General features: G+C 45.8%; 50 protein-coding genes, 1 other RNA gene and 2 pseudogenes (1 of these 53 cut by a window edge). 21 read left to right on the top strand and 32 right to left on the bottom strand.

The window, feature by feature from the left end; all coding sequences use genetic code 11:
• The first annotated feature begins 48 nt into the window (after positions 1-48).
• The 4 genes from F0P94_RS05620 (at position 49) to F0P94_RS19980 (ending at position 5330) form a co-directional block, all read left to right on the top strand.
• Positions 49-702, top strand: a complete 654-nt coding sequence (locus F0P94_RS05620) for a dienelactone hydrolase family protein (RefSeq protein WP_225307124.1) — start codon at positions 49-51, stop codon at positions 700-702.
• Positions 703-734: 32 nt separating this feature from the next.
• Positions 735-1376 carry a phosphoribosyltransferase gene (locus F0P94_RS05615; RefSeq protein ID WP_225307123.1) on the top strand — a complete coding sequence of 214 codons (642 nt, stop codon included), beginning with the start codon at positions 735-737 and terminating at the stop codon, positions 1374-1376.
• A gap of 561 nt (positions 1377-1937) precedes the next feature.
• Complete coding sequence (locus F0P94_RS05610) at positions 1938-4160, top strand: NADP-dependent isocitrate dehydrogenase (RefSeq protein WP_150902833.1); 2223 nt, start codon at positions 1938-1940, stop codon at positions 4158-4160.
• 435 nt (positions 4161-4595) lie between these two features.
• On the top strand, positions 4596-5330 hold the full coding sequence (locus F0P94_RS19980; protein ID WP_150902832.1) for a response regulator transcription factor: 735 nt from the start codon (positions 4596-4598) through the stop codon (positions 5328-5330).
• 494 nt (positions 5331-5824) lie between these two features.
• Here the strand turns inward: F0P94_RS19980 and F0P94_RS05600 are convergent, their stop codons facing one another.
• The 3 genes from F0P94_RS05600 to F0P94_RS05590 all read right to left on the bottom strand — a co-directional run bounded on the left by F0P94_RS05600 (position 5825) and on the right by F0P94_RS05590 (position 11217).
• Positions 5825-8782: a M16 family metallopeptidase gene (locus F0P94_RS05600; RefSeq protein ID WP_225307122.1), complete on the bottom strand. Its 2958-nt coding sequence runs from the start codon at positions 8780-8782 to the stop codon at positions 5825-5827.
• 603 nt (positions 8783-9385) lie between these two features.
• A complete protein-coding gene (locus F0P94_RS05595; RefSeq protein ID WP_150902831.1) occupies positions 9386-9769 on the bottom strand; it encodes a hypothetical protein in 384 nt (127 codons plus the stop codon).
• Between the two features lie 290 nt (positions 9770-10059).
• The gene (locus F0P94_RS05590; protein WP_150902830.1) at positions 10060-11217 is read right to left on the bottom strand and encodes a DNA polymerase III subunit gamma/tau; all 1158 of its coding nucleotides are present in this window, start codon (positions 11215-11217) and stop codon (positions 10060-10062) included.
• 214 nt (positions 11218-11431) lie between these two features.
• Here F0P94_RS05590 and F0P94_RS05585 point away from each other — a divergent pair, with 214 nt between their 5' ends.
• Both F0P94_RS05585 and F0P94_RS05580 read left to right on the top strand, forming a co-directional pair.
• Entirely contained in the window at positions 11432-11998 is a 567-nt protein-coding gene (locus F0P94_RS05585; protein WP_150902829.1) for a DUF2975 domain-containing protein, read from the top strand.
• Between the two features lie 3 nt (positions 11999-12001).
• Complete coding sequence (locus F0P94_RS05580) at positions 12002-12208, top strand: helix-turn-helix domain-containing protein (RefSeq protein WP_150902828.1); 207 nt, start codon at positions 12002-12004, stop codon at positions 12206-12208.
• A gap of 266 nt (positions 12209-12474) precedes the next feature.
• Here the strand turns inward: F0P94_RS05580 and F0P94_RS19605 are convergent, their stop codons facing one another.
• The gene (locus tag F0P94_RS19605; protein ID WP_191906931.1) at positions 12475-12639 is read right to left on the bottom strand and encodes a hypothetical protein; all 165 of its coding nucleotides are present in this window, start codon (positions 12637-12639) and stop codon (positions 12475-12477) included.
• 161 nt (positions 12640-12800) lie between these two features.
• Between F0P94_RS19605 and ssrA the strand changes: the two genes are divergently transcribed.
• From ssrA to F0P94_RS05565, 3 genes are all read left to right on the top strand, one after another.
• Positions 12801-13171, top strand: a transfer-messenger RNA (tmRNA) gene (gene ssrA, locus F0P94_RS05575).
• 148 nt (positions 13172-13319) lie between these two features.
• A complete protein-coding gene (locus F0P94_RS05570; RefSeq protein WP_150902827.1) occupies positions 13320-13796 on the top strand; it encodes a DUF4112 domain-containing protein in 477 nt (158 codons plus the stop codon).
• A 129-nt stretch (positions 13797-13925) separates the two neighbouring features.
• A complete protein-coding gene (locus tag F0P94_RS05565) occupies positions 13926-15377 on the top strand; it encodes a DNA integrity scanning protein DisA nucleotide-binding domain protein (protein ID WP_150902826.1) in 1452 nt (483 codons plus the stop codon).
• A gap of 155 nt (positions 15378-15532) precedes the next feature.
• Here F0P94_RS05565 and F0P94_RS05560 read toward each other — a convergent pair whose 3' ends face one another.
• The 6 genes from F0P94_RS05560 to F0P94_RS05535 all read right to left on the bottom strand — a co-directional run bounded on the left by F0P94_RS05560 (position 15533) and on the right by F0P94_RS05535 (position 20486).
• On the bottom strand, positions 15533-15709 hold the full coding sequence (locus F0P94_RS05560; protein WP_150902825.1) for a DUF3606 domain-containing protein: 177 nt from the start codon (positions 15707-15709) through the stop codon (positions 15533-15535).
• An 88-nt stretch (positions 15710-15797) separates the two neighbouring features.
• Positions 15798-16688 carry a UV DNA damage repair endonuclease UvsE gene (gene uvsE / locus F0P94_RS05555; protein WP_150902824.1) on the bottom strand — a complete coding sequence of 297 codons (891 nt, stop codon included), beginning with the start codon at positions 16686-16688 and terminating at the stop codon, positions 15798-15800.
• A gap of 599 nt (positions 16689-17287) precedes the next feature.
• Positions 17288-17923 (bottom strand): carboxypeptidase-like regulatory domain-containing protein, encoded by a 636-nt coding sequence (locus tag F0P94_RS05550; protein WP_150902823.1) that lies wholly within the window; start codon positions 17921-17923, stop codon positions 17288-17290.
• A 141-nt stretch (positions 17924-18064) separates the two neighbouring features.
• On the bottom strand, positions 18065-18706 hold the full coding sequence (locus tag F0P94_RS05545) for a hypothetical protein (protein ID WP_150902822.1): 642 nt from the start codon (positions 18704-18706) through the stop codon (positions 18065-18067).
• 160 nt (positions 18707-18866) lie between these two features.
• Positions 18867-19151 carry a hypothetical protein gene (locus F0P94_RS05540; RefSeq protein ID WP_150902821.1) on the bottom strand — a complete coding sequence of 95 codons (285 nt, stop codon included), beginning with the start codon at positions 19149-19151 and terminating at the stop codon, positions 18867-18869.
• A gap of 84 nt (positions 19152-19235) precedes the next feature.
• Positions 19236-20486 carry a metallophosphoesterase gene (locus tag F0P94_RS05535; RefSeq protein WP_150902820.1) on the bottom strand — a complete coding sequence of 417 codons (1251 nt, stop codon included), beginning with the start codon at positions 20484-20486 and terminating at the stop codon, positions 19236-19238.
• Between the two features lie 138 nt (positions 20487-20624).
• Between F0P94_RS05535 and radC the strand changes: the two genes are divergently transcribed.
• The 3 genes from radC to pheT all read left to right on the top strand — a co-directional run bounded on the left by radC (position 20625) and on the right by pheT (position 24731).
• Positions 20625-21344 carry a RadC family protein gene (radC, locus tag F0P94_RS05530; RefSeq protein ID WP_150902819.1) on the top strand — a complete coding sequence of 240 codons (720 nt, stop codon included), beginning with the start codon at positions 20625-20627 and terminating at the stop codon, positions 21342-21344.
• 204 nt (positions 21345-21548) lie between these two features.
• Positions 21549-22169 (top strand): DUF1684 domain-containing protein, encoded by a 621-nt coding sequence (locus F0P94_RS05525; protein WP_150902818.1) that lies wholly within the window; start codon positions 21549-21551, stop codon positions 22167-22169.
• A 147-nt stretch (positions 22170-22316) separates the two neighbouring features.
• Positions 22317-24731, top strand: a complete 2415-nt coding sequence (gene pheT / locus F0P94_RS05520; protein WP_150902817.1) for a phenylalanine--tRNA ligase subunit beta — start codon at positions 22317-22319, stop codon at positions 24729-24731.
• A gap of 119 nt (positions 24732-24850) precedes the next feature.
• Here pheT and F0P94_RS05515 read toward each other — a convergent pair whose 3' ends face one another.
• From F0P94_RS05515 to F0P94_RS05465, 11 genes and pseudogenes are all read right to left on the bottom strand, one after another.
• Entirely contained in the window at positions 24851-26635 is a 1785-nt protein-coding gene (locus F0P94_RS05515) for an ATP-dependent nuclease (RefSeq protein WP_150902816.1), read from the bottom strand.
• Positions 26636-26860: 225 nt separating this feature from the next.
• Positions 26861-27040: pseudogene (locus F0P94_RS05510) on the bottom strand (DUF4256 domain-containing protein); the annotation flags it as partial.
• A gap of 97 nt (positions 27041-27137) precedes the next feature.
• Positions 27138-28493 (bottom strand): DUF4932 domain-containing protein, encoded by a 1356-nt coding sequence (locus tag F0P94_RS05505; protein ID WP_191906930.1) that lies wholly within the window; start codon positions 28491-28493, stop codon positions 27138-27140.
• Between the two features lie 308 nt (positions 28494-28801).
• Positions 28802-29158 carry a DUF5615 family PIN-like protein gene (locus tag F0P94_RS05500; protein WP_150902813.1) on the bottom strand — a complete coding sequence of 119 codons (357 nt, stop codon included), beginning with the start codon at positions 29156-29158 and terminating at the stop codon, positions 28802-28804.
• Positions 29155-29385: a DUF433 domain-containing protein gene (locus F0P94_RS05495; protein WP_150902812.1), complete on the bottom strand. Its 231-nt coding sequence runs from the start codon at positions 29383-29385 to the stop codon at positions 29155-29157. Before F0P94_RS05495 ends, F0P94_RS05500 begins: the two co-directional genes overlap by 4 nt.
• 132 nt (positions 29386-29517) lie before the next feature.
• Complete coding sequence (locus F0P94_RS05490; RefSeq protein ID WP_150902811.1) at positions 29518-29628, bottom strand: DUF4256 domain-containing protein; 111 nt, start codon at positions 29626-29628, stop codon at positions 29518-29520.
• A 78-nt stretch (positions 29629-29706) separates the two neighbouring features.
• Positions 29707-30582, bottom strand: a complete 876-nt coding sequence (locus F0P94_RS05485) for an alpha/beta hydrolase (RefSeq protein ID WP_150902810.1) — start codon at positions 30580-30582, stop codon at positions 29707-29709.
• 204 nt (positions 30583-30786) lie between these two features.
• Entirely contained in the window at positions 30787-31353 is a 567-nt protein-coding gene (locus F0P94_RS05480) for a DUF4256 domain-containing protein (protein WP_150902809.1), read from the bottom strand.
• Between the two features lie 18 nt (positions 31354-31371).
• Positions 31372-31767, bottom strand: a complete 396-nt coding sequence (locus F0P94_RS05475) for a DoxX family protein (protein ID WP_150902808.1) — start codon at positions 31765-31767, stop codon at positions 31372-31374.
• 6 nt (positions 31768-31773) lie between these two features.
• Positions 31774-32238: an SRPBCC domain-containing protein gene (locus F0P94_RS05470; protein ID WP_150902807.1), complete on the bottom strand. Its 465-nt coding sequence runs from the start codon at positions 32236-32238 to the stop codon at positions 31774-31776.
• A 6-nt stretch (positions 32239-32244) separates the two neighbouring features.
• On the bottom strand, positions 32245-32580 hold the full coding sequence (locus tag F0P94_RS05465) for an ArsR/SmtB family transcription factor (protein ID WP_150902806.1): 336 nt from the start codon (positions 32578-32580) through the stop codon (positions 32245-32247).
• Between the two features lie 138 nt (positions 32581-32718).
• On the opposite strand from F0P94_RS05465, the gene F0P94_RS05460 reads away from it, so the two are divergent.
• Positions 32719-33711 (top strand): helix-turn-helix transcriptional regulator, encoded by a 993-nt coding sequence (locus F0P94_RS05460; protein ID WP_150902805.1) that lies wholly within the window; start codon positions 32719-32721, stop codon positions 33709-33711.
• A gap of 177 nt (positions 33712-33888) precedes the next feature.
• Here F0P94_RS05460 and F0P94_RS05455 read toward each other — a convergent pair whose 3' ends face one another.
• The 3 genes from F0P94_RS05455 to F0P94_RS05445 form a co-directional block, all read right to left on the bottom strand.
• Positions 33889-34110, bottom strand: coding sequence for a hypothetical protein (locus F0P94_RS05455; RefSeq protein WP_150902804.1), 222 nt, complete (start codon positions 34108-34110; stop codon positions 33889-33891).
• Positions 34111-34120: 10 nt separating this feature from the next.
• A complete protein-coding gene (locus tag F0P94_RS05450) occupies positions 34121-34618 on the bottom strand; it encodes a DinB family protein (protein WP_150902803.1) in 498 nt (165 codons plus the stop codon).
• A gap of 162 nt (positions 34619-34780) precedes the next feature.
• Entirely contained in the window at positions 34781-35770 is a 990-nt protein-coding gene (locus F0P94_RS05445) for a toll/interleukin-1 receptor domain-containing protein (protein ID WP_150902802.1), read from the bottom strand.
• Between the two features lie 185 nt (positions 35771-35955).
• Here F0P94_RS05445 and F0P94_RS05440 point away from each other — a divergent pair, with 185 nt between their 5' ends.
• The 4 genes from F0P94_RS05440 (at position 35956) to rny (ending at position 39235) form a co-directional block, all read left to right on the top strand.
• Entirely contained in the window at positions 35956-36729 is a 774-nt protein-coding gene (locus F0P94_RS05440) for a hypothetical protein (protein WP_191906929.1), read from the top strand.
• Between the two features lie 88 nt (positions 36730-36817).
• Positions 36818-37117, top strand: coding sequence for a hypothetical protein (locus F0P94_RS05435; protein WP_150902800.1), 300 nt, complete (start codon positions 36818-36820; stop codon positions 37115-37117).
• A 174-nt stretch (positions 37118-37291) separates the two neighbouring features.
• Positions 37292-37597 (top strand): cell division protein ZapA, encoded by a 306-nt coding sequence (locus F0P94_RS05430; RefSeq protein ID WP_150902799.1) that lies wholly within the window; start codon positions 37292-37294, stop codon positions 37595-37597.
• 75 nt (positions 37598-37672) lie between these two features.
• Complete coding sequence (gene rny / locus F0P94_RS05425) at positions 37673-39235, top strand: ribonuclease Y (protein WP_150902798.1); 1563 nt, start codon at positions 37673-37675, stop codon at positions 39233-39235.
• Positions 39236-39578: 343 nt separating this feature from the next.
• On the opposite strand, the gene F0P94_RS05420 is transcribed toward rny, so the two are convergent.
• Positions 39579-40031, bottom strand: coding sequence for a YbhB/YbcL family Raf kinase inhibitor-like protein (locus F0P94_RS05420; RefSeq protein WP_150902797.1), 453 nt, complete (start codon positions 40029-40031; stop codon positions 39579-39581).
• 352 nt (positions 40032-40383) lie between these two features.
• On the opposite strand from F0P94_RS05420, the gene F0P94_RS05415 reads away from it, so the two are divergent.
• Positions 40384-40860, top strand: a complete 477-nt coding sequence (locus F0P94_RS05415; RefSeq protein WP_150902796.1) for a hypothetical protein — start codon at positions 40384-40386, stop codon at positions 40858-40860.
• Positions 40861-41296: 436 nt separating this feature from the next.
• On the opposite strand, the gene sucD is transcribed toward F0P94_RS05415, so the two are convergent.
• The 5 genes from sucD to F0P94_RS05390 all read right to left on the bottom strand — a co-directional run bounded on the left by sucD (position 41297) and on the right by F0P94_RS05390 (position 51152).
• Positions 41297-42187 (bottom strand): succinate--CoA ligase subunit alpha, encoded by an 891-nt coding sequence (gene sucD / locus F0P94_RS05410; RefSeq protein ID WP_150902795.1) that lies wholly within the window; start codon positions 42185-42187, stop codon positions 41297-41299.
• 230 nt (positions 42188-42417) lie between these two features.
• Entirely contained in the window at positions 42418-45117 is a 2700-nt protein-coding gene (locus F0P94_RS05405; protein ID WP_150902794.1) for a DUF7619 domain-containing protein, read from the bottom strand.
• Positions 45118-45286: 169 nt separating this feature from the next.
• On the bottom strand, positions 45287-46933 hold the full coding sequence (locus F0P94_RS19600; protein WP_191906928.1) for a T9SS type A sorting domain-containing protein: 1647 nt from the start codon (positions 46931-46933) through the stop codon (positions 45287-45289).
• Positions 46934-48204: 1271 nt separating this feature from the next.
• Positions 48205-48339, bottom strand: a complete 135-nt coding sequence (locus F0P94_RS05395; protein WP_150902792.1) for a T9SS type A sorting domain-containing protein — start codon at positions 48337-48339, stop codon at positions 48205-48207.
• 173 nt (positions 48340-48512) lie between these two features.
• Positions 48513-51152 (bottom strand): DUF7619 domain-containing protein, encoded by a 2640-nt coding sequence (locus tag F0P94_RS05390; protein WP_191906927.1) that lies wholly within the window; start codon positions 51150-51152, stop codon positions 48513-48515.
• A gap of 277 nt (positions 51153-51429) precedes the next feature.
• On the opposite strand from F0P94_RS05390, the pseudogene F0P94_RS05385 reads away from it, so the two are divergent.
• The 3 genes and pseudogenes from F0P94_RS05385 to F0P94_RS05375 form a co-directional block, all read left to right on the top strand.
• A pseudogene (locus tag F0P94_RS05385) lies at positions 51430-52410 on the top strand (PLP-dependent cysteine synthase family protein); the annotation flags it as partial.
• A 278-nt stretch (positions 52411-52688) separates the two neighbouring features.
• On the top strand, positions 52689-53960 hold the full coding sequence (locus tag F0P94_RS05380) for a sensor histidine kinase (RefSeq protein ID WP_150902789.1): 1272 nt from the start codon (positions 52689-52691) through the stop codon (positions 53958-53960).
• Positions 53961-54011: 51 nt separating this feature from the next.
• Positions 54012-54458, top strand: a complete 447-nt coding sequence (locus F0P94_RS05375; protein ID WP_150902788.1) for a response regulator — start codon at positions 54012-54014, stop codon at positions 54456-54458.
• 461 nt (positions 54459-54919) lie between these two features.
• Here F0P94_RS05375 and F0P94_RS05370 read toward each other — a convergent pair whose 3' ends face one another.
• Both F0P94_RS05370 and ade read right to left on the bottom strand, forming a co-directional pair.
• Entirely contained in the window at positions 54920-55774 is an 855-nt protein-coding gene (locus F0P94_RS05370; protein WP_150902787.1) for a sulfite exporter TauE/SafE family protein, read from the bottom strand.
• A 276-nt stretch (positions 55775-56050) separates the two neighbouring features.
• Positions 56051-57671 carry the 3' portion of an adenine deaminase gene (ade, locus tag F0P94_RS05365; RefSeq protein WP_150902786.1) on the bottom strand. The gene runs 17 nt beyond the window's last position, so the window shows 1621 of its 1638 coding nt (coding positions 18-1638); its start codon lies beyond the right edge, outside the window; it ends in the stop codon at positions 56051-56053.

Here is a 57671-nt window from a genome sequence, read left to right as displayed (position 1 = left end):
AGCCAATCCGGTTCTGGGAGAACGGTTCGAAATAAAAAAAACGCTGCCATGGAAAAAATGCTGACTACCGAAATCCTACAAATAAAAGTAAGCGACGTAACCTTAACCGGCGACCTGACCATTCCGGAAAATGCCACCGGTATTGTCGTTTTCTCGCACGGAAGCGGCAGCAGTCGCCTGAGCACCCGCAACCGTTTTGTAGCCGAGTTTCTGCAGCAGCACGGCCACGCCACGCTGCTTTTCGATTTGCTTACCCCGGAAGAAGACCTGGATTACAGTATGCGTTTCGATATAAAACTACTGACCGAACGCCTCATCCTGACGACTGACTGGCTCCTGCAGCAAGCCCGCACCAAAAACCTGAAGATCGGCTACTTTGGCTCCAGCACCGGCGCGGCCTCGGCCTTAGGCGCTGCCGCTGCATTGGGTACGAAGATCCGGGCCGTAGTAAGCAGGGGAGGGCGACCAGACCTGGCGGCTAAAGTGCTGTCGATTGTTACTGCCCCAACCTTGCTGATTGTAGGCGGCAACGATGAACCGGTGATCGGGATGAACCAACAGGCTTACGACTTATTGCAGAGCGAGAAGAACCTGGAAATTGTTGCCGGCGCTACCCATTTGTTCGAAGAACCAGGAACCCTGGAGCACGTGGCTGAACTAGCCGCAAAATGGTTCGATAAATACCTGGATTCCGGCCGGTAGCCTATTCCCCTTCAAATATTACGTGCCAAACCATGCAACTGAATTCCCATAAAATGATCCGGAACCGACACGAAGCTGCCATCATGCTCAGTCACGAGCTTCAGAAATACAAAGGTCAGGACGGCGTTGTCCTTGCAATCCCACGGGGAGGAGTACCCATTGGTGCCATCATCGCCAAAGACCTGGAAATGCCGCTGGAACTGGCCCTGATCAAAAAGATCGGGCACCCGGCCAACCCGGAATACGCCATTGGTGCCGTAAGCATGCACAGCGTGGTGTTGAATAAAAGCGTAAAAGTGCCGGAAGATTACGTGAACCGGGAAATAACCAAAATCCAGGAAGAACTGCACCGGCGCTACAAACTTTTCATGGGCGAAAAACCACCGCTAAACCTGAAAGATAAACTCGTAATTATTGTAGACGACGGAATTGCCACCGGGCAGACCTTACTGGCGACCGTTGAACTGGTAAAGGAACAACAGCCCAAAAAGGTAGTAATCGCCGTACCCGTAGCCCCGCCGCAGGCCATCGATAAATTTGAGCCTTTGGTAGATGAACTGATCTGCCTAATGGCGCCACCCGGTTTTTTTGCCGTCGGCCAGTTCTACCGGGAATTTCTGCAGGTAAGCGACGAAGAAGTAATTGAACTGATGCAAAACCAGGTGCACCATTAAACCTGTCGTTTGGGTTTTTCAGGGGAAACGCTACCGTTTTGCGCTGAAAAAACGGCAGCTATTTGTCTGAACAAGATTTATAGGATTTAATTTCCAAGTGGTAATTACGGGCTCATGTGCAGAGCGGAGTAGGAGCAAAGGTGAATTACGTGGGGTGCAACCTTCTGAAAGCTATCGAAACTAATGTAGCCCTTACGGCATCAGTTTCGGTTACCCTTGTAAGTTCCTTTTTCTCTTTCCTCTCCAGCATTGCAATAATTCTTTTGCAGAAACCTCATGCCCGTCCTTTAATCACACAAATCATAGTTCAGACATTACCCTCAATTTCAAAGCCATCACACAAATCATATAAATCATAGTTCAGACAACCTGTTTGCGGAAGGTTAATTCGTAATTTGCTTCCGATCAGATACTTAAAAAAAGCTGTTTCAGGTAAAAACTCTGAATATTAAAAAGACTCTTATATTTGCTCTTCTAACCAGCTGTACGGCCGGTAGCGTAAGCTATTGCCATAGCCGGAAAGCCCGGTTTCCGGGAATTGAACTTTAAAAGAAAGAGCAAATGACTAGCAAGACTACCAAAATTGTTTACACCATAACCGATGAAGCGCCGGCTCTGGCCACGCATTCCTTCCTGCCGATCGTGAAGAAATTCACCCAGGCAGCAGGCATTGAAGTAGAAACCCGCGATATTTCCCTGGCTGGCCGTATTCTGGCCACGTTCCCGGAGAACCTGAAGGAAGACCAGAAAGTAAACGACGACCTGGCGTACTTAGGCGAACTGGCCAAAACCCCGGAAGCCAATATCATTAAACTGCCGAACATTTCCGCTTCGGTACCGCAGTTGGTGGCTGCCATTAAAGAGCTGCAAAGCCAGGGCTACAACATTCCCGATTACCCGGCCAACCCGCAAAACGATACCGAAAAGGAGGTGAAAACCCGTTACGGCAAAGTATTGGGCAGCTCGGTAAACCCGGTATTGCGCGAAGGTAACTCGGATCGTCGCGTAGCTGATGCCGTGAAACAATACGCCAAAGCGCACCCGCACAGCATGGGCAAATGGTCTTCCGATTCTAAAAGCCACGTGGCACACATGCAGGACGGCGATTTCTACGGTTCCGAAAAATCGGTGACTGTGGATAATGCTACTGAAGTGAAGATCGAATTCGTAAGCACCAGCGGCAATACTTCTACTTTAAAAGATGGCCTGAAACTGAAAGCCGGCGAAGTGATCGATGCCTCGCGCATGAGCAAAAAAGCGTTGCGCGAATTCTACGCCCGCGAAATTGCCGATGCCAAAGCCAAAGGCGTCCTGCTTTCCCTGCACCTGAAAGCCACCATGATGAAGGTTTCCGACCCGATCATGTTCGGCCACGCCGTAACCGTTTTCTTCAAACCGGTTTTTGAAAAACACGCCGCTACCTTCAAAGAAATTGGTTTCGATCCGAACAACGGTTTAGGCGACCTGTACAACAAACTGCCAAACCTTTCCGCTGAAAAACGCGCCGAAATTGAGGCCGACATTGCAAAAGTTTACGACAACGCGCCGGCCCTGGCAATGGTAGATTCCGACAAAGGTATCACCAACCTGCACTTCCCGAACGACGTGATCATCGATGCTTCTATGCCGGCTGCTATCCGTACTTCCGGCCAGATGTGGGGCGCCGACGGCAAATCGCACGACACGAAATTCATGATCCCGGACCGAAACTACGCCACCATTTACCAGGAAGTAATTGAATTCTGTAAAGTGAACGGCGCTTTCGATCCGAAAACCATGGGCACCGTGCCGAACATCGGTTTAATGGCCCAGAAAGCCGAAGAATACGGTTCGCACGACAAAACTTTCCAGATCGCGGAAGCCGGTAAAGTGCGCGTTACCGATGCCAATGGCAACGTTTTAATGGAGCACGACGTGGAAGAAGGCGATATCTGGCGCATGTGCCAGACCAAAGACCTGCCGATCCAGGACTGGGTGAAATTAGCCGTAACCCGCGCCCGCATCACCAACACGCCAGCCGTTTTCTGGTTAGATCCGCAGCGCGCCCACGATGCCAACCTGATCAAAAAAGTAAACCAGTACCTGAAAGACCACGATACCAAGGGTCTGGAAATTCTGATCATGGGCCCGGTAGAAGCCATGCGTTTCACTTGCGAACGCGCGAAGAATGGCCAGGATACAATCTCAGTGACCGGTAACGTATTGCGCGATTACCTGACTGATTTGTTCCCGATCTTAGAATTAGGTACTTCCGCCAAAATGCTTTCCATCGTTCCTTTATTGGACGGCGGCGGCTTGTTCGAAACCGGAGCCGGTGGTTCCGCGCCGAAACACGTGCAGCAGTTCCAGGAAGAAAATTACCTGCGTTGGGATTCTCTGGGTGAGTTCTTAGCTCTTGCAGTATCTCTGGAAGACTTGGCGTACAAAACCAAAAACGAAAAAGCTGAAGTGCTGGCAGAAGCCCTGAACAAAGCCAACGCCGAGTTCCTGGAGAAAGACAAATCGCCGGCGCGTAAAGTAGGCGGCATCGATAACCGCGGCAGCCATTTCTACTTAGCAATGTATTGGGCGCAAGCCTTAGCCGGGCAAACCAAAAATGCCGAGCTGAAAGCTGCTTTCGAACCGCTGGCCAAAGCCATGACCGAAAACGAAAACAAGATCGTAGAAGAGCAAATTGCGGCCCAAGGCAAACCGGTAGATATGGGCGGTTATTTCCACCCGGACGAAACCAAAGTTGCCAAAGCCATGCGCCCAAGCGAAACCCTGAATGCATTGATCGGTTAATTTTAACTGAACTTATTTAAAAAGGCTGCCTGAAGAAATTCGGGCAGCCTTTTTTGTGCTGCTGTTTATTTTCTGTTTACTTCAGATAAATAAGTGAATAAATTTAGTTTGAATAATTGTTTTGTACCCTCACTGTCATTCTGGATGAATCTTGTGATTTCTATGCTCTGACCTCACAAGATTCTTCCAGAATGACAATTGTAGCAGTTAAAAGTAAATTTGTTCACTTGCTTAGAAGTATTTAACTACAACGCGCTGAAAAAATGATTGCAGCAACAGCATTTTAACGAAGGCGTAAAACGGAGTCCGCTGTATTTTGCTGAACATGTTTGTTTTAGGTGCACGCAAGCCCTGTTGCCTGTAAGAAAATATTTTGTATCTTACCCCTTGGGTGTTAGGGTTTGGGTTGGGATTACAGCGTAAATAGCAACATGGATGGCATCGGATAAAAAAATATCGCAGAAGGAAACGGCCATGCGCTTGCAGCAGCAAACGTATACCCTGGAAAAGCAGCTGGGCCAGAAACTTTATTCCATCGAGGAAATCGGAGAGATAATTCCGGGCGTGGTGCTGATCGATGACTTTATTCAGAAATCGAACGACTACATGAACAATGCCGGTTGTAACGTGCTCCGGCATACGTCCGAAGAACTTAACCTGATGGGCGATAAATATTTTACCGAGTTCTTCGTGCCCTCCGAAATTAGCCAGATCTTCCGCATGGCCAGGGAGCTCATTCTATCCGGCGATGGCAGCCGGGTGAACTGCTTTTACCAGCGCCTGCGCCCCGACCAGGATTCGCCGTTTGAATGGTACCACATGACCACCAAACTCTTTACGGAAGGCGAGAAGGATTCGGGCTTGTTCAGGAAAATGATTATGGTGGGTACCAAGGTTACCGATATGAATATCAATTCGAATAAGTTTAACCGGATCCTGGAAGAAAATGAATTTGCCGCCAGAAATTACCACCGCTTCAGCCGGCTTACCAAACGCGAAAAAGAAATTCTGGCGCTGCTGGCGCAAGGGTACCGGGTAAAGGATATTGCCGAAAAGCTGTTTGTTTCGGAAAGTACGGTAAACCAGCACCGCAAAAATATCGGCCACAAACTGGAAATAAAGAACGTAACGCAGATCGTAAAATACGCCCTCGCCTTCGACCTGATCTGAGCTGAAATTGTCGGCAGTTGGCAGGGCCGTTTCATTCTCACGTTAGCTGGTTCAAGTTTGAGCGAAGCGGTAACTTGGAACTATAATGATCTGAAGTTTTCAAATCAGTGAGGCGACAGCCTCAAAATGGCTACTGCAGGTTGTTTAAAGGCAGGATAAACCTTCAACTGCAGTGCTCTGGCTTGTGCGATACAGGCAAGGGAAATTCTATACACCCCGGCCTGTCCCCCGACAGGCCGGACTATCGCCGGTGCATTCAGGTAGCCAACCCTCCAGAAATTTTACCTTTATTAAGTGCTTTAGGAAAGCTTCTGCACAATGCTCATGGCTGCAGTGCTTCCGGCCTGTCAGGGGACAGGCCGGGGTAGAGACCAGGAAAATGCCTGATCCCTGAGTGCCGATCTAACAAAAAAAGGGAGCCGCAAACCTGCAGCTCCCCTTTTAATCCAGATACCAACTACCAGATACTTACTACCTGATACCTGCTACCAAAACTAGTAACCGAAAATATCCTTCAGTTTCAGTTCTTCTACTTTACCGTATTTGGCCAGTTCTTTAAAGTTCAGGCGGTCTTTCGAACCAATTACCAGGATCAGTTTAGGCTGACCTTTTACGTTGGCGGCCTGGAATTTCTTCACGTCGTCCATGGTCATGGCGTTCACGCTCTGGAAGATGTCGCGGCGCAGGTCGTAATCAATGCCTAATTTGCGTGCTCTTTCGTAGTTGAACAGAATGCCGGATTTGGTAATACGTTCAGTTGCAATGCTGTTGCGGATGGAAGATTTGGCAGCGGCCAGGTTTCCTTCGGCAACCGGCATTTCGGCCAGCAGGTTTTCCATGCCCGCCATGGCTTCCGGTAATTTATCGGATTGTGTACCAATGTAAGACATGATGTAGTTGGCGCGGTCTTTTTTCGCGGCATTGTTGTAGCGGGAGTTAACCGAGTAAGCCAACGCTTTCGATTCGCGCAATTCCTGGAACACGATAGAGCCCATGTTGCCGCCAAAATACTCGTTATACAAGCTCACTGTTGGTACCAGGTCTTTGTTGTAGTTCTGGCCTTTGGTCAGGAAAATGATCTCGGCCTGCACCATGTTGTAATCTACCCATAAAACTTTCGGCGTTTTAATGTCCAGTTCCTTGAACGCTTTCTCGGCCGGAACTGCCGCTAAAGTAGCCGGCGTATTGTGGCTCTCGTTTAACGTGGACACCAGTTTGCTCGGCGCTTGCGGACCGTAGTACATTACGCGGTGCTCGTAGGTCGGAATGCTTTTCACCAGGGCTACCAGTTCTTCCGGCTTCACTTTCTTCAGTTCCTTTTCGGAAAGAATATTGGTGAACGGGTTTTTCGGACCGTGCTTGGCGTAGTTCACTAATGCCTGGCTCAGGATGATCTGCTTGCTTAACTTCGCATCTTCGCGCTCTTTCAGAATGCCGTCTACCAGATCCTTCAGGGCTTTTTTATCCGGTTTGGCGTTAGCCAAAAACGTCTCGAACAGGTTCAGGCCTTTTTCGAAGTTATCGTTCAGGCCGCGCAAGGAAACGTAAACCTGGTCCTGAGAAGAAAATACATCGAAGGAGCAACCCAGCTTGTAGAATTCTTTTTGCAGTTCTTCGGCGCTCAGTTTATCGGTTCCCAGATATTTCAGGTAGTTAACCGCCAGGCCAAGTTTCGGGTCGTTATTCGTGCCGAAATCCAGCACGTAATAAAGCTCGAACAAACCATTTTCCTTGTTCTGGGTGTAGAGTACCGGAATGTTGTTCTTCAGGTTAAGCTGCTGAATGTCTTTTTTATAATCTACGAATACCGGCTGCAGTTCCGGGCTTGGCGTAGTCATTACATTCTTCGCAAATTCCGATTGGGCCGTACGGTTAGCCGGAACCGGCGTAATAGCAGGCTTGTCCACTTTCTGGATGTTCGGATCTTTGCCGTTGTGCTTGTAAACAGCCACGTAATTGTTGCCGTAATATTTATTGGCAGCAGCCACTACATCGGCTTTGGTAATTTTGGCAAATTGCTCATCCTGGGCTACGTAATCTTTCCAGTCCATGCGGGCAATGAAAGCCGTAACGAAGGCATCGGCGCGGGAAGAATTACTTTCGTAAGCCTTCATTTTTGCGATCTTTTCGTTGTTCACAATTGCCGGGATCAGCCAGTCTTCGAATTTGCCTTTCTTAATGAGTTCGATCTGGTCGAGCATCAGTTTTTTAGCCTGATCAAGCGTCTGGCCCTGGCGCGGCGTGGCGTAAAGCAGGTGCGAAGAATAATCGTTGTTGATGTCGGTAAAAGAAGCGGCATTCAGCACGGCCTGTTTCTGGTTCAGGTTCAGGTCGAACAAGCCCGCCTGGTCGTTGGTCAGGATCCGGTCGATCATTTTCAGCGTAAGCGCATCCTTGTCGGTTACGCCCGGGAAACGGAAACCGATCATTACGTTCTCCGCATCCGGGCCGTACACGTTTTTCTTGATCGGCTCGGTGATCGGGTCTTCCATGGCTACTTCAAACGCCGGAACATCTTTTTTCTGCCAGCTGCCGAAATATTTATCGATGGTGCGGATGGTCTGGTCCGGATCGAAGTCGCCGCTCATACAAATGGCCACGTTGTTTGGCACGTAGTATTTGTCGAAGTACTTCTTAATTTCGGTAATGGACGGGTTTTTCAGGTGCTCGATCGTACCGATAGTAGTTTGAGTACCGTACTGGTGCTTCTGGTACAAAGCAGCATTCATGGTTTCATATTCCTTGCGGAAATCGTTGTCCAGGCCCCGGTTTTTCTCTTCGTAAACCGCTTCCAGTTCAGTATGGAACAAACGCGGAACCACTTCCCGGAAGCGTTCTGCCTGCACCACGGCCCATTTCTCGATCTGGTTCGAAGGAATATCGTCTACGTAAACGGTTTGCTCTACCGAAGTATAAGCATTGGTGCCTTTCGCGCCAAGCGAACCCATGATCTTGTCGTACTCGTTCGGAACGGCATGTTGCGCCGCCACGCCGGAAATACTGTCGATTTGGTGGTAGATCTTTTTGCGTACTACCGGGTCGGTTTGCTTGCGGTAATTTTCGTACAGGCCTTCAATTTTGTCGAGCTCTGCTTTTTCGGCGGTCCAGTTCTGGGTTCCTAATTTAGAAGTGCCCTTGAAAACCATGTGCTCCAGGTAGTGCGCCAGACCGGTAGCAGTGCTCGGGTCATTCTTAGAACCGGCGCGTACGGCAATGTACGTCTGAATGCGCGGCGCATCTTTGTACTGGGTCAGGTAAACTTTCAGGCCGTTGTCTAAAGTATAGATACGGGCTTTCAGCGAATCGCCGGGAACGGACTCATAGGTGTAGGTTTTCTGAGCCGGCTGCGCGGTGGTTTGGGCTACAGGAGCCGTATTTTGGGCGGGTTTGGTGGTACACTGCGTAAAAAGCATGGTTCCCAGCACAACGCCCAGGTATATCGGTTTTTTCACGGAAATGATACGGTTTTTAGATGAAGGTTTAAACTGGTCAAATATAATAGAATCTGCCGGTTTATGAAGAACAAAACGCAAAATTGCCCGCTTTAGTGCAGTTTGGACAGTTTAGTGGGCAGCTTTAGGGTTTTTCTTTTGGATGGATAGCATTATTAAAATTAGCTTCAACTCATAACTCATAACTTTCAACTCATAACTGACTTTTCCCTCAAGCCGGGTGGCTTCGTTTCTGTTCCAAAGCCGTGGATTCACCTGCCCTACCGGGCTGCCTCGTTTCTCGGCACCGGTTAATCCAAAGTCTTTGGAACAGAAACTGGTGTCAGTTTTCCTCTGTAGCTGGCTTTCTTTTTAGTTAGCTTTTATCTGCTAACTTGGTTTTCAAAGGCGCTGCGCTGGCGATATGCGTGAAATCTTGGAAATCCTTTAATCCTTAAAATCGTGTTCAGACATAAACGCGAAATGATAATGAGAAAGGGCATCCACAAGGGATGCCCTACATTTTATTCCTAATTCTGAAAATTCTTTAATTGGCTCCGCCGAACTTCGTTTCTAAAATCCTGATCAAAAAAAACAGCTGAATCAGGGGAGGGTTGGGTGGGGTTAAAAATCAGTATCTAAGCCAAGGCGCTGTTTGAGTTCTGTTAAGGCCGGATATTTTTCGGCCAGGAAGTTATATTTATCGATGGAAGTGTAAAGGCGTTTGGCACCCACTACCTCTACAAATTCCACCAGCACGTTCAGTTTGTTGTTCTGCAGTTTGCGGCGCAATTCGCCCAGCAGTTCGGCTTTTACGTCGTTGAACTGCTCCACCTGTACCGGGTTGTCTACTTTTAAGTGGATTTCAGTACCGTTTTGCAACTCGAAATTGCGGTTCAGGATCATGTATTCCGAAACCTTGCCTTCCTGGTTTTTACGTTGGGCAAAAGCAAACCAGGCGGTACGCAGCTCTTCTATCGTGATCGGCTTTTGCTGGCCCGGACGCATATCCAGATCGGCTTCCGCAACTTCTGTGGTTTCTTCCTGGAAATTTCCGGAACTGATCTTTTCCTTCAGGCTGCTTAAGCTAAATTTACCAAGCTGCTTTTTAGGCGCATGTACCGATGGCTTTACGAACCCTGTTTCCGCTGCAACCGGTTCGGTAACCGTAGCAACAGCCGGGGCAGGCTTCGGTTCGGAAACCGTAGGAGCAGGGGGCGAAAAAGTACTGATTGTTTCGGAAGGTGCCGGGGCAGCTACGGAAACGGTAGTTTGGGGAACGGGTGAGCCGGCAGGTTTTACGCTACCGGCATCAACTTTTTTTGCGACGCCTCCTGTGCATTGCCAGCCGCAAAGTTTACTGCCGCGTTCAGGTAAGCCAGCTTCATGAGGGCTAGTTCTACGTGCAGGCGCTGGTTTTTGCTGGCTTTAAAATGTTGGTCGCAGTTGGCTACAATGTTGAGGCCGGAAAGCAAAAATGAAAGTGGTGCCTGGTTGGCTTGCTGGGCATATTTGGTTTTAATATTGTCCGAAACTTCCAGCAATTGTATGGTAGCATTGTCCTTGCAAACCAGTAATCCGCGGAAATGCTCGCCGATACCCACTACAAAATTATGCGCATCGAAACCTTTTTTCAGCACCTCATCGAAGAGCAATAGAGCGCCCGATAGGTTCTCGGTTAACAGGTGGTCGGTGAGGCGGAAGTAGTAATCGTAATCGAGAATGTGCAGGTTGTCTACCGCCGATTTATAGGTAATGTTGCTACCGGAAAACGTTACCAGCTGGTCGAAAATACTCAGGGCATCGCGTAAGGCACCATCCGCTTTCTGGGCAACCAAATGCAGTGCATCTGGTTCGGCTTCAATGCTTTCTTTACCGGCAATTCCCTGCAGGTGCTTTACCATGTCCTCGATCCTGATCCGATTGAAATCGAAGATTTGGCAGCGGGAAAGAATGGTCGGGATAATTTTGTGACGTTCGGTAGTAGCCAGAATAAAAATGGCGTAGCTCGGCGGTTCTTCCAGCGTTTTCAGGAAGGCGTTAAAAGCCGAGTTCGAAAGCATGTGTACCTCATCGATGATGTAGATCTTATACTTCCCGGTTTGCGGCGCGTACCGAACCTGCTCCACGAGGTTCCGAATGTCTTCCACGGAGTTGTTTGAAGCCGCATCGAGCTCGTGCACATTGAAGGACGCATTGTTGTTGAAGCTCACGCACGACTCGCAGGTATTACAGGCTTCGGTTTCCGGCGTCAGGTTCTGGCAATTGATGGTTTTGGCTAAAATCCGCGCGCACGTAGTTTTACCAACTCCTCTTGGACCGCAAAACAAAAATGCCTGTGCCAGGTGATTATTGGTGATCGCGTTTTTTAAAGTGGTGGTAATGTGGCGTTGCCCAACTACACTATCGAACGTACTTGGCCGGTATTTCCGGGCCGAAACAACAAAATTTTCCATCAATACAAAGATACAAAGCTAAGGTTGGATTGGCAATTGGATTGTTTTGAGTTTGGAGGCCAAAGCAGTTTTTTACCCTGAAAAAGTATCGTTTTAAAAGAGTACAAAACAACCATTTAACAATTGTTTAATAAAAATTTATCGAAAAACAACAAAAACATATTGAATATTAAAATAGCTTCCCTATGTTTGTAAAAACATTAGCACCACACTTATGGAACGAAACAAGTTACTTTTCTGGGCTATGGCTTGCTGCCGCATCATGCAGGTTGTTCAGGTTGGGTTGATCATGCTGCTTACCTATTATGTGGTTCATTGGCAGATAGACCCTCAGTATTATGATGACTGGAAATTTTCCGGTTCTTTGGGAAAGCTTAGTATAAGCAATCCTATCCACACGGCGGCCTCAGAAATGGATGATACCCGTACCTTCATGGTAAGCCAGCTGCAGCCTTTTTCGGTTTATATTATATATGTTCAAATGCTGGCACAATTGGTTTTATGGGTTTTGGTAGTGCAGGAATTCGTGAAAGTGATACAGGCAGTAAAACAGGTACAAACTTTCCGGGAACAGAATGTAAAAGCCTTTCAGAAAATTGCGGGTTATTTACTCTGGATATTCCTCATTTCGTGTTTTACTTTTGTTGCGGCCGGAAATACGGGCCATTTCAGTTTCGATTTCAGTTTTAGCACGCTGGTACTCATGCTTGCTTCCTATATTTTAGCCGAAATTTTTAAAGAAGGCAACCGCCTCTACGAAGAAGAACAACTTACCGTCTGAAGCATGCCTATAATCATAAATTTAGATGTAATGCTGGCGAAACGGAAAATGTCGGTAACCGAAATTGCCGGAAAAGTGGGCATTACAATGGCTAATATTTCCATCCTGAAAAACGGCAAAGCCAAAGCCATCCGGTTTTCTACCCTGGAGGCTATCTGCAAGGAACTGGATTGCCAGCCGGGAGATATTCTGGAGTATCGGGAAGAATAATTTAGGATTAATGCTTAACGCTTTAACCTGTAGGTAAAATAAAGATAATCTTTTGTCGGATAAAGGATTGTATCTCTTAAAACCACCTTGTTCAGGTTTAACGAATCGAGGCTAAAGGTTTGGTTAGGCTGAAATACGGAATCCAGGGAAACAGTTAAAGTCTTATTTAGCAGCGTGTAAGTGCCGGTTTTTCTGAGTTTACCATGCTCATAATAATTAAGAACCGACGAGCTGGGAACGAAATCTAAAATTAAGGAGTTGTTTGCCTACGTTACTTCCTCACCACCAGTAGAGCGAATATTTGCCCAATATAGTTGCCATTTACCTTCCAGTTTAGCCGTTGGTGGCTGCGGAGCTGGGGCATCCTTTTTATCGCTGCATGCTGAAAGTAAGATACCAGTAAGGGCAAGGAGGAGGCAGGTCCTTTTCATAACTCTTGGTGTTTTGGTAAGGCAATATAGCAAACTTTCATGACATAGAATGGTTTGTTTATCCTGAAACTTTTTACCCCGAAATAAACGTTATACTTCTGATAGAAAAAAGTATCTTTGCAGACTTTGTGCCGTAAAGGTAGAACGTTCTTTAACTTAATGGGGTAGACCGGAATTGACAGCTTGAGCAGATTCCGTGTAAGCATGTCGGGAGTTGAATGAATCTCCTGTTAAAAAGTCATTCGAACAATAATCGGCGAGTCTAACTACGCTATGGCTGCTTAATCTAGGTATTAACGCATAAGCCATTGTCCCGCAAGAGTACCGTTTTACTACGCTTGCATCAGGGGCATCGAAAGGTAGAACTAGTTTAGGTGAAGCTGCGGCGCCTAAGCGAAACCAAAGCAGATAAGGTAAGTCCATAGGTTTGATCCAGCCTGGGCTTATTCGAAAACCAATTGGAAGCTAAGCATGTAGAAAGCGCGAGGGTTTCCTTGTCTGGACCAGGGTTCGAATCCCTGCTACTCCACCAAATTTTTTTTCCGCTATCGGGTTTCGCAAGAGAACTGGTAGCGGTTTTTTTATGCCTTTAAAGTACCATTTATTCCAGGCTAGCAAACCCACCGCACAACCTTTTTCCATAAAACCGTAAGCAGAAATGAAAAAAACTGCTTCATACTATGTCTGTTGCCGACGATGCCAAAAAGTTAAAATGGGTGGAAAGCGTTTCGCGCCTCATGGATAGCCAGTTCAAATTGCCCGGAACAAACTTCCGCTTCGGGCTTGACCCCATCCTGGGGCTGGTACCTTTTCTGGGCGACATCTCTACGTTTGCCGTTTCCGGCGCGCTGGTGCTTACCATGGCCCGGCATGGCGCCAGCCGCAATGTGGTTATCCGCATGGTCGTAAACATAATCCTCGACCTTATCATTGGCAGCATTCCGCTGGTAGGAGCCATTTTCGATTTTACTTATAAGGCCAACGATAAAAATGTACGCCTGCTTCGCCGTCATTACCAGGAAGGAAAATACCAGGGCGCCGGCAACGGATTCCTGGCAGCCGTAATAATTACCATGCTGCTCTTTTTAGGATTGGTAATGTATGGGTTAATAAAAGTGATTTCCTGGGTCTATCATTACTTCCAGCAGCAGTGGTAAGGGTATTGAAATTGAACAAAAAAGTAACCGAAATCCCAAAGCAGTAGTAAAGAGTTCAGGTCAGGATTTTAGGTTTTACCCGTTTTTCCTACCGTTTTCCTTCTTTGGCGCTAACTCCTTTACGACCTGATGTGGTATAATCAAACCTTGTTCCGGGTTTCGGCCCAGCTGGCCGCCGATGGCATTTTTTCCGGGATAGACCGGAACCTGAAGCCTGATGTCTTTCTGATCGGGTTTTTACATAAGAAGCCAACAGCAAACCTGAAAGTAGAGCTGGAACCCAGCGATTTACGATTTCCGGTCAGCCTCTTCGACCCCATGGTGCAGCTGATATTGCGCTTCGAACGGTACGAAATGGAAAGCCTGAAAACCGCCGGACATTTACCCGAACACGACAGCCACGAAAAATTCGACCACCAGCAACTGCTTCGCAAAAACCTGCAGGTTATTTTAAATGAAATCAACGAAGACCGCGAAAGCAACCAGGTGGCCTTTGCCTCCTGCCCGGTTTGGGTAAACGATTTCCTGGTATTTGTAGTGCTGCAGTTTAACAAGGAGGCATATTTTGGTCATTACGCCCTGGCAAACCGGCCGGCCTGGCGGCATGTAGCGGCCCCAGGTTCTTTGCTGGAAGCCACCGTTGCCGAATACCTGAACGATTGCGGAAAAGCCCTTCGCGATGCCGATTATGCCTCCGGAAAAAGCATCCTGGACCGCGATTACAGCGAGGTGCTCCGCGCGGCCGGAAAACGTTTTATGTACACGCCATCCAGTACCAACCACGGCTTGTTCGATGCCTGTAACGCCATTTCCTCTTTGCGTTACGAAGGAACCGAAGGAGTAGGCTCCATGCTGCTGGCCCGGCGCGACCATCCGGATATTTATCAGTTAATTAAGCTCGATACGCCGGTTTCCATGCGCGATTACCGGTCGGTGCGCAAGTTGCTGGAACTGGCCGAAGGCAACGTGCGCCTGCTTTCCGATTCCGTGTATGTCTATGGCTTGGGAAGCATGAAACCCGGCCACGATTTCAGCAAAGGGGAGCTTTTTCAGGTGAATTTTACCAAACATTATACCTGGGAATTTGTACATGCCGGCCACGTAATGATGCGGGTAACCTACGGTTTGCCCAGCCTCCCGAAAGGGCAGCTCGATGAGCAAAAATTCCGCAACGATATCTGCCACACCTTTGCCGGTATTTCCGAAGAGAACGTGCAGAAGCTCTGGCTGCTCATTCACGAAGTTACGCGCTTGCGCCACGGCACCATGATCGTAATTTCGGAAGGAGCCCGGTCCGAAGCTGCCCGTTTGGCCAAACAGGGGTTTACGCTGGCGCCGGTGGCTATTTCGCCCAGCTTTATCCGTTTACTTACCCAGATAGACGGCGCGCTGCTCCTCGATACCGAAGGTACCTGCCATGCCATTGGGGTAATTCTGGACGGATTGGCTTCGGAAAGGGGCGATGCTGCCCGGGGGGCGCGGTATAACTCGGCTATCCGGTACGTGGAAACGAGTATTTACCGCTGCCTGGCAGTAGTGCTTTCCGAAGATGGTTTGATAAATGTAATAAGGGCAGTGTGAAGAATTAAGTAAAAGGACTTTGGTATCTGGATATTAGTATCTAGACTAAGAATACATAAGAGTCTATAATTCAGAATGATCTCCAGTCAAGTTTACTTTCAAATTATGTGATTACTTTAGTCTTGTTACTTATAAAGGAATGGGTGTGAGCATGCTTAGCGCATTAACTCTCTTCTAACGGCTTCCACACTGGAGCCTACTTTGCCAACTGCTTTGCAAAGTTCTTCTTTGGTGCAATGAAAGGTACTGGTCCAGTAACGGATCTCATAGTTTTGTTCCAGACTGATGCGTTTGTTTTCTTCCCGGTAAGTCTCCTGCTGATGCGTATTCATAATTATAGTAATTGATCCTGCCTACCATACGCAAGTTTCGTACCAGCAGTTATTCGTTTACATGGCTATTCACGGATAATAATGGTACTTAAACCAGTAATCGCATGTCTCGGGCAATCTGTACGGCTTTCAGCGCACTTATTTCCTTGTTCTTGATCTCAAGCATCATATCCATATCCAGCTCACCCAGGTCGAGCAGGAAATTACGGAAGAGTTCTTCTACAATGTCGTCGGTGTGTTTGCCTTTGCGCTGGCCGTAGGCCTGAGAACTGTAATCCATCATCGGTACGCCGTCCTGTTCCTTCCAGGTTGCCGCCGCCATTTGCAAGGCGTCCGTCATTGGTTCGCCGTTATTCAGGCATTCATGATGAAAATTATCGAACAGGATCGGAATGCCGGTTTGTTCGTGCAGGTAAAGGCAATCGCGGAGGCTGTACAAGCGGTCGTCGTTTTCCACCACCAGGCGGTGCTTTATATTTTCCGGAAGTAACTGATAGGTTTGGATAAAGCGTTGCATGGCCGAAGGTTTATCGCCGTAAACGCCTCCGCCGTGGATCTGCAGTTTCGCCGTGCTGTCCAGCTGCATTACATCCATAACCGCGCACTGGTAAGCCAGTTCGGCCACGCTGTTCTCCACAATTTCCGGTTTCGGCGAATTCAGAACCACAAACTGATCCGGGTGCATGGAAATACGAAGGTTATGATTCTTGATGTAGCGGCCGATCTTTTCCAACGTTCCCTTAAAATGCATTTGCCAGTCTACCGTACAAATGCGGTGCGAGGCGAAAGGCACCATGTCGGAGCTCATCCGGAAAAACAGCAGGTCATTTTCTACATTATATTGCAGAATGCGTTGCAGGCAGGCAAAGTTCGAAGCCACCGTCTGCAGAAAACGTTCTTCGGTAAAGGAAGCTAATCTGAAAGTGGAAGAAGAAGTGCAATCCAGCGTTTGGTTGATACAAGGGTAACCGATTTTCATAGTAAAAAGAAAGTTGTTCCTTTAACCACGAGCGGCCCGTTTTGTTTTAGGAAAAATTTGTCTGAATCAGAATTTACAGAATTAACAGAAAACGAAGTTCGGCGGAGCCAATTGCAGAATTTTTAGGATTTTGTTTCCCTTTCTGAGCGGTCAGCGTTTTGTATCAGCTTGATGTTTTGAAAGCTCCCCTCCTTTTCAAGGAGGGGCAGGGGTGGTTCTTTTTTTATTTGAAACACCATTAACAGTTTCACAAAGATAAACAGTAGTCTTTTAAGCCAAAAAAGTAAACTGCACTACTATTTTGAGGAGATCCCTCTCTCCGTTCGGAATGACCGAAAAACGGTAGGTTATGTGCTTGAAAAAAAACAGTGAAGTTCAAAAGCTAACAAGGCTCTTCGCAATTGCTCCCCCATGACGTAATTAGAAACTGCAGAAAATATTGCGTCATCCTGAGCACAGCGAAGGACCTCGTCGGCTCTCAGTAGAATAGATATTACTAAATTCCGACAAGGCTCTTGACGATCGTTCAGAATGACAAAATAATTTAGCGTAATTCTACAGTTTAAGCAGAATTCAACCTAAAAGCCTGCAGTAAAATATTACTTAAACGGCTTGTTCCGGTCTAAGAACAACTTATCATATTCCGCTTCTTTCTTCCGCGAAGCCGAATCCTTTTTAGCCTGCTGGATCTCCTCCATTTTCTGCCGTTCCTTTCCTTCGCGCGAATATTTTTCATACAGGAACGAGGCAGGATTACTGAAAGCGGCAGGTTTTATTTCGACGGTAGGTTTTTCTGCAATGAGCGGTTTGGCCGGTGGCGGGGCTTTTATCGGGTCTGGTTCCGGAGGACGTTTCATATTGCGCAAGGCCCGGTTAATTTTTTCGGCCGAAGGGCGGGTAGAAACTTCCACTTCTTTGAGCAAGGTACTTTTTTCCTTCAGCACCACTTTTATTACCTGGTTCGGGCTTTGGGTAACCACGTACCTGCCATTTTCAAAGCCCACGGAACTGAAAACAAGTGTATCGCCGGGATTGGCCTTTAACTGGAAAGCGCCGTTTGCCTGGCTTATGGTCCCGAAACGGCTGGGGCGGGCCACTATCGAAACGCCCTGCAAGGGAGCCAGGGTACTGTCTGCAACCACCCGGCCGCTGATAGTAACCGCAGGCTTTTGGGTTTGCCCAAACCCCTGGCCAGCCATTACCAGAAAACAGATACAAACCAGGAAACGCAGCATATACAAAAGTACGGATTATCTTGAAGCCTTGAAACGGTAGTTTTAGGAAGAAAAACAGCCGGCCTGTTTCACAAAAAAGCCCGCACCTTTAAAGTGCAGGCCTTTTTTTCTAAACGGGTATAACAGCATAATTATTTTGCTTTATTCCTTCGTCCGTGATTTTACTTTGGCATCCCCGTCGGCTTCCGATTTTATCTTGGTTTCAGTTTTGCCGTCTTCTATTTCGGTTTTGGTATCGCCGTCTTTTTCGGTTTTGGTTTTTACCTTGGCATTAGGCGATAGGGGAGTGCCCGCAGTTCCGGCGTTCGGGTTCGTGACCGAACCGGAAGTATCGCGGTAGCCCGGGCTTGGCGTATCGGCTTCCTCGAAGCCGCCGTAATACGTGGTGCGACGCGCTTCAAAAACCTCGTATTGCTCCGGCTTCAGGATCGACTGAAATTCTTTGTCCGTATCCAGGTCTATCTGCTTCATTTCAACGTACATGCCAGTCGTGTCGTTGCGGTAGCGTTCCCGGACTTCGTTGCGGCGTTTGGCCCGGTTATAATACACATCCTCAATATGGTTCTGGGTGGAAGTATCGTTGTCGAATTTCAGGTCGCTCGCCATCTGGCTGGTTACTTGCCCTGCCCGTTCGCGGTAAAAAGCATCGTTGCGGGCCATGCCGATTTCGGCATCGGTATTTTCAGTAACAATAACGGTTTCAGTTTCTTTTTTTTCAGTTTTACTGCACGAAGCCAGCGACAAAGCGCCGAAGCAACAGGCAAGGAACATGATCTTTTTCATAATTTTATGCTGATTTAGTTTTGTGAAGGAATTAAAGGCAACGCAATTGCTCAGCCTACGCCGGCAAGCAGAGAAAGGGTATCAAAATCAGGGAAAAAGTCAGTTTTATTTCTTCTCCGGATGGTCTGCTTTTTAAGGGTCAGGTTGACCTGGTTAACCTTTATCTTTCTTTTTCATTGCCCGGCGTTATTCCGGTTTCAATAGGTTTTTTGCCCATTTCGGTATTAACGGTGTCGAACCCCTCGGTAGTAGAACTTTTTAAAGGTTTACGCGCCTGTTCGCCGTGCACATCGCTTGGTCGTGTACTGCCGGTTCCTAGGGTGTTTTCCGAAGTCTCCATACCATCGTCAATAACGTTGTCTTTATCAGCGGTGCTGTCTTTGCCAATGCAGGATTGGAAGGTGAAGGCCGCCGCCCCGAATATGATTAAAAACAGCTTTTTCATAGTTTTAAAGATTGAGTTTGAGAATGATATCGTAGCGCTACTTACGCAACCGGCTGTGGTATTGTTGTATTTTGTACTTTTTCGTTAGGCCCTCTGAAACTCGAACAAGGTGATTTCCGGCAGAAACCCAACCCTTCCCGGGTATCCCAGAAAACCCAGTCCAACGTTCACGTACAGATGCTGGCTGCCCTTCTTATATAATCCCGACCATTGCTTGTACACGTATTGCACCGGGCTCCATTTAAAACCGGGCAGGTTCACGCCGAACTGCATGCCGTGCGTATGGCCCGAGATCATCAGGTCGATGTCCGGGTATTTCAGGTTCACTTCCCCGTCCCAGTGCGAAGGATCGTGCGAAAGCAGCACTTTGAACGGGTATTTTTCGCTTCCCGGGTAAGCCTTATACATTTTGCCGTATTTCGGGAAACCTGCCCGCATGCCCCAGTTCTCGATGCCCAGCAGCGCGATCTGGTCACCATTTCGTTCCAGCGGAATGTGCTCGTTCATCAGCAGCCGCCAGCCCATGCGGGCATACGAATTTTTGAGCCGTTCCAGATTTTCGAGCTTCGCCGTGCGGGTGTCCCAGCTCACATAATCGCCGTAATCGTGGTTTCCTAAAACCGAAAATATCCCCATTTTTCCCCGGATCTGCCCCAGCACCGGAATGTAAGGCTGCACCTCATCGGCAACGTTGTTCACCAGGTCGCCGGTAAAACAAACAATATCGGCTTCCAGGTTATTGATGATGCTTACCGCCCTTCGTAATGGGCCATCGTTGCGGAAACTGCCCGTATGCAGGTCGGAGATCTGCACCATTTTAAAGCCATGAAATCCGGCCGGCAGGTTCGGAGCTTTTATGACTACTTTCTTTACCTGGTACTGAAATGCCCCTTTTACCATGCCGTATATAAGCGCGGTAAACGGTATCGCGCCGGCCAGTAAACCCAGCTTGCTCAGAAATTCGCTCCGCGGAATTTTAATTCCTTCCGAATCTGCTGCCGGTTCCGCCGTGATTTTAGCTGCAATGAATCGCACGAGCCGGCTAACATCGTCGAGCAGCAGGAAAACCACAACCACCAGCTTGAAGGAAAAAAAGATCAGCAGGCAGCTGGCCAGGTAAGTTTTAAAGGGCGTCGGCGGCGTGCCCCGGGTAAGTGAAGCCAGGATAAAGGTAATTGCGGTTACCACATAAAGAAGCCAGTAAAAAGAAAAAATGCCGCGCTGCACGCCGGCAGAAAAGTTCTGGCAGGCCAAGCGTACCGCCTGAAAAACATAAAAGTCGATCAGGAAAAGCAATGCACTGACTACAAGAAGATAGAAGAATTTCGATGACATTCCCTGCTGAAGCTAAAACCCATAAGATAGCCTGAATACGCGAGGCAGCCTGCCTGGTTCATGATGTTTCGTGAACTTATTTGCCACCGAATGCATTTACGAAGCGAAATATCTTATAACAATTAGTGTAGTGTTTTTATGGCTGAAAACCTCTTACAAGTAAATGCTTACACCCCCACTTTAGGTATTAAAAGCTGGGCCGAAGACGACCGTCCGCGCGAAAAGCTCCTGCTCAAAGGCAAAGCCGCTTTAAGTGATGCCGAATTAATTGGGATTCTGATCGGTTCCGGTACCACCAAGCTTACCGCTGTAGACGTTGGGAAACTGATCATGAACGGGGTAGGCAACGACCTGAATGCCTTGGCCAAGCTTTCGGTTAAAGAGCTCACCAAATTCGACGGCATCGGCGAAGCCAAAGCCATAACCATTGTGAGCGCATTGGAATTAGGCCGGAGAAGAAAGGAAACGGCTGCTGCTGCCCGCACCACAATTACCTGCAGCACCGATATTTACAACTACATTAAACCGCACCTGCTCGACCTGCCGCACGAAGAATTCTGGATCATTTTACTGAATCGCGCCAACGTGGTCATGAAAAAGATCTGCATCAGCAGCGGCGGCGTGGCCGGCACCGTAGCCGACCCGAAGATCATCTTCAAACACGCTTTAGAGAATTTAGCCAGTTCCATTATCCTGGTGCACAATCACCCATCCGGCAACACCAAACCCAGCGCCGCCGATATTTCCCTCACCAAAAAAGTAAAAGAAGCTGGTTTACTATTCGACCTGCCGGTTTTAGATCACATCATTTTCACCGACAACGATTACTACAGCTTTGCCGATGAAGGGTTGCTGTGACCCCAGCCAACCCTCCCCTAATTCAGGGGAGGGCTTTTTATTGGACAGGATTTAAGAAATTCTAGAAGAGACAGGGCTTTTAAATTTGAAACGTAGCGCAGGGTTTAAACCCTGCGCTACGTTTTTGAACCCTCCCCTGTTTTTAGGGGAGGGCAGGGTGGGGTAAAACCCGTATCTTTGCCTGAACCCATTCTCCGAAACCGTATGCGTTTAAGCTTAAAAACCTGGATCATCTTGCTAGGCCTGGGCGTAATAGCCGTTTATTTCCTCAGCGATCTGATCTTCAACAATAGTCAGTACCTGCAAAGCATCCAGAAAGTGCGCCGGGATAAAAACCGCGAATTCAAAGGCCGCAATTCGCCCTTAGATGAAGCCCTGCGTCCCAAATTCGACAGCCTCGATTACTTCCCGACCAATCCGGATTACAAATTCTTAGCCGACCTAGAAGTGTACGAAAACCCGGAAACCTACCCCATGCAAATGACCGGTGGCGAACCGGAAGCCTACCTGAAATTCGGTAAAGCCACCTTCGAAGTAGACGATAAACCCTACGAACTCACGTTGTTCAAAAAAGTAAACGAAGAAGGCACACCCAAGCTTTTCGTACCCTTTACCGATAGAACCAACGGCTTCGAAACCTACGGCGGCGGCCGCTTTTTAGACCTGCCCATGCCCAGACCAAATGCCGCCGGCATCGAGGTAGATTTCAATAAAGCCTACAATCCTTTCTGCGCCTACAATGCCGAATACAACTGCCCGGTACCGCCAAAAGAAAACCGCCTGCCCATAAAAATACCCGCCGGCGAAAAGAACTTCACCAAGTAAAACCGGAATTTTCTGCGGAAATAGCTAATTTTACGGGTTAATCAGATTTAAGACACAAGACTTAAGACATAGGATTTTCCTGTCTGGTCAAAGAAGCAAAGCTTCAAAAGTCTTAAATCTTATGTCTTACATCTTGCGTCTAAAAAAATGCTGATATCATACGAGTGGCTTAAACAATTCATTTCTACCGATAAACTTGCCGAAGAAATTGGCGCTTTGCTGACCGGCGCGGGCCTGGAAGTGGAAGGAATTGAACAATACGACCGCATTAAAGGCGGCTTACAGGGAATCGTGATCGGCGAAGTGCTGACCTGCGAAAAACACCCGGATGCCGATAAACTGAGCATTACCACCGTGGACATTGGCGAAGCGGAACCGTCCCAGATCGTGTGCGGCGCCCCGAACGTAGCAGCCGGCCAGAAAGTGGTGGTAGCAACCGTAGGCGCGGAATTATTCCCGGCTTCCGGGGAACCGTTCAAAATTAAGAAATCGAAAATTCGCGGCGCAGCTTCCGAAGGAATGATCTGTGCGGAAGATGAAATTGGGTTGGGAGCGTCGCACGCGGGCATTATGGTGCTCGATACGAATTTGCCGAACGGTACGGCTGCCGCGCATTACTTTGGTTTGCAATCCGATAGCGTTTTCGAAATTGGCTTAACCCCGAACCGCGCCGATGCGGCTTCGCATTTCGGCGTGGCCCGCGACTTGCAGGCTTTGCTGAAAACCGAAGCTAATCTGCCGAACATCAGCGCTTTCCACGTAAAAAATAACTCTGCCCCAATCGAGGTGGAAGTTCGCAATACCGAAGCTTGTCCGAGATATGCGGGCGTAAGCATCAGCGGAGTGAAAGTAGGGGAGAGCCCGGAGTGGTTGCAGCACCGGCTGAAAAGCATTGGTTTGTCGCCGATCAACAACGTGGTGGATGCGACCAATTACGTGCTGCACGAACTGGGCCAGCCGATGCACGCTTTCGATGCCGATAAAATTGCCGGTAAAAAGATCATCGTGCAGGAAGCTACCGAAGGCCAGACTTTTGTAACCTTAGACGGCGTGGAACGCAAACTCCGCGCTACTGACCTGATGATCTGCAGCGCCGAAGAACCGATGGTAATTGCGGGTGTTTTCGGCGGCAAAAAAGCGGGCGTAACTGAAGAAACCACCAATATTTTCCTGGAGTCGGCGTATTTCCAGCCGGAGCATATCCGGAAAACGGCGCAGGGACACGGCATCAAAACCGATTCTTCGTTCCGTTACGAACGCGGCACCGATCCGCACATGGTTATTTTCGCCCTGAAACGTGCGGCGCTCATCATCCAGGAAATTGCCGGCGGCGAAGTTACTTCCGAGATTGTGGACGTGTATCCGCAGCCGATCGAGAACTTCAAAATTGCGCTGAACATCGACCGCGTACACCGCTTAATTGGCCAGTACATTGGCGTGGAGCGCATCAAAAGCATCCTCACCGACCTGAATATTTTAATTGAAGGCGAATCGGAAAGCCATTTGCAGCTGAGCGTGCCGCCGCACAAAGTAGACGTGAAACGCGAAGCCGACGTGGTGGAAGAAATCCTACGCATTTACGGCTTCAACCACGTGGAGCTGAAACCGAATTTGTCGGCGAGTTTCCTGGCGCAATTCCCGCACCCGGACCCGGAAGTGCTGAAAAGCACCATTTCGAACCAGCTTTCGAGCCAGGGTTTCCACGAAATTATGACCAACTCGCTCACCGATTCGAAATACTACGAAAACGGTACCGAAAACCGCGACGAAAGTCTGGTGCGCATTCTGAACTACAATTCCGAAGATCTGGACGTGATGCGCAAAACGCTGGTTTATTCCGGCCTCGAAACGCTGCGCCGCAACATCAACCGGAAGCAGAAAGACCTGAAAATGTACGAATTCGGCAAAATCTACTGGCAGGAAAACGGCAAATATAAAGAGCAGACGCAACTGGTTCTATTTGTCACCGGCAACACCGCCGCCGAAACCTGGCGCCAGCCTTCCGGCAAAACCTCGTTCTACGAACTGGCCGAAACGGTACAGAATTTACTGGTAAAACTCAACGCCCGCAACTTCACTACCAAGCCAACCGAACACGCATATTTAGCCGACGGCATTACCTACCTGAAGAACGACGTAACCGTGGCGCACATCGGGCTGGTAAACCCGGCCGTAGCCAAGCAGGCCGACGTGAAAGAACCGGTTTGGTACGCCGAACTGAACTGGGAATATTTGACCCGCAACTACAAAGACAACGCCGTTTTCGAAGAGCTGGCCAAGTTCCCGGAAGTGCGCCGCGACCTTTCTTTGGTGCTGGATAAAACGGTAAGCTTTGAGCAGATAAAACAGATCGCTGAACGCACCGAACGCAAACTCCTCCAGGACATCAACGTGTTCGACGTGTACGAAGGCGACAAAATTGAAGCTGGTAAAAAAGCCATCGCCATCAGCTTCACGCTCCTGGACAAACAGCAAACCCTCACCGACAAAACCATCGAAAGCACGATGAGCCGCCTGATGCAGCAGTTCGAAAAGCAGCTCGGCGCGGTTATTAGGAAGTAAGTTTGAAGGGCTTAAAATGGAAAATGGTTAAACTGCGAAAGCGGTTTAACCATTTTTTTAAGGGTAATTTGTTTTTCTTGAAAGAAGCTTAATTCCTAATTAGATAGGTCAAATTGGTTCTATGCCTTTTGTATTTTTCCTAAGAACTTCTTTACTTCTGGATATTTTATATCTGCATTTTGTATTAATTCTCCCATCTTTTTGCTGCCTTTAATTTTGAACAAACCTACCATTCCATTTTTGGCTTGTTCTCCAGTAAAGTCAATTTTTACACCTTCTTCAAGATTAAGATCATTTTTTAATAGTTCGATATTATAAAGAACACCTTTTTCCTTAAAAGCTGGTGCTTTAACTTTTTTTTCTAGAGCGGTGAATTTGAATGTATTAAGTTCAATCTTCTTCATTATCTCCGTTGAAAGGAAATGTAAAACTTCTGGGAAAACGAAATCTTCAATTTCGAAATTGCATTTTACTTTATTAGCTTTAACGTCCTCTATATTAGGGAGCTCGCCAAAACAGTTAGGAACGAATTCAATTGTTGCTTTAATATTCCTCAAAGAATTGATTTTGCTCCTAAGTTTATTATATTCTTTTCTGCCTTCATCATCATTATCAAAAAGGACTCTGATCTTAGGTTTGAAATCTCGGTCTTTATAGAATGACTCATAAAACTCCAAATATTTATCAATTTTTGTTGCACCTCCAGAATAAATAATATTAGGTACATCTATGCCAAAAAAGTTAGATAACTCTGTTATGTATTTTTTGTCAGATTCCCCTTCAACTATAATATTGTAGTTTTCTAATAGCTCATAATCTTCATCTGTAATGCCTAAATATTCTCTGATTTTCTTTAGGCCATTATCTTCTTTTATGTTTACTAAGGTCGTATTTAATGGGTGATATTTTGTTTGTGACCTTTGGTAAAATATTTCTTCACCAATTTCTAAATCTAATAGAAAAACATTGTCTAATTTATAGCAATCAATAAAGGTTTGAGAATGAGAAGTAATAATTACTTGGTGCTTTTTTGAAATATCTAATAAATGGCTGTGTAACTTCTTTTGAAGTCCTTGATGAAGGTAAACATCTGGCTCATCGATACATAGAATTACGTTCTTCTTTTTAAGTTTGAAGATAATTTTACTGTGAAGTAAAATGTACCCTAATCTTTGAAGCCCTGATCCTTTACCTTGAATATTTCTGTTTGAAAAATCATTTAAATAAAACTCTATATCCTCTGAGATTAAGTCTTTAAATTTTTTAATATCTGAAGTATTATCAAAACTTACGCTCCAGTTGTCATTAAATTCTTTAAAAATGGGGTTTATTTCACTAGCAAGTTTGTTTAATATTTCTAAAAGCCCAGATGTGTATTTTTCAAATGAATCTTTCAAATCTTTCTTTAGGCCATAAAACCTTGTTTTTTCATATTCCAATTCATAAACGTCATCAATTAAGTTATTTATCAAGGTAGGAAAAGAGATGTTTATAGCAGGAATAAAGAAGAACTCAATATGTCCTAATAGCTTTATAATTTCATTCGGATCTTGTTTTGACTTTACTGGTTTTCCAAGATTATTTGTGACCTTTTCATATTCTTCGGATTGGATTCCGTCAACGCCAAAAGACCTTTTAATTAAATGTGTTGTATCTCCTTTTACGAAGGTTAATGAAATTTCTGGATATGTCGCACCACCTCGTGACCCAATTTTATGATTTGGAACATCATCTTTTAAAATGTATTCTGAAGGATTAAAGAAGATATTTAATGCTTTAAGAACATTAGTCTTACCTGAATTATTTGATCCACATATGGTAGCAAAATTATTTTTTGTATTTAATTCAAGCTTTAAATCAATGATTGACCTAAACCTTTTGATGTGGATAGTTTTAAGAATCATTTACCTTGTATATATTTTAAATAGTCCCTTTGAAAGTAAGTCTTTCGAATCAAATATAGTTTTCTTTCTATAAATTACAATATGAATTGTGTTGTAAATTCTGAACGATAAATAATTTCACTTTCAACAAACCTTCCAAAACCCCGTTAATTTTAAAACTTTTTACAAATGCAAAAACAAAAGCCTCCCAAAAAGAGAGGCTTCAAAACTTCTAAGCAACGAAACTCAAACCCGCAACGAACCCCGAAATCCCTTGGCGGCATAATAAGATTCCGCCCCGTTATGATACGTGAAAACCTGGTTGTAGCGGCGGTCGCAAAAGATAGCCCCGCCCAGTTCTCGGATGGCCGCCGGCGTTTTCACCCAGCTCGAGGTTTTCGTATCGAACTTGCCCAACTGCAATAGGGGAGGCCTTAAAACAAAAATGGTTAAACTACTGATGAAGCGGTTTAACCATTTTTTTTGTTTTGGGAATAGTTTCTAATGATTTTATAAAGTATTGTTAGCTATTAGAATTCTCATTTTTAACCCACTTTAGTATTTCCGGATACAGTTCAACCACCTTTTTTTCTTGTTTGTGTTTCTTAAACAATTCGAGCAAGTACTTATTGAAATCGCCAAATTTTACAAAGCCCCGGTTTTTCTCCATAAAATCTACTGGCTGCGATACAACCTTATTATAGGTAGCTTCGCCAAAGCGGTCATAAATGTATAACCCGAAAACTGCCCAGGTCATATACTCATTGAAGGTTTCGGAAGGGCTTCTGTAACTGTTTTTTATATTCCACTTTCCAACGTTCGACATTGCCTCATTTATGTCTTTCAAGTACTTATCGGAGGTAGGGTTCACGTAATTATGATCCATCTCCGTAAAGATCCTTCTTAAAACCAAAGCATCGTTTATGCCGGGGCCAGCCTGGTCTTTACTTATAAGCGGAGGGGCCGACATAAAGATGATATTCTCCTTGAAATTATTATTTTCGAAGAAGCGGATGCTGTGCCAGCCTCCTTCTAAGGGGCTCATAATAATGCGATAAGCATCTACTCTGGAAGGGAATTGAATTTGCAGCCAATCCCAGGCTTCTTTTATCTGGGCATTTTCATACTCAAGCGATTCCAGCTTTTCATAAAAGGGTTTCTCTTGCTTATAGAAGTTCTGGAAGTCACTTTTTAAGGCAAAATCCTGGATAAGCGGCAACAGCTTTTTAAACTTGTCTCTGGCTCTGAAGCCCGAATAGGTATGGGAGAGAACTATATTTTGACCATCGAATAAATAGGCTGCGCTGTTTTCCCGGAGGTTAATATAAAGGTCATTATTTAATTCCGTTTGGAGTTTTTTGAAAACCGGATGGTTTTTGAATGGTGAAAAGTAAGCTTGTACCCGCTTATAATATTCCGTGTTCCGGTCCACCAAACCGGGTTTTGCATGGTCTGTCAGGGCAAACAGAATCTGGGTAAGTTCATATACTTCCGGAATAGTAACATTTACTTTCCCCTGATTTTTTGCCTTGTAATGAGCATCATACGTGCCAGGGTTAAACTGTTTGTAAATATCCAGCACGGTAGTGTCTTTCCCGCTGATCCAGTTAATAAATTCCCGCTCAATTCCATTATTGGTAATGAAAACGGTATCTTTTTCTGAATAAAACTTCGAATCTTTCCAGCCGTTCCAATAAGTAAAATCAAATTGGATCGTGTCTTCGTTGATGTTTTTACTTTCCAGGGTCTGTACCAGCAGCCCCTGGTAATTAACACTTAAAGTTTCAGTCTTTAAGCTTCTAATGGCGGGTTTCTGCTTATAGATTTTAGAACTGCAGGAAGTAGAAATTACAATTATTAATGGTAAAAACTTTTTCAAAAAGCTTATTTTATTAGTCAGTAATTATTGGATCGAAAACATAAATATATCAGCCAGATAAACCTTTATTTTTGTTCAAATATAGCATTATTCAGGTAAAAGAAGGTTTTATCGTTGTTAAATTCACAATAAGCGGTTCGAAAAGCAATTTAGAAACGTGATTCAAAATTGAAATTAAAAGGCCAAAAACAAAAAATGGTTAAACCGCTGAAGAAGTTGTTTAACCATTTTTTATTGTCATTTCGAACGGAGCGAAAATCTCATCAAGTTGGTAGAATGGTTCGCTATCCTGATTTTGATATCAGATTTTACCCTTCATGACCAATAATACTATCATTAGTCATCTCCACATAATGGCAGGTTTCGAACAGGTTTCTGATGACTAAAGCATTTGCCCGGAAGAGGTCGAAGAGTGCGCGGTTCTTTAGGTTTCCGGTTGTAATTAAAAGTAACTTTTGAGGCTGCCTAAGGATCATGTGCGAATGGTAAAAATCCCCATCTTTGGTGATCACAATTAAATTGTGTTGATCGGCATAAGTGGCAATATCTTTATCGGAAGTCTCATCACCGGCGGGTAAAGCATCTACGTGAATAGCACTAAAACCGGCTTTCTGCAGAATCTCGCATAACTTTGATGGCAATTGCGCATCAATCAGAAACCTCATGCCGTTTTGAAATAGGTTTTGGTTCTGGTTAAACGAGCGGCATAGGCTAGGCAGGCCAGAATATCTTCTCGTTCCAGCTTCGGGTAATCTTCCAGAATTTCCTGTTCCGTCATGCCGGAGGTTAGCAGGTCCAGAATGAGGTCTACCGGATAGCGTTTATTCCGGATTGTCGGTTTACCGTGACAAATCTCCGGATTCAGGGTGATGCGGCTTAATAAATCTTCCATGGTTCAATTTACGAAATTTTCCATTGGCCGTTCTTCTTTCATTGGTTTACTTCTCCAACCTTCGCCAATCCCAGCAATGTCTCTCTTTGTGCATTAGCAACAATTCAGGAGCTTAAAGTAAATCTCACACTCTTAACGATCCCCGAAACCCCTGGCCGCATAGTAAGATTCTGCCCCCTTGTGATACGTGAAAACCTGGCTGTAGCGGCGATCGCAAACGATGGCTTGGCGGAGTTTCTTCACATCCCTGGCTTGTTACTCAACAAACCGGAAAGTGAACATTACAAAAACACTGTATTTCAGGGAATAGGCAGATAAGGATTACTTCAGTTTCCCGTTTGAATAAATAACCTTAAACGCATTCAAAACTGCTTGGTGCATAATTGTAGCGTGATCTTCTTCCGGCAGGTAATCAAAAAAGACGTTCGAGGTTTTACTTTTATTGGCGGTTTTAAGCTTGTCGGCTAAAATATTGGCATCAACTTCCATAACGTGCGGATTTTCGATAGAAGTTAGGCCTTCTTTGCCTACGCCAATGTAAATTTGTTTTGGCTGGTTAAATACCGCTTTAATGGTTTCCGGAGTTTGGTTTAATAAGGTGCCATTGTCCCACCACAAGCTAGGGCTTACAATTACATATTTGGTAAATAAAGCCGGCTTTTTAAATAAGATTTCGGTCGCTATAAGTCCGCCTAACGATTGCCCGATAAGGGTTTTGGAAGCGTTGGTTTTGAATTTGCTTTGGATAAAAGGTTGTAATTCGGTTTCTATAAAAGCGATGAATTTATCGGAACCGCCGGTAGTGGGGTAGGCTTTTTTGTCTTTTTCAATGGTTGTAGGGAAAGTAAAATCTCTTCTTCTGTCTACCGTTGCAATGCCGACTACAATGGATTTCGGAACGCGGTTTATCCATTCAAAACTGTTGTATTGCACCAGCCCGACAATGTGAATGAAATCTTCGTCGGCGGAACCATCGAGCAAATAAATTACCGGGTAATTGGTAGTGTCTTTCGGATTGTACCCTTCCGGAAGATAAATGTTCAGCGTCCGTTTTTCGCCCAATACTTTTGATTGAACTTCTTCCGTTACGCCAAGCACAAACGGTTTGCTGTTTTCTTTTTGTTTGGCCTTTTTAGCCTGGCCAAAGAGCAAGGTAGCGTACAGCGTCAGCAATAAAACGGTAGTAATTTTTTTCATTCTCAGGTAGTTTAATTTTTCAGATTTCTGAAACACGAAAGTTTCGGACCTGGCCAGTTTAATCTGTCTATCACTTTGGCCTGTATAAGCCTTTACCCCGTCCTGTTTTCCGACAAAACGAAGGTGCTTGGCCTGAAGTGCAAAAATTGCAGCCTGTCAGGGAATAGGCCGGGGATGTGAGTTCTAAGGAAAGAGCAGTAAAACCTAAACCTGCAGCCAACCCCGAAACCCGCGGGCAGCATAGTAAGATTCCGCCCCGTTGTGATACACAAAAACCCGGTTGAACCTCCGATCACCAAAAATGGCACCACCTAGTTTCCGGACAGCAGGCGGAGTAAGCAGCCAGCTCGAGGTTTTCGTATCGAAATTCCCCAGTTGCTGCAATTCCTGGTACTGCTCTTCGGTTAAAAGCGTAATGCCCATTTCTTCGGCCATCATCATGGCGCTGTTTTCCGGTTTATTGGCTTTTCTGGCTTCCAGTGCTTCGTGATCATAGCAAATGCTGCGGCGTTCTTTTGGGGTTTCTGCAGCGCAATCGAAGAAAATAAATTCGCCCGTACTTCCATCCTGACCAACCACATCGGGCTCACCGCCGGTTCTTTCCATTTCATGCAGCGACCACAATTTTTCCGGGCTGGCTCCTAACTTAGCTTCAACCTCTGCCCACGAATGGCCTTCATGGCGGTTCATATTTTTTTCGAAACGGGCTTTCAACGTGTTGAGAAGTTCTCCCAATTGATCTTCAGCTAAGGTTTTTGTATCGGTGTTCATAATGTTTATAGTTCTATTTTATTGTAGTGAGGCATAAGGCGTAAAGTTAACTTTTCTATCGGCTGGCCGGAAATACCAGGAAATTACGGTTAAAGCCAGCAGAAGCAAAGAAGGAAAGATCTCATTTATAGGATCGCCCGCCATGATCCGGGAAAAAGTTGCGCCCGACATTGCAAAGAAAAAGCCGGCATATGCCCATTCTTTTAGTAACGGAAATCCGGGCATCAGCACTACGGCAGAACCCAGCAATTTCCAGGCTCCTAAGATGGTTAAAAAGTAAACCGGATAACCCAGTTTGGTAATATTTTCCACTTCCGAATCTACTTTTAACAACTGCACCATTCCAGTAGAAAGCATTCCCAAGGCCAGCCAGCAGGTAGCAACCCAATAAATAATTTTGTTTCTCTTTTCCATAGCGTTTTATATTAACTTATTTACAATTTCCTGCAGGCGGTTGTGCGCCATATTTATGCCCTGCGCAAAAGGCAAGGCCAGCATCTGATCACGAAGGGCCGCCGACCTGTACACGATGTGCATGGTGAGTTTGCTGCTGCTTTCCGATAGCGATTCAAATTCCAGGAATTCCAGTTGCACCGGAAAAGGCGTATTCTCCATTTCGAAAGTGCGGGTAATTTTCTGGTTCGGCACAAATTCGTGGATCGTACCGTTAAAACCGTGTTTGTTTCCTTTCGGGTCGGTGGTTTCGAACTGCCAGCTGCCGTGTTTTTTGTTTTCCAGTTTCAGCACTTTTGTGCCCATCCATTGCGCCACAATTTCGGGGTCTTCGTAGGCTTTGAAAAGCCATTCCAGCGGCAGCTCAAATTCCCGGGTAATGACCAAATCCTGCTTGCCGTCTTCGGCAGCTATTTTTGTTTTCTTTTCCATAGCGTTTTATTTTTTCTTCTGTTCCTCCTGCATTTTCGCTTTCATAATGGCTTCCAGTTTATTGAAACGATCGTCCCACAATTCGCGGAAAGGCTCCAGAAAATCGGCTACTGCTTTCATTTTCTTAGCGTTCAGGTGGTAGTAAATTTCACGGCCGTTTTGTTCCTGTTTCAGCAATTCGCATTCGGTAAGAATTTGCAGGTGTTTGGAAACGGTAGGTCTGGCGGTGTCAAAATTGGCGGCGATGGCGCCGGCTGTCATGGCTTGGGAAGCTACCAGCAGCAAAATGGCCCTTCTGGTCGGGTCGGCGATGGCCTGGAAAACGTCGCGTCTTAAATTCATTGTGTAGTTATTTGACTACAAATATATGTGTAGTTATTTGGCTACGCAATTAGTTGGCTAAAAATTTTAAAACCTTAATCAGTTTAGGGAAGAGTGGAACGTTATTTCCTTAAATTTGAAAAGCTAACCCGCCTGTCTATGGATACCGAAACCCTGAACCGCTTCGACCGCATTGTGGCCATTCTGATTCACCTGCAATCGGGCAGGGTGGTGAAGGCGCAGGAACTCGCCGACCGTTTTGAAGTCAGTTTGCGGACCATTTACCGCGATATCCGGTCGTTGGAAGCTTCCGGGGTGCCGGTTACCGGAGAAGCGGGCGTGGGGTATTCGTTGCTGGATGGGTACCGCTTGCCGCCGGTCATGTTTACACCCGAAGAAGCCAGTAGCTTTGTGGCCGCCGAAAAACTGATGCAGAAATTCAGCGACCGCAGTCTGGGCGCCAGTTTCGAATCGGCCATGTTTAAGGTGAAATCGGTGCTGCGGGCCAATACCAAAGACCAGATCGCCACCCTTGAAACGCAGGTTTGGGTAAACAATTCGGCCAAGGTTTTTAATGAAAATACGCCCGATGCGCTGAGCATTATTATGAGCAGTATTGCCGAAAAAAAGCAGGTGGCGCTGGAATACCGAACCGGGTATGCTGAAGAAACGTCGCACCGTATTATTGAGCCGGTGGGTTTGTTCAACGAAAATAACCGCTGGTACATCATGGCCTATTGCCACCTGCGCCAGAGTTACCGCCAGTTCCGCACCGACCGCATGGTAGGCTTAAAACGCACCGATCAACCCTTCACCCGGCAGCACGAAAACGTAGAAGCTTACCGGAAACAAACAGAAATTCCCGCCGGCGAAACCGAAGTGGTGCTAAGAGTAACCAAAGAAGCGGCGCGGTACCTGGAATCGGGAAGGAAATACTACGGCTTTGTTTCGGAAATAATTCGGACCGACCACGTGGAAATGACCTTTAAAACCAGCAGCTGCACCGAAGGTCTGGCGCGTTGGTACCTAATGTTCGGCGATTGCGCGGAGATCGTTTCGCCGGAAAGCTTCCGCGAAACGGTAGGGGAACTGCTGGAAAAAGCTGCGGCCAACCTGAAGAAGTCAACCGAAGAGGTTTACGCTGTCCTTTAACTTCTTTGGAAGAAAGTTTGCTATAAAGGACTCTCCCCTTGAGGGGAGTTGGAGGGGTGTTTACTCCTGCAGAATTTATCGAAAAACGTGCTAACACCCCTATAATCCCCTCAAGGGGATAGTCATTAGCCAGAATGAAACGTCCCTGCTTCAAAGGGGGAATCTTTGCCAAGGAAATTAATCTTCCAGTTCAGCGCAGAAAAACCCGGCCCGGTTCAGCTCTGCAATTACCACCGAAGCCCGCAAGGTAAAAGCTTCGACCCGGAGAATGCGGTCGCAATCTTCCAAGTCGAAGTTCCACTTTTCGCGGGCATGCATCAGCTTATCCAATACGGGTTTTAGTCGGCCGGCCTGTTGCTCCGTAACCACCGACGTTTTAAATACCAGTACTGTTTTCATAAAGCCAGCATTAACCTGCGTAGAAAAAAGGCGGCTCAATGTTTAACGCGCGTAAATACACGTAGGCCTGTGCGCGGTGATGGAGTTCGTTATCGATATAATAAAGAATGGTGGACCAAACCGTACCTTCGTATTGCCCGAATGCTACGATCTTTTCGTTAAAACGCTCTGCCGGAACCTGCGCCCAAAGCCGGGTAATTTCTTCCGTTGATTCATCCCATAAACGCAGGATATTTTCTTTGGAGTTGGCTTCTTTAATGGCCTCGTTTAGTTTTTCGCCGGTTTCCATCGCGATTTCCCGCATACCTGGTGCCCCGATGGCTAAAAGTTCCTGTACCATCGCTGCGAACGTCCGCATGCCGCCGATGGAGAATTCGAACAGTTCTTTTTCCGGGAAAGCGGCAATTACCTTGCGGGTAACGCTGCGGTGGCCCAGCCAGTGCGCCAGCATATTAGCAGGGGAAATAAAAGAAGCGGTAGTTGGGGTTTTTTCTAAGGTGTTTTCCATAATTTTTTATTGGTTTTTGAAGTATGGAACAAAACTACCACCGACGAATGACAACGGCTTGTCAGCAGGGTTTGGGGAATTTTGGAAAGGGGTAAAATGAAAAATGGTTAAACTGCTGGGGAAGCGGTTTAACCATTTTTACAATTGCAGGATTCAATATTATTAAAAAGGCAATTCTTCGTTTTGAGTAGTAGTGACAATTTCATTCAATTTATCGAGGAGTACTTTACTTGGATCAAGAAGTTCATTTGCAAAATTCTCCACTAAACACATCTCTTTGGGATTTCCATGACTTGTTACCTCAGAGACAAGAAGTAATTTTTTCATTTCAAGTCTTTTTATTACGCTATGGTAATTGTTTGATAAAATGTTTTCAAAGCAATTGATATCTTCCCAAGTTTTAATTCTTTCAATTTCACCTGATTCTTGCCAACCAGTTCCAAGATTAAATCTATCTGTATCTATAATATATCTCGCTAGAAAAGCCTCTTCCTTTTTTAGTTTCCCCTCAAATAAGTCCGAATAAAATCTTGATTTCCCATCAGTTGTAATATTATCAATAGGGCTTTTTAAAATGTCTAGTGCTCGCCCTTCAAACTTTCCTATCAGTGCATTTTCTACGGTAGATATAGATTCTATTGTTCTGAAATTTGATGAATCCGTTCTATCTGTGTGGAATGGCTTAATAGATTCAATAAGCTGTTTCACCTTTTGATTTATTAAGACATTGTTGTTTGTTATTGAGAATTTAGGTTTTAATGCTTCTATAAATAAAAGCATTCGGTTTTCGTTATTTATATAAAAGCCCATCTCTCTTGGGTCAAGAGCTCCATTCTGAAACTCATAGCAATTCAAGTCGAAGTCTGGAGTAAAAATCATTGCATGATTATTCTCAACTATCCAAGCAGCGCCCATTTCATTTAAACAGGCAACGCTTTTATAATAATCAGGTGATAATAAATATATTACAAATGGTTTTTCACTGATTCTGCTTTTTAGCCAATCAAATATATTTTTGCCGGTTTGGATTCCATGTGCATCATTACTTGTAAATATAATGTCATCGCTATTTACGCCAGTTGATATCAAAAGGTCAACAAGTGTATTTCCGTAATCTTTATTTTTCGACGAATGTGAAATGAAAATTTTCATAGTTTAATAGATGGTTTGTTTCTCCTTAAATGGAGGTCTGCAATATCAGAGTGCTAGGTGCTAATTCAAATATAATTTTATTTTAGTAACAACTAATAGTTAACAAGAGGATATTTTTGGTTCTAAATAGAAGAAAAGCTTAACTACAACAATATGGATATAGAAATTTCGGTTATCTTCATATGATGAAAAACATCATTCTACTTATTGTAATTTCTTTGCTAATTCTTTCTTGTAATGAAAGAAGGAAAGATTCTGATCTGGCTTTGATTGGTGAGTTTTGCAGTAAATTACTTTGGGATTTAGATGGAACAACTGCCAGTATAGAAAATGCGGTAGTTAAAGGAGGAAATCGAAAAACAGATGTTCCGGTTTTGAATGATGCTAAACTGATGAAAGGATGGAGAAATAATTATCTAAAGGAAGGAAATAAAGAGGCTTTATTGGTCTACTCAGATTCAATTATCAAACATCTTTCTATTCTTGAAAATAAGCAGGTTTTAAACGATCTTATCAAAGCCAAAAACGATTTTACTTCAAACAGTGATTCCTTGTTCCATCTAAAGCTTTTTTTCTGGACATTGAAAGCAGAAACAGTTTTGCAAGCCAATAACGCAAGTAAGGTTGGAGCAGATGAATTTCGATGTTATTTGGGTGGACTTTTACCTTCAGAAATTAGCTCTCATCAAATCTCTCTTGGTGATTCTATTTATTTAACTTTTAAATTATCTGATTATGCCTTTTCAGATGTGAAATTCAATCTTGATAGCTTATATATTGAAAACCAGGATCTAAAAACCAGAATAAGATTGAAACCTGTGAAAGTTGGACCAAATATTATTCTTCATACAATACCTAAACAAAGAGGGAACTATCTAATCCACGGGAAAATACATACGAATCTTCCAAAGGAATTTCGTCAGTTTGTAATGATTAGTAAAGAATGTAAAGTTATTTAAATTCATATTCCAATTTTCCCATTGGTTTTCTCGGCTACGCTCAGAATGCCCAAAGAACCCCCAAAAATCCCTATCTTCGCACACCAATATGGAAACCAAAGCCTCTCAATTAGACCAACTGCGGAGCGTCGAAGCCAAAGTTTCGAAGCTGATAGCCCGTTACCAGGGTTTGCAGCGCGAGCTGGCCAATGCCCAGGCCGAAATAAAACGGCTCCAAACCGCGTTAGGAGAGAAGGAACAGGAAATAAAAAATTTTCAAAATCAGGAAAATATTGGTAAAATTGTGAATACAATAGCAGCCGATGCTGCGAATGCCACAGAATTAAAGCTGAAAATAAACGAATATATCCGCGAAATAGATAAGTGCATTGCTTATTTAAGAGACTAAGCGGTTGTGCGTTACTTGTGTTTCCCGGTTGGGTTTTGCCCGGATAAGCGGCAAATATGCTAGCGTTTTAGCCCCCAAAAGTGCCGGAAAGCTGTAAAAACAAACGAAAGGTTTATACATTTTAACACCCGTACCAAACAACATTAACCGGAAAAAGAACAAAGAGCAAAGGAAATGAATGAGTTATCTATTAAAATTAAAATAGCTGACCGCGATTATCCGATGCGCGTTTCGCCGGAAGAAGAAGAACGATTGCGCGTTGCCGGAAAATTCCTCAACGAACGGCTCAAACTGTTCCGCGACCAGTTCGGCATTACCGATAAACAGGACCTGCTGGCCATGGTGGCCCTGGAAACTGCCGCCGACCGCCTGAAAACGGTGCAGGCTGTAACGCAATCCGATACCACTTTTTCCGACAAGCTCACCCGGTTAAACGACACGCTGAACGCTCTTAATTTAGACGAAAAAGCGGAACAGTAATAAAGCATTGCCCAGCCCATTCTGAACGGTTTTTGCCCCGTGCTGCTATAATTTATACACCCTTAAATTATAGTTATGACCATTGTCTATATCATCATCGCCTTAGTCGTCGGGCTTGTTGCCGGCGTACTGATTGGCCGTTCACTGCTGCAAAAGGTCTTTGCCAAGCAGGAAGAAGATGCCCGCGAAAAAGCCAAACTCATCCTGCGCGAAGCCGAGATCAACGCCGAGAACATCAAGAAAGAGCGCATGCTCGAAAGCAAAGAGAAATTTTTGCGCCTGAAAGCGGAATTTGAAGAAGATTCCAACAAGAAGAAAAACCTCATCATTCAGAACGAACAAAAAGTAAAGCAGCGCGAACAAGCCGTAGCCAAGCAGATCGAGGACCACAAGAAGAAAGAAAAAGAAGTAGAAACCCTCCGCGAAACCTTAAACACCCAGCTCGAAGGCCTGAAAAAGCGCCAGGAACAGGTAGAAAAAGAACACCAGTCCATCGTTAGCCAGCTCGAGAAAATTGCCGGTTTAACCGCTTCCGAAGCTCGTGAGCAAATGGTGGAAGCCCTCAAAAACGAAGCGCAAATTCAGGCTTCTTCTTACATTAAAGACACCGTTGCCAACGCCAAATTAACGGCCGCCAAAGACGCTAAAAAAGTTGTTTTAGAAACCATTCAGCGCACCGCCTCCGAGCACGCCATCGAGAACTGCGTTTCCATTTTCAACATCGAATCCGACGACGTAAAAGGTAAAATTATTGGTCGCGAAGGCCGTAATATCCGTGCTTTAGAAGCTGCCACCGGCGTAGAAATTATTGTAGACGATACCCCGGAAGCCATCATTATTTCCGGCTTCGATCCGGTTCGCCGCGAAATTGCTCGTTTAGCATTACACCGTTTAGTTGCTGACGGTCGTATTCACCCGGCCCGCATCGAGGAAGTAGTTGCTAAAACGAAGAAATCCATTGAAGAGGAAATTGTGGAAATTGGCGAGCGTACCGTTATCGATCTGGGCATTCACGGCCTGCATCCGGAACTGATCAAAATGGTTGGCCGTATGCGTTTCCGTTCTTCTTACGGCCAGAACTTACTGCAGCACTCCCGCGAAGTAGCCAACCTTTGCGCCACAATGGCCGCCGAACTTGGCCTGAACGTGAAACACGCCAAACGCGCCGGCTTACTCCACGATATTGGTAAAGTAACCACCGAAGAACCGGAACTGCCGCACGCCATCATCGGTATGGAGCTGGCCAAAAAATACAAAGAACATCCGGACGTAGTAAACGCCATTGGTGCTCACCACGACGAAATTGAAATGACCGCAATGGTTTCGCCGTTGGTTCAGGCCTGCGATGCGATCTCCGGTTCCCGCCCGGGCGCCCGCCGCGAAATCATGGAGTCGTACATCAAGCGTCTGAAAGAACTGGAAGAAACTGCCTTAAGCTTCGAAGGTGTGAACCAGTGCTACGCCATCCAGGCCGGCCGCGAGCTCCGCGTAATGGTAGATGCCGACAACGTAACCGACGAACGCGCCACTCAGCTTTCTTTCGACATCTCCCAGAAGATCGAGAAAGAAATGCAGTACCCGGGCCAGATCAAGATCACCGTTATCCGCGAAATGCGTTCGGTGGCGTACGCGAAGTAAACTCGACTTTTCGATTGTTCGAAGTTCGAATGTTCGATTTTTGGAAAACCCGCAAGCCAAAGCTTGCGGGTTTTTTGTTTGTTAAGGGTAGCGTTTTAAAGTCTACCTATTGCTCTTCCGGATCTGTGATCCGGAAGCAAGTAACCGCGGATTTGTAATCCGCCTTGCACAGGTGTTAATTTGAAAATGAAATTTCAAAAATTGGTAGGCTTTTTCTGCGAAAAAGTCGGATTTGTAAATCCGAAGCTATAAACTTCCGGATTACAAATCCGGAAGAGCTTAGGAGCTTAGCCTGGAAGAGCGTAGTGGTAAACTCAGAAATGCTACCATTTAGCCTGAAAAACTACCGGTTATATTTCCCCATTAATTCTGCCTTCGCCAGTTTCACCGGTTCTATGGCCTTCAGAAGTTCTTCCTTCGAGGTATTTTCCGGTAAGTTCAGTTTCTGGCTCAGGGCATACAGTCTGAAATAATAGCGGTGCGTACCGTTGGGTGGGCAGGGGCCGCCGTAGCCCATTTGGCCGAAATCGTTTTTTCCTTCCGTGCCCAGTTTTTCACCTTCCATAATGGTATGGATCGGCGGCATGTCCCAGATGAGCCAGTGCGTAAAAGTGCCGTGTGGGGCGTCAGGGTCTTCCAGGATTAGGGCCAGGCTTTCGGTGCCCTCCGGAATATCGCCGATCTGCAGCAGCGGACTCACATTTTCACCATCGCAGGTATATTTTTCGGGAATGTGCTGGCCCTCCGTGAAGGCTGGGCTGGATAGCATTAAATAAGGTTCTTGAATATCGTTCATAGTTTTCAGGTTTAGAGTTAAGCGGTGTATAGCAGGTTACGTTATACGGCAGACAAAAAGTTTTTCTTTCCGAAGTTCAGTTCCTTTACTAAAAATTAGCGAGCGGTAAACGCACGGGCGGTTAGCCCTGATCCCTGATTCTTAAGCCTGGGTTTACGTTCCAGAGGAGGTTTGAAAATTTTTCAGGAACGGAATTGTACTTAAGAAGGCTAAAGGCCGAAGTTTCTCTGAATCTGTAAGTGAATGCAACTTTCGGTATGGTTTTTTCCGTTAGGAGACTTCTCCGGCAGCCGGGTTCAGGAAGCAAGAATCAGGAGCCGGAAATCGTTGGATATTTATAGCGCTGGTTGCCATGAGCAAAACTATTTTCTACCTGAAAGTTATTTTCCCGAATATTATTTTTCTGAGCGTTTACCTGCTCTTTTTCCTGAACCGGGAAATGTTTTCCAATGCGGCCAATTCCTATACCTGGATCGGGTACAGTTTTTCGGTATTTGTGCTGGTAGCTATTAGCCTGTACCTGAACCGGGCACACCGCATTAAGATCCGTTTCGAAGACAAGGAAGCCTGCCTGGAGAAACTTCGGCGCATGTTTTACAAAAACGGCTATAGTCTGAAAGGCGGCCGCGCAAACCGTTTGTTTTTCAACAAAGCCCTGGTGCAAAGCAGTTTTTTCACCCCGGCCGTTACCGTTTACATCCGCAAAGATCACCTGGTAGTAGAAGGCCCGAAAGTAAAAGTAGACGACATCGCCGAATGGTTCGACGAAGAGGATTACTCCGAAGCCATTCCGTTTGACCTGGAGTTTGAGCAGCGCTTAGCCAGTTGAGGTTTCGATTGTTCGAGGTTCGAATTTTCGACTTTTAACTGGTAGGTTTTAGACCTTGAAAGTACAAGATAGCCTTTGACTTTATAGTTAAGGGCTTTTTATTTTACAGAATTCTGGCGCAAGTGTTAAGCGTTAGCGTCACTTGGGCCTGATAGACAAAAGCCAGTCTCCAGACTGGCATGTTAGAAAAACTAAAATCACATATTCAAAAAAGCCCTCCCTGTTTTTAGCTGTTAGGTGGGGTACGGAAGTCAGGAGACTTCCGCTTGTTCTTTAAGCCCAAGTGACGCTTCGCTTAACACTTGCGCCAGAAAAATGCCAGCAAAACGATTCTCAGCATTATTTCATTGCAGTCTGCTTTAGCTGACGGTGCACGGCAAAACAAAAAGCCCCGCCGTTTTCACAGCAGGGCTTTCTTATTTTTAAGCTAACACGATTAAGCGTTAACCGCTTCGCCTTTCAGGGCTTTCACCATCGTTTCGCCGATCTCAGCCGGAGACTCAACTACGAAGATACCATTCTCACGCATGATGCGCATTTTAGCTTCTGCAGTATCGTCCGCGCCACCGATGATCGCACCGGCGTGGCCCATCCGACGGCCTTTAGGGGCAGTCTGGCCGGCGATGAAACCTACTACCGGTTTTTTGTTGCCGGTAGATTTGATGTATTCAGAAGCAACCGCCTCGTAGTTACCGCCAATCTCACCGATCATTACGATCGCGTCGGTTTCCGGGTCGTTCATCAATAACTCAACTGCATTTTTAGTTGGCGTTCCGATGATCGGGTCGCCACCGATACCGATAGCCGTAGAAATGCCTAAACCGGCTTTCACGATCTGGTCAGCAGCTTCGTAGGTTAACGTTCCGGATTTAGAAACGATACCGATACGGCCTGGCTTGAAAACGAAGCCCGGCATGATGCCTACTTTCGCTTCGCCTGGGGTAATTACACCCGGGCAGTTTGGTCCGATCAGGGTAGTTTTTTTATCTTTCAGATACGCTTTTACCGCGATCATGTCTTTTACCGGAATACCTTCGGTAATGCAGATGATCACGCTGATACCGGCTTCAGCCGCTTCCAGGATAGCATCGGCTGCAAAAGCAGGTGGTACGAAAATAATGGAAGTATTAGCGCCGGCTTTCTGAACAGCTTCAGCCACCGTGTTAAATACCGGACGATCCAGGTGCATGCTGCCGCCTTTGCCCGGCGTAACGCCGCCAACCACGTTGGTGCCGTATTCGATCATTTGCTGCGCGTGGAAAGAACCTTCCGAGCCGGTAAAGCCCTGCACAATTACTTTGGAATTCTTATTTACTAATACGCTCATTGGTATTTCGTTAAGTGGTTTTAATGCAAATTTAAACGCTTCTGCAAAAATAGGCTTTTTTCCGGCCGGTGCAAAACTGCACCCGTTTTTAGTTTTTCCGGCTGGTAGATCAGCGTTTTTACAGGTTTTCAGATTCTGCTGGCTGTAAGCCTGATCTGAATCTTTTAAACAAAACCGGCTGCCTTTAAAAAGCAGCCGGTTTGTAAATGGTAGGGTTTTCTGAAGGAAAACTACTGAATTACCAGGCGTTGCGTCTGCCGTCCAATTTCGGTTTCCAGTTGTACCACATAAACGCCTTTTGGCAGGTTGTTCAGCGGCATCTGGAAATGGATCTGGTCGTTAGCCGGCAGGGTTACTTTGTGAAGGGTCTGGCCTAACAGGTTTACCAGGCTTACGGTTGAAACCGTTTTCTTTTTGTAAGCAGCAGCTACCATTACGTAGTTCCTGGCCGGGTTCGGGTAAAGGCTGAAAGCTTGCAGACCGGCCTTTGCCTCTTTTATTCCGGTCGGGTTCGCTACCCTGGTAATGGCATAATTGGTCATAACCGGTGCGTTGTAGTCGAAGTAAATGGCTGCTCTGGATCTGATTTCATCGCCCAACACCAGGTTGTTTTTGGGCTGAATCCGGTAGCGGATAAAACCATGGCTGGCCGGTTCGTTGCGGTTACTGTCGGGCAGCAGGATATTGTCGAAACGCCATTCGCCCATGCCATTTTCCAGTAAGCGGAAGGTGTAAGGGTGGCTGGCAGATAGTAACTCGAAGGTTGGCATTTGTAATTTATCGCTGATAGAGTCTATTACTACTACAGTAAAAGCGGTATCGGTACCTGTATTCTGGAAACGGATGGTATAGTCTAAGAGGCGGCCGCCGGCCACCTGAGCTGGAGTCAGAGTCTGGTTGTTTACCTGTTTATCGTTTGGATCGTAAGAACCGGTTACCGGAAAGTTGAGCGTGTCCCGGTTGTCCTGAACAAACAGATCGCCGGTAAAAGGTTTAATAGTTGCCAGGGTCTGCAGGTTTGCCCCTAAAACGGCAGTAGTGGCCACGTTCATTGTAATATCGATCTCCCGTTTCTCATAAGGCTGAAGATTCTGATAAAACCATTTCAGGTTTCCGGCTTGTTGTACGGCCGGCACTACGGTTGATGAAGCAAAGGAAAGTGCTGCAGCGTTAAAATTTAAGGAAATACTGTCCGACTGCGGGGTGGTACCGATATTCCGGAAGGTTAACCGGTACTTCAGCGTAAATCCCGGACGGGCAGGAGTGAGGTTGGTTACCGTAACGCTAACGTCCTGCCGGTTCGGGATTGGCTGCAGCGCAAAATCCTTTCCTGTCTGAGTCTGGTTTAAGCCGCTAAAGGTTACAGATTGGCTGGCTGGCGCCAGGGTATGATGGCGGGGCGTATTCGGTACATTTAAGCTGAAAGTTCCGGCAGGTAAATAGAATCTGTAATCGCCATTATTACTCGTTGCATATTGGATTGCCGGAGCAGGCGAAGTTTCCAGAATTAAATTGGGGAAAGGCAGCTCGTTGCTGTCTTTTGTTCCGTTCCCGTTGGCATCCACGAACACGGTTCCGCTTACCTGGTTTATATCGCTCGACAGCTTGGCCAGATAACCGGTTTGTACGGAAGTTGAATTCAGCACATGGGTATTGAAGTTAATGGCACCTCTATGAAATAAGCCCGCAATATAAAGGTTGCCGTTGGCGTCGCCGGTTAAACCGGAATTACTGTTAAAGTTGGTGCCGTTTACCACGTTTGTCCAGTTATGGGTTCCGGCTGTATCTAAGTTTACAGCAAAGGAATTGAAAGTAGTTGCCGGCACGCTTGGTATCGGGTTCGTATTATTAAAGGAAGCAGCCCCTGTATAGGCACCCGAAACCGTTATTCGGTTATTGTTTTCGTTGTAAAAGATAGCAGGTCCCTCCGCCGTGTAGCTTCCGGTAGCCAGCCAATTTTTCCAGGTCCAGTTACCGGTCTGAGTTAACTTAGCTATGAAAACAGGCCGGTTATTTGCCATAGTTCCATTGCTTATTGTATAGGCCCCTATCATGTTAGAAAATATGATTGGGCTTCCACCACTACCGCTAATATAGGCATGCCCGGCATTATCGGTGGCAATATCGAACCTGATGTTTAACCTGTTAATACCACTCACAAATGCCTCCCAAGCCATCGTGCCGCTCCCATTCAGTTTACTTACCCTTAGACCTGCGCTATCTGTCGAAACGGCGAAATAAAGGTGGCTACTACCTGTTGCTTTAGCTTTTACATCCGACACATACAAGTTAGGATATGGCACTTTTGCCCATTGTAACAAACCGTTTGAATCGTATTTTGCCAGAAATGCATAACTGTTAGGTGAAGAGAAAGTATTGCTTCCAAAGCTGATGTTGCCTCCAAAAATGCCCGACAAATAAACATTGCCATTGGCATCGGCAGAAACGGAGATGCCCCGCGGCTGGGTAGTAGTAGTAATCGCTGAACTTTGGGCCCAAAGGAGCGTTCCGGCAGCATTGTACTTGGCAACAAATACGCCCTGACTATTGGGCGTTGTACCTTTAAACAGTAAGCTCCCGATGTAGAGCGAATCCTGGAAAGTACCCGCTAAAATTATATTGTTGTTCTGATCTACGGTTACATGGTGCTGAAAATAACTATTGCTGATAATATGTTTCGCCCAAAGTGGATTACCTCCTAAATCGTACGCGGCCAGATAGGCATTTAAAGTATCGGGACTGGTGAGCGTTTGGCTTCCAAAAGTTATAGACCGATGAAATTGTCCGGTAGCGGCAATAAAATTGTTGCCGGCTGCCAGTACAGGTCCATTTGTAATGGCGGATTGCGCTTTGGCCCACTGAAAATATTGGGCAGAGGCGCTCAGGCAGTTCAATAGTATAAGCCAACATAAAAGATAAAGTTTTTTCATGGTTGCGATGTTAGGTCAGGAATAAATCAGGTGTTATATTATGAAAACAAAGCTTATAATCAAAACGCTGCTTCCCTGAAATTTTATTTTTTCCTTGTTCCGGTAAAACAAAACCGGCTGCCTTTCAGAAGCAGCCGGTTTATGAATGGTAGGAATTTCTGCAGAGAAACTACTGGATCACCAATCGCTGGGTTCGCCGGCCGTTCCCGGTTTCCAGCTGCACTACATAAACACCTTTCGGCAGGTTGTTCAATGGTAATTTATAATGTAGTTGCTCGTTGCCGGGTAAAGTAACTTTCGAAATGGTCTGGCCTAATATGTTCATAAGGCTGATAGTGGCCGAACTGCGGTTTTTCAGATCGGCAGCCACGGTAACGTAATTTTTAGCCGGGTTCGGATAAAGATAAAAATCACTTACAAAAGGATTGCGGTTCGGTTCGGCAATGCGGGTAAGGGCAAAGTTGGTAAATATCGGTTCGTTGAAATCGAAGTAAATAGCGGCTCTTCCTTTAATTTCATCCCCTAATTTCAGGTTGCTTTTAGGTTTAATCCGGTACCGGATAAAGCCATGACTGGCTGGTTCGTTCCGGTTGCTGTCGGGTAATAGAATGTTTTCAAAGCGCCATTCAATTATGCCCTTATCCAGTATCCGAAACGTATAAGCATGGCTGGCAGAAAGCATTTCAAAAGAAGATATTTGTAATTTGTCGCCGATAGAATCGCGTACCACCACGGTAAAAGCCGTATCGTTTCCGGTATTCTGAAAGCGGATCACATAGCCTAATAACTGACCGGAATTTACCTGGGTTGGGCTTAATTTATCCAGATTCACCTGCTTGTCGTTCGGGTCGTAAGAGCCGGTAACGGGGTGCCTTAAGGTGTCGGTATTATTTGCTTTAAAATGGTCTGTAGCAAAGGGGCTAATGTAAGATGGGGCAATTAAAACCGTACTTCGGGGAGTAGAAACGTTAACCGTGAATTGCAGGTCAATATTCCGGCTTTCGTTTGGCTGCAGGTTCTGGTAATTCCACCGCAAATAATTCCCTTGGTGAACGGCCGGGGTTACGGAAACAGAGCCCAAAGTCAGATTAGCCTGATCATATTTTAAGTTGAGGCTGTCGGAAAGGGTTGTAGTGCCCACATTTTTATACGTTACCCGGTATTTTAGCGGAAAGCCCGGCCGTGACGGCGTCATAGCTGTAACGGTTATTTTTACATCGTTACGGTTCGGGATCGGCGCAAAGCCAAAATCTTTGACCTGGGTCTGGTTAGTTCCGGTAAAGGAAACGCTATGGTTTTGGGGCGAAATTGTGTAATTCAGAATGGAAGCGGAAGGCGTTAAATTAAAATTGCCCTTTGGTAAGTACGCCAAATAATTGCCATTGGAGTCGCTAACAGCATAGGCCATCATCGGGTTTATTTCAATTATACCCTCCTGGTAAGGTTTTTCCCCGGTATCTTTTACCCCATTACCGTTCGCATCGATAAATAAATTGCCGGAAACGGTATTGAAATGATTCAGGATTTTAGCAATGTAACCGCTAACCCTTGTTGGGCCATTAGAGGGTGTCATTGGCCCCTGAAGTAGACCATTGATCGTTAAAGAACCTAAGCGAATAGTGCCTAAAACACCTCCTGTTATATATTGGTTGTTTTCATCGTCTAATGTAATGCCATAAATACCGAAAGATCTGGTCAGAGGGTCAAAGGTTCTTGCATTTATGGTCTTAGAGTCTAGAATATTGCCGGCCGTATCCAGCCTTGAGATGTGGTTCGATTCTTTACCTGTTCTCCAATCTGCAAAATCTCTGGTCATGGTTAATTCATTCCTGATTTCCTTTGCCAGTCTTGTGCCAATTACCCGACTCCCAAAGGGCAGTATTTTTGCCCATGTTAATTTACCTGTCGGGCTCAGTTTTGTAAAGAGCGTATTGTCTGTTGAAGTATCAGAAAATGTTAAACTTGTATTGTCAATTCTAATAATGGTGTTTCCTAAAATTCTATCGCTAAGGTAGAGGTGCTCCGTAGAATCAAGGCTCAAAGAGGGCCTGGGGTCAAAAGGACCATTGTGACCTAAATATTCTATTCGTTTGTCCCATAGTTTTTGCCCCTGCTTATTGTATTTAGTAATCGTTAGTTCCCCTGAAGGATGGGTTTTGCTAAATACAGCTACGGTATAAACGTCCTCATTCAACCCTCCCTGCAGATTCGTATAGGGCTCAAAAAAATAAGCAACATTGTTTGTGTTGTCTGTTGTATTTTTTACCCACTGCAATCTGCCGTTACTATCAAATTTAGCCAGATATGTACTGTTGATGCCATTGGCAATTAAAGAAGTATTTCCAATTGACAAAGTGCCCTGAAAACTACCAGCTAAATATATATTGTCATTACCATCAAGCGTTAGCAAAGGGTTCGAAGAGGCAATAAGTTTTTGTATCCAGATTAAATTTCCACTAGGATTGAACTTAGCAATAAATGCTTCTTTTTGATGCCGTCTTGGCGTTTTAAAAATCACGGTATCAATAAATAAAGAATCCCGGTAAGCGCCGGCAATTAAAATGTTTTTATTCCGATCGGTTGCTATTTCTATCTGGATTGTTGCTCCAATAATATTCTTTGCCCAGACCAATGAGCCATTAGTGTTATGTTTGGCCAGGTAACAGCCGCCGGAAAAAGTTTGGCTGCCGAATACGGTAGGGGTAGTAATTTCTCCCGCAGAAATTAAATTTGCTCCATCTGATTGGATCGAAGGGAAATAATCTGTGCCCTGTAAGTTTGCCCATTGAAAGGCCTGGCCCCGTACAGTCAGGGAACCGGCAATTGTTAAAAACAGGAGAAGTAGCGTTCTTTTCATAGTGGCAGAGTTGGTTTAACAGAAGTAAAGTAATGAAATTTTCTATTTTAACAAAAAATAAATAATGCTTTCTATTCCTTTTTGAAGTATATTCTCAGAGTTTAGGCGTATGCATGCAGATGTTCAGGATATATATGCGGGCTTTCATTGCCGGAAAGAATTGAAAACAACCCGGTTACATTTGTAAAAAGCACCCGGGCTCAGAAACGGTAAGTATTTATGCTAAAAAACTACCGGATTACCAATCGCTGGGTTTGCCGGCCATTTTCAGTTTCCAGCTGCACTACATAAACGCCTTTTGGCAGGTTGTTTAGCGGCAGCGGGTAATGGATCTGGTCGTTGGTGGGAAAAAGAAGCTTTTTCATGAGTTAATGTCCAACTTAGGTTGTTAATAAAATGTTATATAAGGAAGTCGCAATAAACCTCCAAAACGTTGCAACAGGATTAAATTTTATTTCTCCAATGTCCTAATAAAACAAAACCGGCTGCCTTTTTAAAAGCAGCCGGTTTATAAATGGTAGGTATTGCTGCAGAAAAACTACCGGATCACCAATCGCTGGGTTTGCCGGCCATTTTCAGTTTCCAGCTGCACTACATAAACTCCCTTCGGCAGGTTGTTCAGCGGCATCTGGTAATGGATCTGCTCGTTAGCCGGCAGCGTTACCTGGTGAAGGATCTGGCCTAACAGGTTTACCAGGCTTACGGTAGAAACCGTTTGTTTCTTGAATGCAGAAGCTACCATTACGTAATTCTTTGCCGGGTTCGGGTGAAGGCTGAAAGGTTGTAGTCCGGCTTTGGCTTCTTTCACTCCAGTCGGGTTGGCTACTCTCGTAATGGCGTAATTGGTAATTACCGGCGCATTGTAATCGAAGTAAATGGCAGCCTTATTAGCAACAGAATCGCCCAGAGCCAGACCCGGTTTGGTTTTAATGCGGAAGCGGGCAAAGCCATGGCTGGCCGGTTCGTTGCGGTTGCTGTCGGGCAAAAGAATATTATCGAAGCGCCATACAAGCTGGTTATCTTCCAGACTTAATTTATAGGCGTGGCTGGCTGCTACCATTTCAAAATTTACCAGGTTCAGGTTGGCAGGTACTTTATCCGTAACGATCACCGTAAAAGCGGTATCGGTACCGGTATTCTGGAAACGGATGGTGTAATCAAGCATGTTGCCATTCGCAGCTTCCAAAAGGGTCAGGGTGGGTTTGTCTACCTGCTTGTCGTTTGGGTCGTAAGAGCCCACAACCGTCAGGTGATGTATGGCGTTGTTATCTTCCTTGTTCAGATCGATAGTAAATGGTTTAATGCTGGCAGCGGCCTGGATGGAAGTACCTAAAACCGTAGAGACTGGCACTGAAAAAGTAAGCTCTATGCTGCGGGTTTCGTCAGGTTGCAAATTCTGATAATACCAGGTTAGTTTTCCATTATTATGGCTAACCGGTACTGTGGTGCTGGAGCCAAAAATCAGGTTTGTGGTGTTGTAAGTGAACGACAGCGTGTCCGATAAAGTAGTGGTGCCTACATTTTGATAGGTTAGAAGGTACTTGAAAGTAAAGCCCGGCCGGGCAGGAGCCAGGTTGGTTACCGCCACTTTCACATCATTACTGTTCGGAATAGGTTGTAAAGCAAAATCTTTATTAGCCAGTACCTGGTTCATTCCGCTAAAAGTTACAATATGGTTTGCCGGTACAGCTGTATAATACCGGGGCGGGTTAGGGAGAGCTACCGCTGAACTTCCGGATGGTAAGTAAATATTATAAGTGCCATCGGAAGAGGACAAGCCATAAATCGGCCCAGGCGTAGTTGCGACCATTACCTGGCTGAAAGGGCTTTCAGATGCATCTAAAATACCATTGCTGTTCATATCCCTGAACACAGTACCGGAAATTGTATTCGCCTCCCTGGTAACTTTGGCTAAGAATCCTGCACTAAAAGCAGAAGTACTCAGCGTAGTAGCGCTGAACTGGGCATTACCGGAGTGAAATTGGCCTGAAACAAAGAGATTACCAAATTGATCGCCGCTAAGCCCGGAAGAATAAATATTGCCCGTAGCACTATTGGTCCAGAGAACTGTTCCTGCCGTATCAAGTTTCGTGACTGCGCCAGCCGTTGCAACTGCTAGTTCTTTTTTAGGAGTGTAATATGTTTTAGGAAAATCTAAAAAAGTTGGAGGAGCTCCAGTGGGGGGAGGGAAGTTAGCAGAAATAGATTTAGCCCATTTCCAGTTACCTGAAGAATTTAACTTGGCCAAAAAGAAGTTGTTAGGATTGGCTGTTATGGTAGTATTCCCAATCGTGATGTTGCCCGTGAGATAGCCGGATATATAAGTGTTCTCCAATTCATCGACTGTCAGATTGATATCGAAAATACTTCCGTTAGTTAGTTTATTCCAGAGAACGGTTCCTGCAGGGTTGATCTTAGTAACAGAAAAGCCAAAAAAGGGTTGAGTAACAATACCAAAAATATTTGAAAGATAGACGTAACCGGTAGGAGTTACATTAATTTTAACATTCCGGTCCTGCCAGGTAGAAGAACCAACGGTATTTGCCCATAGAAGGGTACCGGCGGCATCATATTTTACCAGGAACGCATTGTTTCCTGATAAAGCTGTAATGCTTGTTCCGTTAAAAGTCAGCGAATTATTGAAATCACCACCTACGTAAACATTACCTGCCCCATCGGCGGCAACCGAAGCAGAAAGATGATTGGAGCTAAGATTGCCGGTAGTTACATCCGAACTGCGAGCCCAGAGCAAGGTACCGGTAGGTTTAAACTTTGCTACAAATACACCATGTTTATTTGGTGAACTGCCCTGAAAAAGCAAACCGTCTATATCAAGCGAGCTGCGGAATGTTCCGGCTATTAAAATATTCTGATTGGCATCTACCGTTACGCTGGGTTTATTAAAGCTGTAACTTTTAATATGTTTTGCCCAAAGTACATTACCGGCATGATCGCTTACTGCCAGGTAATGATTATTGGAATCAGGGCTGGATAGAACCTGGTTACCAAGGGTAATGGTCCGGAAAAAAGAACCGGTTGTAGCAAGCAGATTATTGCCTGCAGCCAGGTTTGTACCATCAATAGTATTTTCCTGAGACTTAGCCCATTGAAAGAATTGGGCAGACGTTTTAAAGGAAGTAAGCGCGGACAGGAGGCATAAGAGAAGAAGTTTTTTCATATCCAAGAGTGGGTTAGGTAGTTGAAGAAGGCTACTGAATACAGGTCGCAAAAAAACGATCAATCGTTGCATGCTGTTATTAATTTATTTTTCTTTATAAAAGTAATCCGCTTTTTCTAATCATTACAGCGCTTTCTTCCGCCAAACCTTTCGTTTTTCATCCCAAAACAAGGTTCTATCATTCCCAAAAAATCTTCCTACCTTTGCTTTACATAAGGCGATTGTTTTAAGCGCCTCATTTCTAATTCATAATTTCTAATTTTTAATTAAATAAGAAGTGCAATACTACAACCACGTAACCGAAGCCATTGGCAACACGCCGCTGGTAAAGCTCAATAAAGTAACCGAAGGTATTAAAGGTACCATCCTGGCCAAAGTAGAATATTTTAACCCGGGCAACTCCGTAAAAGACCGTATGGCCATCCGCATGATCGAAGATGCCGAGAAAGCCGGTATCCTGAAACCGGGCGGAACCATTATTGAAGGTACTTCCGGCAACACCGGAATGGGGCTGGCTTTGGCCGCCCAGGCAAAAGGCTACAAGTGTATTTTCACCATGCCCGATAAGCAAAGCAAAGAGAAAATGGACATTCTGCGGGCCGTAGGAGCAGAGGTGGTGGTTACCCCAACCAACGTTACCCCCGACGATCCGCGTTCCTATTACTCGGTTGCCAGACAGTTAAACCAGGACATCCCGAATTCATTTTACCCGAACCAGTACGATAACCTTTCCAACACTGCCGCGCACTACGAAGGCACCGGCCCGGAGATCTGGAAACAGACCGATGGCAAAGTAACCGTTTTTGCGGCAGGCGTAGGCACGGGCGGCACGATTTGCGGTACCGGTAAATACCTGAAAGAGCAGAACCCGAACCTGAAAGTGATTGGCCTCGATACGTATGGCTCGGTGTTCAAAAAATACAAGGAAACCGGCATTTTCGATGAGAACGAGATTTACTCGTACGCTACCGAAGGCATCGGGGAAGATATCCTGCCGAAAAACGTAGATTTCGACGTGATCGATCAGTTCATTAAAGTTACCGATAAAGATGCCGCTTTAATGGCCCGCCGCTTGTCTAAGGAAGAAGGTTTATTTGTAGGCTGGTCTTCCGGTTCGGCGGTTTATGGCGCCCTGGAATATGCCCGCCAGCACATGACCGAAAACGACGTGATGGTGATTATTCTACCGGACCACGGCACCCGTTATCTGGGTAAAATTTACAACGACGAGTGGATGAAAAATCAGGGTTACCTGGATTAAGGCATCCCCAATTCTGGGTATTTTTGCAATAATTACCCTTGTTAATTATAAAAAACGTAAAAAAGCCGGCTATCTTGCATAAGCCGGCTTTTTTTTGTGAATTAAAATTCTGTCATTAAGAAGTTGTTTCAGATAATCAAAAATTAAAAACATACTGCCGGCATTCTATTTTTTTATCCAATGCGTATATCAGTTATTAAGTATTGCGTGAAAAGTGGCAACAGGCCGGCGGCAGTGCTTGGGTCAGCATCTTCCATTATTAAGTTTTGATAACAATGGTAGAATATCTGCAAAAGCTTTTCGAGTCTAACGGGTTTATGCCGCATGGGCATTGCTATTTCTGGCGGCCGGAGATCCTGTTTACCAATGTAATAGGCGATGGCCTTACCTCCCTGGCTTACTTTTCCATTCCGCCTATTCTGTTTTACATTACCCGGAAGCGGAAAGATCTTACCCACAGACCCCTTTTCCTGCTGTTCGCGCTCTTTATTTTTGCCTGTGGCGCCACGCATTTAATCGAGATCATAACGGTCTGGAAACCATTTTACCGACTGCAGGGAGCCATAAAAATTATCACCGGCCTGGTTTCGGTTTCTACAGCGGTGGTCCTGCTCCGGGCTGTTCCTACATTACTGGCCCTGCCCAGCCACGACCGGCTGGAGAAAGTAAATGCCCGGCTCCGCGAAGAAGTGGCCGAACGCGAACGCGCCCAGGTTGCCTTGCGCCAGGCCAACGAAGCCCTCGAGACCCGGGTGCAGCAACGTACCGCCCAGCTTATTAAAACCAACCGCGAACTGGAAAGAGAGATCGAGATCCGGAAACGGACCGAAGAAGACTTGCTGGAGAAAAATCAGGAACTGGTGCGCATCAATGCCGATCTCGATAATTTTGTTTACTGTGCCTCCAACGATCTGAAGGCCCCGATCGTTAACATAGAAGGTCTGGTTACTGCCTTGAAAGAAGAAATTCCCCAACGGAGCGAGCACGTAAACGCCATTCTGAAACGCCTGGACGGCTCTTTGCTCAAAGTGGATCGTACCATTCTGGACCTTACGGAAGTAAGCCGCTTGCAGAACGAAGTAACGAACCCACCGGTGGAAGAAGTTAGTTTTGCCGAAGTGCTGGAAGAAGTGAAATCCGATATTCAGGACCTGATCGCGCAAACCGGCGCTACCATCGAAGCTGACTTCTCCAGGGTTAAAAACATTCATTTCTGCCGGCAGGATCTGAAAAGCATTCTTTATAACCTGATCAGCAATGCTTTAAAATACCACAACCCGTTACGCAAACCGCATGTCCTCGTGCAGACAGAGCCTATTCCGAACTGCTGCCTGCTCCGCATTGCCGATAATGGCCAGGGCATCGACCTGGAAAAACACGAATACAAGATATTTTCGCTTTTCCGCCGTCTCAACGATCAGGTAACCGGTTCGGGCATCGGGCTTTATATTGTAAAACGGATCCTGGATAACAATAATGGCCGCATAAAAGTGAAAAGTAAAATTGGGGAAGGAAGTACCTTTGAAGTATATTTGCCCAAACAATAACGCCACGTTGTTGTTTTACTTCTGAAAACCAAACTGTTAGCAGGAACAGAAATGAAGAAACTGGATGGCATCTTGCTGATTGACGATGACGAAACGAATAATTTTCTGAATCAGCGGTTATTTGCCCGGCTTGGGCTTTGCTCAAAAGTGAAGGTGTTGCCGAACGGAAACCAGGCTTTCAACTACCTCTATAATATCAGCCGCAACAATTACGATCTGCAAAGCCCGGAATATTTCCGCCCCGATCTTATTTTGCTGGACGTTAATATGCCGGTTATGGACGGGTTCGAATTCATGGACCTTTACGAGAAACTGGACAACGATTTCCGGAGCCGGATCGTGCTGGCCTTTTTGTCCACCTCCTCGCATCCCTTAGATATCGAGAAATCGAAAAAATACCGTATCGAATACCTCACCAAACCGCTTACTGCCGAGAAAATGTCCAGCCTGATAAGCCGCCACTTCCCGGAAGAAAAGCAATCTATTCCTAATTCATAACTTCTGGAATAAAGCCCAATTTGAATGCTCTGAGCTTCAGCCTTTTTTTTCGGCTGAAATTTTCATTGCCGTCTGCTTTAGCTGACGGAAAGCAGGATGTACCTTTCTTAGATACTAACACAAACGCTACTATTTCCGGCAGAAAAACCAGAGGCTATGCTAAAAAAGATTGTCATCCTAAGCGATCGCGAAGGCCTGAGCGATTTGCTTGACGGGATTTGTAATCCCGTCATAACTGAGCCGTGGGATTTGTAATCCCACTTTCTAAAAATTAACATGGTCATGCACCAGTAGAAAAAGCAGGAAAGGCTACGGCAGCATGGTGTCCGGTGTACTCACCGGCCACGGTAAACTTTTATGTCATTTTCACTTACAGAAATTTTAACCCAAAATCTTCCCCATTCAGCATAACTTATGAATTTATGAAGCAGCTTCAAACGCTATTATTTCCGCCGGAAAAACTACTTAACCAGTTGCTGAAAGTAGTTCGACCGGATCAGGATATTCAGAATCAGGCCTATTCCGGCCAGAAACAAACCGACCCCGATCATGATCTCCGTACCGGGAAGCTTTGTCCGACGATGGCGCAATACTTTGCCGTAAGCCGCGCCAATGGCAAAAGCAGCCATCAGGGGCATTGTTTTCAGCCAGATCACGTGCCCGAGCAAATAGTGGCTTACCAGTCCGGAGAAGCTCGTAATAATTAAAATGAAAAGCGAAGTGGAAGTGGCAATTTGCGGCGGCATCCGGAAAACCCGGATCATAAACGGCGTTTGCAGGAATCCGCCCCCAACGCCAAATAAACCCGCAATGCAGCCAGAAAGGTAACCGAACAACCCAATAATGCCCCCGTTCAGCCGGTAAGCCACCTTTTTATGCCGGTTTCGTCGGATAAACGTGGTAGGCATGCGGCGCAGCCGGTACATGGTAGATTTCTTCGGACTTTGAGCGGGACTTTTCCGGGTGGAAAGCAGGTAAATGCTGAGCGCAATCACAAAAAAAGCAAAGAAGAACTGCATTTCTAGTACCGGCATAAAAGCCACCAGAAACGCCCCGGTAATGGTCCCGGCAATGGCCGGGACCTGAATTAAAGTAGCCACTAGGTAATCGATATTCTTCTCCCTGTAATTAAAGAACGAAGAGATCAGGGAAGCCGGCAGCAGCGAAGCCAGGGTAGCCCCAATGGCATTTTCGATAGAGTACTGAAAGAAAATAATAAGAATGGGCACCATAAAAATGCCGCCACCAAACCCAACCAGCGTACCAAAGGCACTCACGATAATACCGATTACAAAGATCAGAACCTGGTCGAGCATTTTTTCTAATTTGGAGATTTGAAAATTTGAAGATTTGGAAATTGGATAATGTGGTAATTAGAAAATGAAGTAATGCGACATGATTTTCGGGTAATGGTATGCTTTTCAGCTGAAAAAGTTGTGCTTAAGCTTCAATTATAAACTGCACGACTAAGGTGCCAGATTTTACAATTGAATTTCAAAATTCTACGACCTTCAAATTGCCTGATTTTTCGCATTATCACATTATCTAATTCCCACATCTTCAAATTTCCACATCTTCAAATCTCCAAATCATCACTCCACCGGATTCACGAACCGGAAGCTTTCGCCATCGAACAGGCCTTTGTCGGAGAGTTTCAGGGCCGGGATCACGAGCAGGGCCATAAAGCTGAGCGTCATGAAAGGGGAGGCGAGGGTGCTGCCCATGGCTTTGGCCATCGCATCGATCCGGGAATAAGCTTGGGCCACTTCGTAGCCGTCTTCGGCGCTCATGATGCCGGCTACCGGAAGGGCCAGTAATTTTTCGGCCGGACCATCTACAGCCGCTACGCCGCCTTTGGCTTTAATGATCAGGTTTACCGCCCGGCAAATGCTTTCATCGTCGCAACCAACGGCTACAATGTTGTGCGAATCATGCCCTACGGAAGAAGCGATTGCCCCGGATTTCAGCCCGATATTTTTAATAAATGCAACAGCCGGTTCGGCATTCTGGTAACGGTTAACGACGGTAATTTTCAGTACATCGTTTGCCACATCCGAAACCGCATTTCCATTTTCCACCTTTGCGTTCTGCCAGGATTCTTTGGTGATCAGCTGCCCGTCGAAAGCCTCGATTACCCGCACTTTTTCGCCTTCCTGAGCGGCGAGCCGGAACTGCTCCGGCTTTTTCAGGTCGGTATCGAAATTGTTGATCAAGGTGCTTGGGGCGAATTCGATGTTGGTTTTACCTTTTTCGGCCACCAGCATACCGTTTATATAGGTTTGCTGCACTTCAAAATCCTGCAGGTTGTTCACCACAATAAAATCGGCCGGGTCGTTTTCGCGTAGCAGGCCGACTTCCAGCTGATAATGTTTTACCGGGTTCAGGCAGGCGGCTTTTAGTACCTTAAACAGATCTATTCCTTTGGCAAGCGCGCGTTTTACCAATTCGTTTATGTGGCTTTCCACTAAATTATCCGGGTGCTTATCGTCGGAACAGAACATCATCATGTCCGGGTAATCGTGCAGCAGCTCAATTAAAGCTTCGAAATTTTTTGCCGCGCTGCCTTCCCGGATCAGGATCTTCATGCCGTATCTGAGTTTATCGAGCGCTTCTTCTTTCGTAAAACACTCGTGATCGGTGGTCATGCCGGCTTCTATGTACTGGCGTGCCTGTTCGCCCCGCAAGCCGGGCGCGTGGCCGTCTACCTGTTTGCCGAACTTCTGGGCCAGGGTAATTTTCCGCATCACCTCCGGGTCGCGGTTCAGTACGCCGGGCCAGTTCATCATTTCGGCCAGGTATTTTATTTCCGGTTTCTGGAAAAGCTCTTCAATGTCTTCGGCGGTTATTTCGGCGCCGGCCGTTTCGAAAGGCGTTGCCGGTACACAGCTCGGCGCGCCGAAATAAAACTTAAAGGGAACCTGAGCACCGTTTTCGAGCATGTATTCCACGCCTTTCAGGCCCAGCACGTTGCCGATCTCGTGCGGGTCCGAAACGGTTGCCACGGTGCCGTGCACTACGGCTAAACGGGCAAACTCGCGCGGCACGAGCATGGAGCTTTCTACGTGCACGTGAGCATCTGTAAAGCCGGGAAGAATGTACTGCTTTTCAGAAGTATCTTCTCTAATAATTTTTACAATCTTGCCGTTTTCTACCTGAACGGTGCCGCTGTAAATTTCCTGGTTTTCAATATCTATAAGCTGGCCGCTGAGGCTG

This window comes from Adhaeribacter soli (genome assembly GCF_008727925.1).
In the GTDB taxonomy this organism is placed as follows: Bacteria; Bacteroidota; Bacteroidia; order Cytophagales; family Hymenobacteraceae; genus Adhaeribacter_A; species Adhaeribacter_A soli.
This window is presented reverse-complemented; position numbering and strand designations above follow the sequence as displayed.

What these genes read in the sequence shown, in the direction of transcription:
- F0P94_RS05620 (WP_225307124.1), top strand. Translation starts at nt 49, where the DNA reads ATGGAAAAAATGCTGACTACCGAAATCCTACAAATAAAAGTAAGCGAC.
- F0P94_RS05615 (WP_225307123.1), top strand. Translation starts at nt 735, where the DNA reads ATGCAACTGAATTCCCATAAAATGATCCGGAACCGACACGAAGCTGCC.
- F0P94_RS05610 (WP_150902833.1), top strand. Translation starts at nt 1,938, where the DNA reads ATGACTAGCAAGACTACCAAAATTGTTTACACCATAACCGATGAAGCG.
- F0P94_RS19980 (WP_150902832.1), top strand. Translation starts at nt 4,596, where the DNA reads ATGGCATCGGATAAAAAAATATCGCAGAAGGAAACGGCCATGCGCTTG.
- F0P94_RS05595 (WP_150902831.1), bottom strand. Translation starts at nt 9,769, where the DNA reads ATGCGTCCGGGCCAGCAAAAGCCGATCACGATAGAAGAGCTGCGTACC.
- F0P94_RS05590 (WP_150902830.1), bottom strand. Translation starts at nt 11,217, where the DNA reads ATGGAAAATTTTGTTGTTTCGGCCCGGAAATACCGGCCAAGTACGTTC.
- F0P94_RS05585 (WP_150902829.1), top strand. Translation starts at nt 11,432, where the DNA reads ATGGAACGAAACAAGTTACTTTTCTGGGCTATGGCTTGCTGCCGCATC.
- F0P94_RS05580 (WP_150902828.1), top strand. Translation starts at nt 12,002, where the DNA reads ATGCCTATAATCATAAATTTAGATGTAATGCTGGCGAAACGGAAAATG.
- F0P94_RS19605 (WP_191906931.1), bottom strand. Translation starts at nt 12,639, where the DNA reads ATGAAAAGGACCTGCCTCCTCCTTGCCCTTACTGGTATCTTACTTTCA.
- F0P94_RS05570 (WP_150902827.1), top strand. Translation starts at nt 13,320, where the DNA reads ATGTCTGTTGCCGACGATGCCAAAAAGTTAAAATGGGTGGAAAGCGTT.
- F0P94_RS05565 (WP_150902826.1), top strand. Translation starts at nt 13,926, where the DNA reads ATGTGGTATAATCAAACCTTGTTCCGGGTTTCGGCCCAGCTGGCCGCC.
- F0P94_RS05560 (WP_150902825.1), bottom strand. Translation starts at nt 15,709, where the DNA reads ATGAATACGCATCAGCAGGAGACTTACCGGGAAGAAAACAAACGCATC.
- uvsE (WP_150902824.1), bottom strand. Translation starts at nt 16,688, where the DNA reads ATGAAAATCGGTTACCCTTGTATCAACCAAACGCTGGATTGCACTTCT.
- F0P94_RS05550 (WP_150902823.1), bottom strand. Translation starts at nt 17,923, where the DNA reads ATGCTGCGTTTCCTGGTTTGTATCTGTTTTCTGGTAATGGCTGGCCAG.
- F0P94_RS05545 (WP_150902822.1), bottom strand. Translation starts at nt 18,706, where the DNA reads ATGAAAAAGATCATGTTCCTTGCCTGTTGCTTCGGCGCTTTGTCGCTG.
- F0P94_RS05540 (WP_150902821.1), bottom strand. Translation starts at nt 19,151, where the DNA reads ATGAAAAAGCTGTTTTTAATCATATTCGGGGCGGCGGCCTTCACCTTC.
- F0P94_RS05535 (WP_150902820.1), bottom strand. Translation starts at nt 20,486, where the DNA reads ATGTCATCGAAATTCTTCTATCTTCTTGTAGTCAGTGCATTGCTTTTC.
- radC (WP_150902819.1), top strand. Translation starts at nt 20,625, where the DNA reads ATGGCTGAAAACCTCTTACAAGTAAATGCTTACACCCCCACTTTAGGT.
- F0P94_RS05525 (WP_150902818.1), top strand. Translation starts at nt 21,549, where the DNA reads ATGCGTTTAAGCTTAAAAACCTGGATCATCTTGCTAGGCCTGGGCGTA.
- pheT (WP_150902817.1), top strand. Translation starts at nt 22,317, where the DNA reads ATGCTGATATCATACGAGTGGCTTAAACAATTCATTTCTACCGATAAA.
- F0P94_RS05515 (WP_150902816.1), bottom strand. Translation starts at nt 26,635, where the DNA reads ATGATTCTTAAAACTATCCACATCAAAAGGTTTAGGTCAATCATTGAT.
- F0P94_RS05500 (WP_150902813.1), bottom strand. Translation starts at nt 29,158, where the DNA reads ATGAGGTTTCTGATTGATGCGCAATTGCCATCAAAGTTATGCGAGATT.
- F0P94_RS05495 (WP_150902812.1), bottom strand. Translation starts at nt 29,385, where the DNA reads ATGGAAGATTTATTAAGCCGCATCACCCTGAATCCGGAGATTTGTCAC.
- F0P94_RS05485 (WP_150902810.1), bottom strand. Translation starts at nt 30,582, where the DNA reads ATGAAAAAAATTACTACCGTTTTATTGCTGACGCTGTACGCTACCTTG.
- F0P94_RS05480 (WP_150902809.1), bottom strand. Translation starts at nt 31,353, where the DNA reads ATGAACACCGATACAAAAACCTTAGCTGAAGATCAATTGGGAGAACTT.
- F0P94_RS05475 (WP_150902808.1), bottom strand. Translation starts at nt 31,767, where the DNA reads ATGGAAAAGAGAAACAAAATTATTTATTGGGTTGCTACCTGCTGGCTG.
- F0P94_RS05470 (WP_150902807.1), bottom strand. Translation starts at nt 32,238, where the DNA reads ATGGAAAAGAAAACAAAAATAGCTGCCGAAGACGGCAAGCAGGATTTG.
- F0P94_RS05465 (WP_150902806.1), bottom strand. Translation starts at nt 32,580, where the DNA reads ATGAATTTAAGACGCGACGTTTTCCAGGCCATCGCCGACCCGACCAGA.
- F0P94_RS05460 (WP_150902805.1), top strand. Translation starts at nt 32,719, where the DNA reads ATGGATACCGAAACCCTGAACCGCTTCGACCGCATTGTGGCCATTCTG.
- F0P94_RS05455 (WP_150902804.1), bottom strand. Translation starts at nt 34,110, where the DNA reads ATGAAAACAGTACTGGTATTTAAAACGTCGGTGGTTACGGAGCAACAG.
- F0P94_RS05450 (WP_150902803.1), bottom strand. Translation starts at nt 34,618, where the DNA reads ATGGAAAACACCTTAGAAAAAACCCCAACTACCGCTTCTTTTATTTCC.
- F0P94_RS05445 (WP_150902802.1), bottom strand. Translation starts at nt 35,770, where the DNA reads ATGAAAATTTTCATTTCACATTCGTCGAAAAATAAAGATTACGGAAAT.
- F0P94_RS05440 (WP_191906929.1), top strand. Translation starts at nt 35,956, where the DNA reads ATGAAAAACATCATTCTACTTATTGTAATTTCTTTGCTAATTCTTTCT.
- F0P94_RS05435 (WP_150902800.1), top strand. Translation starts at nt 36,818, where the DNA reads ATGGAAACCAAAGCCTCTCAATTAGACCAACTGCGGAGCGTCGAAGCC.
- F0P94_RS05430 (WP_150902799.1), top strand. Translation starts at nt 37,292, where the DNA reads ATGAATGAGTTATCTATTAAAATTAAAATAGCTGACCGCGATTATCCG.
- rny (WP_150902798.1), top strand. Translation starts at nt 37,673, where the DNA reads ATGACCATTGTCTATATCATCATCGCCTTAGTCGTCGGGCTTGTTGCC.
- F0P94_RS05420 (WP_150902797.1), bottom strand. Translation starts at nt 40,031, where the DNA reads ATGAACGATATTCAAGAACCTTATTTAATGCTATCCAGCCCAGCCTTC.
- F0P94_RS05415 (WP_150902796.1), top strand. Translation starts at nt 40,384, where the DNA reads ATGAGCAAAACTATTTTCTACCTGAAAGTTATTTTCCCGAATATTATT.
- sucD (WP_150902795.1), bottom strand. Translation starts at nt 42,187, where the DNA reads ATGAGCGTATTAGTAAATAAGAATTCCAAAGTAATTGTGCAGGGCTTT.
- F0P94_RS05405 (WP_150902794.1), bottom strand. Translation starts at nt 45,117, where the DNA reads ATGAAAAAACTTTATCTTTTATGTTGGCTTATACTATTGAACTGCCTG.
- F0P94_RS19600 (WP_191906928.1), bottom strand. Translation starts at nt 46,933, where the DNA reads ATGACCAGAGATTTTGCAGATTGGAGAACAGGTAAAGAATCGAACCAC.
- F0P94_RS05395 (WP_150902792.1), bottom strand. Translation starts at nt 48,339, where the DNA reads ATGAAAAAGCTTCTTTTTCCCACCAACGACCAGATCCATTACCCGCTG.
- F0P94_RS05390 (WP_191906927.1), bottom strand. Translation starts at nt 51,152, where the DNA reads ATGAAAAAACTTCTTCTCTTATGCCTCCTGTCCGCGCTTACTTCCTTT.
- F0P94_RS05380 (WP_150902789.1), top strand. Translation starts at nt 52,689, where the DNA reads ATGGTAGAATATCTGCAAAAGCTTTTCGAGTCTAACGGGTTTATGCCG.
- F0P94_RS05375 (WP_150902788.1), top strand. Translation starts at nt 54,012, where the DNA reads ATGAAGAAACTGGATGGCATCTTGCTGATTGACGATGACGAAACGAAT.
- F0P94_RS05370 (WP_150902787.1), bottom strand. Translation starts at nt 55,774, where the DNA reads ATGCTCGACCAGGTTCTGATCTTTGTAATCGGTATTATCGTGAGTGCC.